At 32.3% G+C, this 57,671-nt stretch carries 50 protein-coding genes and 1 other RNA gene (2 of these 51 cut by a window edge); 31 read left to right on the plus strand and 20 right to left on the minus strand.

Annotated features, from left to right (window positions below; genetic code table 11):
• Positions 1 to 547 carry the 3' portion of an aldo/keto reductase gene (locus tag ACHRVZ_RS17015; RefSeq protein WP_395424080.1) on the plus strand. It extends 431 nt beyond the left edge of the window, so the window shows 547 of its 978 coding nt (coding positions 432-978); its start codon lies off the left edge, out of view; its stop codon occupies positions 545 to 547.
• 200 nt (positions 548 to 747) lie between these two features.
• Here the strand turns inward: ACHRVZ_RS17015 and ACHRVZ_RS17020 are convergent, their stop codons facing one another.
• The gene (locus tag ACHRVZ_RS17020) at positions 748 to 1,500 is read right to left on the minus strand and encodes a hypothetical protein (RefSeq protein WP_395424081.1); all 753 of its coding nucleotides are present in this window, start codon (positions 1,498 to 1,500) and stop codon (positions 748 to 750) included.
• 337 nt (positions 1,501 to 1,837) lie between these two features.
• On the opposite strand from ACHRVZ_RS17020, the gene ACHRVZ_RS17025 reads away from it, so the two are divergent.
• The 5 genes from ACHRVZ_RS17025 (at position 1,838) to ACHRVZ_RS17045 (ending at position 4,327) form a co-directional block, all read left to right on the plus strand.
• A complete protein-coding gene (locus tag ACHRVZ_RS17025) occupies positions 1,838 to 2,128 on the plus strand; it encodes a GNAT family N-acetyltransferase (protein ID WP_395424082.1) in 291 nt (96 codons plus the stop codon).
• A gap of 219 nt (positions 2,129 to 2,347) precedes the next feature.
• Positions 2,348 to 2,623: a hypothetical protein gene (locus ACHRVZ_RS17030; protein WP_395424083.1), complete on the plus strand. Its 276-nt coding sequence runs from the start codon at positions 2,348 to 2,350 to the stop codon at positions 2,621 to 2,623.
• A complete protein-coding gene (locus ACHRVZ_RS17035; RefSeq protein ID WP_395424084.1) occupies positions 2,623 to 3,174 on the plus strand; it encodes a hypothetical protein in 552 nt (183 codons plus the stop codon). The genes ACHRVZ_RS17030 and ACHRVZ_RS17035 overlap by 1 nt, the downstream gene beginning before the upstream one ends.
• Positions 3,171 to 3,542: a hypothetical protein gene (locus ACHRVZ_RS17040; protein ID WP_395424085.1), complete on the plus strand. Its 372-nt coding sequence runs from the start codon at positions 3,171 to 3,173 to the stop codon at positions 3,540 to 3,542. Before ACHRVZ_RS17035 ends, ACHRVZ_RS17040 begins: the two co-directional genes overlap by 4 nt.
• Before the next feature lie 131 nt (positions 3,543 to 3,673).
• Positions 3,674 to 4,327 (plus strand): M15 family metallopeptidase, encoded by a 654-nt coding sequence (locus ACHRVZ_RS17045; protein WP_395424086.1) that lies wholly within the window; start codon positions 3,674 to 3,676, stop codon positions 4,325 to 4,327.
• Here the strand turns inward: ACHRVZ_RS17045 and ACHRVZ_RS17050 are convergent, their stop codons facing one another.
• The 8 genes from ACHRVZ_RS17050 to tsaD form a co-directional block, all read right to left on the minus strand.
• Complete coding sequence (locus tag ACHRVZ_RS17050; RefSeq protein WP_395424087.1) at positions 4,328 to 4,894, minus strand: hypothetical protein; 567 nt, start codon at positions 4,892 to 4,894, stop codon at positions 4,328 to 4,330.
• Positions 4,895 to 4,896: 2 nt separating this feature from the next.
• Positions 4,897 to 6,078 (minus strand): class I SAM-dependent methyltransferase, encoded by a 1,182-nt coding sequence (locus tag ACHRVZ_RS17055; RefSeq protein ID WP_395424088.1) that lies wholly within the window; start codon positions 6,076 to 6,078, stop codon positions 4,897 to 4,899.
• A 2-nt stretch (positions 6,079 to 6,080) separates the two neighbouring features.
• A complete protein-coding gene (locus ACHRVZ_RS17060) occupies positions 6,081 to 7,172 on the minus strand; it encodes an AI-2E family transporter (RefSeq protein ID WP_395424089.1) in 1,092 nt (363 codons plus the stop codon).
• 109 nt (positions 7,173 to 7,281) lie between these two features.
• A complete protein-coding gene (locus tag ACHRVZ_RS17065) occupies positions 7,282 to 8,232 on the minus strand; it encodes a zinc metalloprotease (protein ID WP_395424090.1) in 951 nt (316 codons plus the stop codon).
• A 296-nt stretch (positions 8,233 to 8,528) separates the two neighbouring features.
• Complete coding sequence (locus tag ACHRVZ_RS17070) at positions 8,529 to 9,026, minus strand: TrmH family RNA methyltransferase (protein ID WP_395424091.1); 498 nt, start codon at positions 9,024 to 9,026, stop codon at positions 8,529 to 8,531.
• A 10-nt stretch (positions 9,027 to 9,036) separates the two neighbouring features.
• Complete coding sequence (locus ACHRVZ_RS17075; RefSeq protein WP_395424092.1) at positions 9,037 to 9,675, minus strand: DUF4159 domain-containing protein; 639 nt, start codon at positions 9,673 to 9,675, stop codon at positions 9,037 to 9,039.
• Positions 9,676 to 9,692: 17 nt separating this feature from the next.
• Complete coding sequence (locus ACHRVZ_RS17080; RefSeq protein WP_395424093.1) at positions 9,693 to 10,406, minus strand: 16S rRNA (uracil(1498)-N(3))-methyltransferase; 714 nt, start codon at positions 10,404 to 10,406, stop codon at positions 9,693 to 9,695.
• Positions 10,407 to 10,409: 3 nt separating this feature from the next.
• Positions 10,410 to 11,432 (minus strand): tRNA (adenosine(37)-N6)-threonylcarbamoyltransferase complex transferase subunit TsaD, encoded by a 1,023-nt coding sequence (gene tsaD, locus ACHRVZ_RS17085; RefSeq protein ID WP_395424094.1) that lies wholly within the window; start codon positions 11,430 to 11,432, stop codon positions 10,410 to 10,412.
• Positions 11,433 to 11,638: 206 nt separating this feature from the next.
• Between tsaD and ACHRVZ_RS17090 the strand changes: the two genes are divergently transcribed.
• The 5 genes from ACHRVZ_RS17090 to ACHRVZ_RS17110 all read left to right on the plus strand — a co-directional run bounded on the left by ACHRVZ_RS17090 (position 11,639) and on the right by ACHRVZ_RS17110 (position 19,889).
• Positions 11,639 to 16,126 (plus strand): translocation/assembly module TamB domain-containing protein, encoded by a 4,488-nt coding sequence (locus ACHRVZ_RS17090; protein WP_395424095.1) that lies wholly within the window; start codon positions 11,639 to 11,641, stop codon positions 16,124 to 16,126.
• Positions 16,127 to 16,437: 311 nt separating this feature from the next.
• Positions 16,438 to 17,424 carry a 6-phosphofructokinase gene (gene pfkA / locus ACHRVZ_RS17095; protein WP_395424096.1) on the plus strand — a complete coding sequence of 329 codons (987 nt, stop codon included), beginning with the start codon at positions 16,438 to 16,440 and terminating at the stop codon, positions 17,422 to 17,424.
• An 89-nt stretch (positions 17,425 to 17,513) separates the two neighbouring features.
• Positions 17,514 to 18,518, plus strand: coding sequence for a type I glyceraldehyde-3-phosphate dehydrogenase (gene gap, locus ACHRVZ_RS17100; protein ID WP_395424097.1), 1,005 nt, complete (start codon positions 17,514 to 17,516; stop codon positions 18,516 to 18,518).
• A 131-nt stretch (positions 18,519 to 18,649) separates the two neighbouring features.
• Complete coding sequence (locus tag ACHRVZ_RS17105) at positions 18,650 to 19,501, plus strand: N-acetylglucosamine kinase (RefSeq protein ID WP_395424098.1); 852 nt, start codon at positions 18,650 to 18,652, stop codon at positions 19,499 to 19,501.
• A gap of 13 nt (positions 19,502 to 19,514) precedes the next feature.
• Positions 19,515 to 19,889: a methylglyoxal synthase gene (locus tag ACHRVZ_RS17110; RefSeq protein WP_271336020.1), complete on the plus strand. Its 375-nt coding sequence runs from the start codon at positions 19,515 to 19,517 to the stop codon at positions 19,887 to 19,889.
• A gap of 132 nt (positions 19,890 to 20,021) precedes the next feature.
• Here the strand turns inward: ACHRVZ_RS17110 and ACHRVZ_RS17115 are convergent, their stop codons facing one another.
• Entirely contained in the window at positions 20,022 to 20,402 is a 381-nt protein-coding gene (locus ACHRVZ_RS17115) for a Rid family detoxifying hydrolase (protein ID WP_395424099.1), read from the minus strand.
• 24 nt (positions 20,403 to 20,426) lie between these two features.
• Positions 20,427 to 23,183, minus strand: coding sequence for a putative LPS assembly protein LptD (locus ACHRVZ_RS17120; RefSeq protein ID WP_395424100.1), 2,757 nt, complete (start codon positions 23,181 to 23,183; stop codon positions 20,427 to 20,429).
• Positions 23,184 to 23,232: 49 nt separating this feature from the next.
• Between ACHRVZ_RS17120 and ACHRVZ_RS17125 the strand changes: the two genes are divergently transcribed.
• The 8 genes from ACHRVZ_RS17125 (at position 23,233) to ACHRVZ_RS17160 (ending at position 31,029) form a co-directional block, all read left to right on the plus strand.
• Positions 23,233 to 24,363, plus strand: a complete 1,131-nt coding sequence (locus ACHRVZ_RS17125) for an N-acetylmuramoyl-L-alanine amidase (protein ID WP_395424101.1) — start codon at positions 23,233 to 23,235, stop codon at positions 24,361 to 24,363.
• 50 nt (positions 24,364 to 24,413) lie between these two features.
• Positions 24,414 to 25,379, plus strand: coding sequence for an MlaD family protein (locus tag ACHRVZ_RS17130; RefSeq protein ID WP_395424102.1), 966 nt, complete (start codon positions 24,414 to 24,416; stop codon positions 25,377 to 25,379).
• 4 nt (positions 25,380 to 25,383) lie between these two features.
• Positions 25,384 to 26,721, plus strand: coding sequence for a 4Fe-4S dicluster domain-containing protein (locus tag ACHRVZ_RS17135; RefSeq protein ID WP_395424103.1), 1,338 nt, complete (start codon positions 25,384 to 25,386; stop codon positions 26,719 to 26,721).
• Between the two features lie 134 nt (positions 26,722 to 26,855).
• The gene (locus tag ACHRVZ_RS17140; RefSeq protein ID WP_395424104.1) at positions 26,856 to 27,647 is read left to right on the plus strand and encodes a (Fe-S)-binding protein; all 792 of its coding nucleotides are present in this window, start codon (positions 26,856 to 26,858) and stop codon (positions 27,645 to 27,647) included.
• A 1-nt stretch (position 27,648) separates the two neighbouring features.
• Entirely contained in the window at positions 27,649 to 28,251 is a 603-nt protein-coding gene (locus ACHRVZ_RS17145) for a hypothetical protein (protein WP_395424105.1), read from the plus strand.
• Positions 28,252 to 28,337: 86 nt separating this feature from the next.
• Positions 28,338 to 28,820 carry an ABC transporter ATPase gene (locus ACHRVZ_RS17150; RefSeq protein WP_395424106.1) on the plus strand — a complete coding sequence of 161 codons (483 nt, stop codon included), beginning with the start codon at positions 28,338 to 28,340 and terminating at the stop codon, positions 28,818 to 28,820.
• A gap of 622 nt (positions 28,821 to 29,442) precedes the next feature.
• Positions 29,443 to 30,588, plus strand: coding sequence for an N-acetyl-alpha-D-glucosaminyl L-malate synthase BshA (gene bshA / locus ACHRVZ_RS17155; RefSeq protein WP_395424107.1), 1,146 nt, complete (start codon positions 29,443 to 29,445; stop codon positions 30,586 to 30,588).
• Positions 30,589 to 30,606: 18 nt separating this feature from the next.
• Positions 30,607 to 31,029 (plus strand): protease complex subunit PrcB family protein, encoded by a 423-nt coding sequence (locus ACHRVZ_RS17160; RefSeq protein ID WP_395424108.1) that lies wholly within the window; start codon positions 30,607 to 30,609, stop codon positions 31,027 to 31,029.
• A 100-nt stretch (positions 31,030 to 31,129) separates the two neighbouring features.
• On the opposite strand, the gene ACHRVZ_RS17165 is transcribed toward ACHRVZ_RS17160, so the two are convergent.
• A complete protein-coding gene (locus ACHRVZ_RS17165) occupies positions 31,130 to 31,627 on the minus strand; it encodes a hypothetical protein (protein WP_395424109.1) in 498 nt (165 codons plus the stop codon).
• Between the two features lie 161 nt (positions 31,628 to 31,788).
• Entirely contained in the window at positions 31,789 to 32,610 is an 822-nt protein-coding gene (locus tag ACHRVZ_RS17170) for a UDP-2,3-diacylglucosamine diphosphatase (RefSeq protein ID WP_395424110.1), read from the minus strand.
• A 188-nt stretch (positions 32,611 to 32,798) separates the two neighbouring features.
• Between ACHRVZ_RS17170 and aroC the strand changes: the two genes are divergently transcribed.
• The 3 genes from aroC to ACHRVZ_RS17185 all read left to right on the plus strand — a co-directional run bounded on the left by aroC (position 32,799) and on the right by ACHRVZ_RS17185 (position 37,518).
• Positions 32,799 to 33,857 carry a chorismate synthase gene (aroC, locus tag ACHRVZ_RS17175; protein ID WP_395424111.1) on the plus strand — a complete coding sequence of 353 codons (1,059 nt, stop codon included), beginning with the start codon at positions 32,799 to 32,801 and terminating at the stop codon, positions 33,855 to 33,857.
• A 54-nt stretch (positions 33,858 to 33,911) separates the two neighbouring features.
• Positions 33,912 to 35,192 (plus strand): dicarboxylate/amino acid:cation symporter, encoded by a 1,281-nt coding sequence (locus ACHRVZ_RS17180; protein WP_395424112.1) that lies wholly within the window; start codon positions 33,912 to 33,914, stop codon positions 35,190 to 35,192.
• A 220-nt stretch (positions 35,193 to 35,412) separates the two neighbouring features.
• Entirely contained in the window at positions 35,413 to 37,518 is a 2,106-nt protein-coding gene (locus ACHRVZ_RS17185; protein ID WP_395424113.1) for a response regulator, read from the plus strand.
• Here the strand turns inward: ACHRVZ_RS17185 and ACHRVZ_RS17190 are convergent.
• A complete protein-coding gene (locus tag ACHRVZ_RS17190; RefSeq protein WP_395424114.1) occupies positions 37,515 to 38,765 on the minus strand; it encodes a DEAD/DEAH box helicase in 1,251 nt (416 codons plus the stop codon). The genes ACHRVZ_RS17185 and ACHRVZ_RS17190 overlap by 4 nt on opposite strands.
• A gap of 124 nt (positions 38,766 to 38,889) precedes the next feature.
• Positions 38,890 to 39,936, minus strand: coding sequence for a formimidoylglutamase (locus ACHRVZ_RS17195; protein ID WP_395424115.1), 1,047 nt, complete (start codon positions 39,934 to 39,936; stop codon positions 38,890 to 38,892).
• A 97-nt stretch (positions 39,937 to 40,033) separates the two neighbouring features.
• Here ACHRVZ_RS17195 and ACHRVZ_RS17200 point away from each other — a divergent pair, with 97 nt between their 5' ends.
• Positions 40,034 to 40,912 (plus strand): hypothetical protein, encoded by an 879-nt coding sequence (locus ACHRVZ_RS17200; protein WP_395424116.1) that lies wholly within the window; start codon positions 40,034 to 40,036, stop codon positions 40,910 to 40,912.
• 614 nt (positions 40,913 to 41,526) lie between these two features.
• On the opposite strand, the gene hutI is transcribed toward ACHRVZ_RS17200, so the two are convergent.
• Both hutI and ACHRVZ_RS17210 read right to left on the minus strand, forming a co-directional pair.
• Positions 41,527 to 42,762: an imidazolonepropionase gene (hutI, locus tag ACHRVZ_RS17205; protein WP_395424117.1), complete on the minus strand. Its 1,236-nt coding sequence runs from the start codon at positions 42,760 to 42,762 to the stop codon at positions 41,527 to 41,529.
• A 108-nt stretch (positions 42,763 to 42,870) separates the two neighbouring features.
• The gene (locus ACHRVZ_RS17210) at positions 42,871 to 43,923 is read right to left on the minus strand and encodes a glutaminyl-peptide cyclotransferase (RefSeq protein ID WP_395424118.1); all 1,053 of its coding nucleotides are present in this window, start codon (positions 43,921 to 43,923) and stop codon (positions 42,871 to 42,873) included.
• An 88-nt stretch (positions 43,924 to 44,011) separates the two neighbouring features.
• Between ACHRVZ_RS17210 and ffs the strand changes: the two genes are divergently transcribed.
• The 4 genes from ffs to ACHRVZ_RS17230 all read left to right on the plus strand — a co-directional run bounded on the left by ffs (position 44,012) and on the right by ACHRVZ_RS17230 (position 46,498).
• An RNA gene (gene ffs, locus ACHRVZ_RS17215) (signal recognition particle sRNA small type) lies at positions 44,012 to 44,109 on the plus strand.
• A gap of 183 nt (positions 44,110 to 44,292) precedes the next feature.
• Positions 44,293 to 45,096 carry an SDR family oxidoreductase gene (locus ACHRVZ_RS17220; protein WP_395424119.1) on the plus strand — a complete coding sequence of 268 codons (804 nt, stop codon included), beginning with the start codon at positions 44,293 to 44,295 and terminating at the stop codon, positions 45,094 to 45,096.
• Positions 45,097 to 45,253: 157 nt separating this feature from the next.
• Entirely contained in the window at positions 45,254 to 45,910 is a 657-nt protein-coding gene (gene fsa, locus ACHRVZ_RS17225; RefSeq protein WP_395424120.1) for a fructose-6-phosphate aldolase, read from the plus strand.
• Between the two features lie 90 nt (positions 45,911 to 46,000).
• Positions 46,001 to 46,498, plus strand: a complete 498-nt coding sequence (locus ACHRVZ_RS17230; RefSeq protein WP_395424121.1) for a hypothetical protein — start codon at positions 46,001 to 46,003, stop codon at positions 46,496 to 46,498.
• Positions 46,499 to 46,635: 137 nt separating this feature from the next.
• Here the strand turns inward: ACHRVZ_RS17230 and ACHRVZ_RS17235 are convergent, their stop codons facing one another.
• From ACHRVZ_RS17235 to ACHRVZ_RS17245, 3 genes are all read right to left on the minus strand, one after another.
• Entirely contained in the window at positions 46,636 to 48,105 is a 1,470-nt protein-coding gene (locus ACHRVZ_RS17235; protein WP_395424122.1) for an MFS transporter, read from the minus strand.
• 176 nt (positions 48,106 to 48,281) lie between these two features.
• Positions 48,282 to 48,983 carry a LytR/AlgR family response regulator transcription factor gene (locus tag ACHRVZ_RS17240; RefSeq protein ID WP_395424123.1) on the minus strand — a complete coding sequence of 234 codons (702 nt, stop codon included), beginning with the start codon at positions 48,981 to 48,983 and terminating at the stop codon, positions 48,282 to 48,284.
• A complete protein-coding gene (locus tag ACHRVZ_RS17245; RefSeq protein WP_395424124.1) occupies positions 48,973 to 50,025 on the minus strand; it encodes a sensor histidine kinase in 1,053 nt (350 codons plus the stop codon). The genes ACHRVZ_RS17240 and ACHRVZ_RS17245 overlap by 11 nt, the downstream gene beginning before the upstream one ends.
• A gap of 269 nt (positions 50,026 to 50,294) precedes the next feature.
• On the opposite strand from ACHRVZ_RS17245, the gene ACHRVZ_RS17250 reads away from it, so the two are divergent.
• The 4 genes from ACHRVZ_RS17250 to ACHRVZ_RS17265 all read left to right on the plus strand — a co-directional run.
• The gene (locus ACHRVZ_RS17250; protein WP_395424125.1) at positions 50,295 to 53,342 is read left to right on the plus strand and encodes a SusC/RagA family TonB-linked outer membrane protein; all 3,048 of its coding nucleotides are present in this window, start codon (positions 50,295 to 50,297) and stop codon (positions 53,340 to 53,342) included.
• A gap of 10 nt (positions 53,343 to 53,352) precedes the next feature.
• On the plus strand, positions 53,353 to 54,930 hold the full coding sequence (locus ACHRVZ_RS17255; protein ID WP_395424126.1) for a RagB/SusD family nutrient uptake outer membrane protein: 1,578 nt from the start codon (positions 53,353 to 53,355) through the stop codon (positions 54,928 to 54,930).
• 114 nt (positions 54,931 to 55,044) lie between these two features.
• Positions 55,045 to 56,982, plus strand: a complete 1,938-nt coding sequence (nagB, locus tag ACHRVZ_RS17260) for a glucosamine-6-phosphate deaminase (protein WP_395424127.1) — start codon at positions 55,045 to 55,047, stop codon at positions 56,980 to 56,982.
• A gap of 159 nt (positions 56,983 to 57,141) precedes the next feature.
• Positions 57,142 to 57,671, plus strand: partial view of a beta-N-acetylhexosaminidase gene (locus ACHRVZ_RS17265; protein WP_395424128.1) — the beginning only. The gene runs 1,537 nt beyond the window's last position; the window shows 530 of its 2,067 coding nt (coding positions 1-530); its start codon is at positions 57,142 to 57,144; its stop codon lies beyond the right edge, outside the window.

Here is a 57,671-nt window from a genome sequence, read left to right on the forward strand (position 1 = left end):
AGTAAAGCATTTTGGACTTTCAGAAGCTGGTGTTCAGTCTATTCGAAAAGCACATGCAGTTCAGCCTGTGACTGCTTTGCAAAGTGAATATTCTATTTGGTGGAGAGAACCAGAATTAGAGATTTTACCAACACTTGAAGAATTGGGAATCGGTTTTGTACCGTTTAGCCCACTAGGAAAAGGTTTTTTGACAGGAGCAATTAATGAAAATACAAAATTTGACAGTACCGATTTTAGAAATATTGTACCTCGTTTTACTGAAGAAAACAGGAAAGCAAATCAAAGATTAGTAGAATTATTGGGCGAAATTGCTTATCAAAAGCAAGCTGCACCTGCGCAAATTGCACTGGGTTGGCTGCTGGCACAAAAACCTTGGATTGTACCTATTCCCGGAACTACAAAATCGCACCGATTAACCGAAAATATTGGAGGCGCATCAATTAATTTATCTGCCAATGATATTAAAAAAATTGATTACGCATTTACACAAACAACAATACATGGAGATCGATATCCGGCACATTTACAAAAAAGAGTAGGAAAGTAAAAAAACGATCCCAAAAGGATATCAAATGTTAATTGTAATCGAAATCAATTTAATTTAATAGTAAAATTTACTTATGCTGAAAAATCCCAAACATCAATTAAATGTTTGGGATTTTTTTTAAGTTTAAATGCAAAATAATTACACCCAACGGGTTATTAGTTGCAAATAAGAAACTATTAATTGGTTCGTTTATTCAATTCTTATAAAGTGGGATTTATAATAGAGATTAAGTCTTCTCTAGCTCCTGTTTTCAGATTGATGATTTCAAATCTTTTAGTTGAAGAAAAAGACCCAACATCACTATCACTGTTAATTAAAATTATACCAGTAAGTATTACATATTTACAATTGTATTCTGTAGCAGCTACGAGTTCTAAAATTCGTTTGTCAATGGCTTCATAAACTACTTCGGTAGCTTCATAGAGAGGGATTTTTTGGCTTAGAATTCTATCCTTTTGATTGTATAAAATCTGTTCAATAGTATTCATCTGATAATCCATTTCTGTAATATTACCAGGTTTTATATCGTTATCTGCCAATTTATTTAGCGCTCCCTTGGCAGCACCGCAACAACTTGAATTTTTATTTTGCCCGAATCGATTTATTTCGCCAACAATTCCATCTTTCGAAATTCCGATATGTGGACCATAATATATAAAAACGGCACCTTCATCAGGTACATGACTCGCAAAAGCCTGCATACCTGTTAATCCGGTAAATGGAAATCCGTCTAATCCTCCCATTTTAAAAGGACCTAAAAATTCAAGCGCTCTGGCAGGATACTGTATACTGTTTACATCATCACTGCAAATACTATCCGCTAACATTATTTGTGCGGGTTCTAAATCTAGTTTTTCTTCAACATAATCAATGATTTTATTTATAAAATCGATAGTTGTTAAAGCATTAGGATAGTGTTTCTTAATAATTTCTAGTTTTTCTCTCTTTTTCATTTTCTGAAGGTTTGAAAGTTCTGCCATAATTACAGAACGCAAAATCATAAATAGGTAATCGCTCTTAATAACAACTAGAAAAATGTTGCTGTAGTAAAGTTATAAAATTTCGACCAGTGTCAAACTTCGATTTGATTTGTTTTTGAAAGAAGTGGGCTAATTTAAATGTAAAAATGATCTCTAAAAAAGTTGAAGCTCCAATTTTTAAACTGATTATTTGTATTTTATGTTTTGATAATCATTGATTTATGGTTTTTGTTGTTGAATATTTCTTGTCCTAGATTAAGTGCTTAGTGCTTTATTCTTTATTAATTTTACACTACTAAAAAAAATCATCATGGAATATACCGTTATAAACAATGAAAAAGATAAACGTTTTGAGATTCATCTCGACGGAAATATGGCATTTGAACAATACAAATTGTTTGAAGGAGGTATTGCTTACATTCATACCGAAGTTCCACCGGAATTAGGAGGAAGAGGAATTGCTGCTTATATAGCAAAGTATGTTTTGGATTATGCTGAAGAGCATCATCTTAAAGTAAAACCTTATTGTCCGTATATAAAGGCTTATATCGATAAGCATCCGGAATATCAGGCAAATTCATTATTTCATAATAAAGAATGAAAAATAGCTTGCGTAATTGTGTTTTTGTTATAATCTGATAGTTATTAAATTAAAAAAGTACATGCAATTTTTGGTACTAAAAATGAAGTTTATTCATTAACTAAATGCATTAAAAAAAATATTCAGTAAAGCCAAAAGTTATAATTTTTGGCTTTAATACTTAAATAATAGTACCTTTCTGCAAATTATTTTTTTAGAAAATCTAGTTCCAAATAGTTTATGAAAAAGAGTTTATTTACAGTGATAATAATAGCAATAGTGTACTTTTTTGCAACAGTTTTATATAGTCTATTGTTTGGTCTTCCGCCATTTAATACAGGTTTCGTTGTGGGATATCCGGCAATATATTACCAATTTGACATTTCAGGAAGCGAAAGACAATGTGGTTTTATGGGGAGCATTAATCTTGTCACTAATGTTTTAATTATTTTGATAATCTTCTTCATTTTTAAAATTATAAAGAAAAAACGAGTGAATAAATCAAACCTGAAATAATGACCGAAAAGATACTTTCAAAGCGATGGATTTACTTCGTAATGGCGTTTGTATTAATTATTTTTCAAAGAGGGTACAGATTGATTTTAAATTTTCCGTTTGTTTTAAATATATCGCTTTTTCTGCTTTGTTTTTTAATTATACTTGTTTTTTTATATCAGTACAATCAAAAAGAAAAAGATAAAAACAACCTAACCAAAAAGAATCACAAAATATACGATAAAGTAGATTTGTTTATTGACCTTTTGGGATGTCTTATTTTCGCATTTTTTATTTTCATCACTATAAAAGTAGCTGTTAATTTTTATTTAGAAAGTACAGCAAATGATTTGCCTACTCAGGAAATAAAGCTGCCAATTGATAATTATATTTCAGGCAGATCAGATTTATTGTACTATCATTTTGAAGATAAAGGATATAGTTTGGGTTATAGTAATCCGGATCACTTGACAAGAAAAGAGATAATAGAACATTATGTTCTTAATATAAAGTATAGTAAATCAATTCTTGATATGTATGTCATAAAAGAATATAATATAGAGATCAAATGAAAAGGATTGCCTTAATCGTTTTACTAATTCTCATTAATACGGGGGTTATATTCTATATTAATTTTAAAATAGAAACAGATATTTCCTATCACTACGGAAAAGATGGCGGAATTTTTTCGGCATTAAAAATGATTGTACTTTTAAGTGCAGTTTATTTTTTGGTCTTAACGAAACACAATAAATTTATCTTCTTTATAATTGGTTTTATAGTCGGAATTGTATCATTTATAGTGGGTTATTTTGCATTGTTTTGGATTTCTGGTTCGAATGATATTTATTTTTATTTCTTTGCCATGGTACTTTTTATTTTGTCATTTCATTTAATAGAAAAACAAAGAACGATCTCAAAATTAAAAGCGAAACAGTAGTTTAAAATAGCTTTTTAGAGAAGATTTCTTTTGGTATAAAAGGATAAAAACTATGAATTCAAAGACTTTCAAAATATTAAATAAGAGAATGGATTTTTTTGTTTAATTTCATTTTTCAAATTTTATAGCACATGTCACAATCTACTAAAACATTATTTTTTCTGATTTCTCTTTTTTGGATCGTCTCTTCAGAAGCTCAAAACGAAGTTTACTCGAGTGAAACGACGCAGGAAATTAGTGATACTACTTTTGTAAATTTAAAGGATTATAGCAGCGATTTTGTTTACGACATGAAATACGCTACCGAAGATAATTTTCTAAAAGCCAAAGTATATGATTGCGCCGAGTGTATGTTGCGCTATAAGACTGTTAAAGCATTAATTGCTGCCAATAAAGAATTCATGAAGAACGGCTGTAAAATAAAGCTTTTTGATTGTTACAGACCTTTATCAATACAACAGAAAATGTGGGAGATTGTGCCAAATCCGGAGTATGTTGCTGATCCAAAAAAAGGCTCCATCCATAATAGAGGAGGAGCCGTAGATATTACTTTAGTAAATGCTCAAGGAGTAGAACTCGAAATGGGAACTACTTTCGATTATTTTGGTATTCAGGCCAGTCACAATTATAAAAAGTTGCCTGTGCCAGTAAAAGCAAATAGAAAATACCTTAAGAATGTAATGATAAAAAATGGTTTCAATTCATTCGATTCAGAGTGGTGGCATTATAATTTAAAAACAGGTTTAAAAGATACTGTTTCCAATCAAAAATGGGAATGTAATTAGTTATTCAACACATCTAATGTTCTCCATAAAATAGGTATTCGGATGGTAAACTTTACCATTCAATTCAGAAGTTAAGTCAGTTTTAACAATATAATCTTCTGTGTCTGTCAAGTATTTAATTCGCATGATCGAAATAGGAGATTTCTTTAGTTCTTCAAAATTATCTTTCATAAACATAAAGATTCCCGTGTTTACGCGATTATCAAAACCTTTATCATCGCGAATAAGCGTTCCGCAGTTCTCCTGATTAATATGCATTAATGTAACTATTTTTCCGTTTTCTAACTGTAAATAGATTTTTGAGCTTTTATCAAAGCAATTTGCTTTTATAAAATCTTTGCTTTTTTGAATCAATTGTAAGTTTAAAGTTGGTAAACCATCTGTTTGAGCCAACGAAAAGAAGATGTAATTAAAAGTTCCGCCAAAGTACTTTTCGCTAATCATATATTCGTTAGTTACTTTGTAACTACCAATAGAGTCATTCACGTTTGCACTGTATTCACATGGTTTTTGGGCAAAAGCAGTAAAGGTTAATAGAAAAAAGGTTAGTGTAATTAGTTGTTTCATTTTTAAGTTATTTTTCTGCAAATTAAAACTATTTTGTTATCATTTTTATCAGTTGTAAAAAAACAATACAAATTTCCTCCATTTTTTATTTTCCATTTTTTTCGAATGTTTTCTACTGTGTCCGGAAAGTTTCTTGTAGTGATATTTGCTTGCTGATTAGCAAGTTCTGTTTTCATTTCATTTTTGCTATACGGAATCACTTTTTCGATTTCAAAACGACGTCCCGGAAAATCGATCAAATCTTCAGAAGTATATAAATGGGAATGTTTATGGAGTTTATTAATATCGAAAATAGTACTTACTTCGTCAAAACCACCAGATTTCATAATAGCCGAATTGGGTTCGTAAACATACTTTTGAGGCAAGTGATAGGATGGATAAGCGATTTCATCACCTAGAACAAATTCAAAACTTTCAATTTTTTCTTTTAAAATATTAGCAGTTTTGATCGTGATTTCACCTTTATAATGATTGTGAATTTCAAATAGTAATTCCTTTACTTCATTTTCAAGGGCAATAATATGAATGTTTTTAACGAATTTAAGTTCTGATAAAGCTGCCGAAAGATCTAAAAGCGGAGCAGTCTTTATTAGAATTGAGTTGGCTTTTTCGAAATAAAAGTGCAATAAATCCGGAACGTTTGGCAAACAATCTTTCAGCATGAAAACTTTGCCTTTCGCATCATTTCTGCGTGAAGGATCAATATAAATCCAATCCCATTTTTGACTTAATTCATTTAAGACATTCGTAGAATCATTAGCATAAAAAGTACAATTTTCAATTTGTAATTGCTCAAAATTGTGTTTTACAATTGCCGATAAATCTTCATTGATTTCACAATGCGCTATGCTTTTAAATCTCTTAGAAAAGTAATAATCATCGACTCCAAAACCTCCGGTTAGATCAATTAACGTTTCTCCCAATATTAAAGAAGCCTTGTAAGCTGCTGTTTTTTCAGATGAGGTTTGTTCAACCGATATTTTACTCGGATAAATAATATTCGCAGTCGAAAACCAGGTTGGTAATTTTTCCTTTGCTTTAGATTTGGCTTCAATTTGATTTAGAATTAAAATCCAGTCTATCTCAGGAAACGGGTTTTTCTGAAGTGCTAATTTTGAAATTGAACCACCACTATTTTCAGTTATAAAATCTTGAATATCTTGGCGTAAAATAGGAGTGTTCAATGCTAAATTCTTTCGGTTAATACGGAGACAACTTTGTTGTTAGGAAAAAATTCTTTTAAAATTACTTTCACCATTGTAAAAACAGGAATTGCAATAATCATCCCAACAATCCCAAAAGTAATTCCGCTGATTAAAGTAACCAAGAATATTTCTAACGGGTGCGAATTTACACTTTTTGATGAAATTATTGGTTGACTAATGTTATTATCAATAGCCTGAACCAACAAAAATCCTATGATTACATATATTGTTCTTGGAAGAATTTCTGTTTGAAAATCACTTCCAATCATACTGATCATGGTTAAAATTCCGGCTAATATAGTCCCGATTATTGGCCCGATGTATGGAATGACATTCAAAATGGCACATAAAAACGCAATTACAAATGCATTTTCATTTCCAAAGATCATTAAAACAATTAAATACAAAATAAATACGACCGTTAATTGCAGTAATAAACCAATAAAATAGCGGGTTAAAAAGTGATTTATTTTTGTAATAGAGTTTAAAATTTTATCCTCATTAGTATCAGGAAGAATTTTTCTTGCACTTATTTTAAAAGCATCCTGATCTTTGATAAAGAAAAAAGTGATAAAAAATACAGATACAAGGCCCATTCCCATATTGGCCATAAAGCCAAAAATTGAATTTAGAAAACCTGTAAAATAGGTAAAATCTATAATAGAGGTTATTTTAGAATCTTTTAAAACTTTATTTAAATCTACATGTTGAATGTTAAAGTAAGATTCAATAGTATGTTCCGTTTCAATAAACTGCTGTTGTAAATTTTTAGTATCTAACAAAGATAAATTATTGGCTTGCGAAATGATTAAAGGCACAAATAATAATATAAAACCAACTATTGCCAATATAAATAGAACAAGCGCAGTTGTTGCGGCTAGCGAGTTACCGAATTTTAATTTATGCTTTAAAAATTGAACTAATGGGTTTGCAATTAAACACAATATCAGCGAAATGCATAAATAAACAATTACAGTTTGTATTTCATATAAAAAATATAAAATGGCGCCTACAACTAAGATTGTTGTTAAAGCTCTTAATATTCCGTTTGAAATAATTTTCGATGTTATCATGATTCAATTTTAGATTATAAATATAGGAAAAAGCTTTTGAAATTTAGTAAGAAACAAAAAAAAGCGAGATGATATCATCTCGCTTTTAGCTTTTAGATTTTGTTGTCTTTTAGATTCCAAAACCAGCTCTTGGACCACCGGAAACAAATATGGCAGCCATTCTGCTTTTTTGCCCTTGTGAGAACATGTACATTGCATTATCATCAACGTAATCCATATAATTCATAGTCATTTCTACAGGAGTTCCTGAGCATGTACTATAATGTGGATATGCCGGTAGACCATAATTTTCTTCGTTATGAGTTGGAGTATCAGCAACTAAATCGCTTCCGCAATTCGCATCTCCCCAAATGTGGCGTAAATTCATCCAGTGACCCACTTCGTGAGTTGCAGTTCTTCCTAAGTTAAATGGAGCATTTGCAGCACCAGATAAACCAAAATATCTTGAATCAATTACAACTCCGTCTGTAGCAGATGCTCCACCAGGAAATTGTGCATAACCCAGGATTCCGCCGCCAATGGCACAAGACCATAAATTAAGTTTCGTAGTTGGAGAAGTTGGTGCCAAACCACCTTGAGCTGTTTTTTTCATGGCATCATTTGTTCCCCATGAAGTTTTGGTAGTTGATTTTCTAATAATCTGATCCAGAACAAATGTAATTCCTACATTCGCTTTTACACCAGCAAAAAGAGCCGGAACACTATTGTAATCTGAGTTTAATGCATTGAAATCTTTATTCAAGACATCAATTTGTGATTGAATTTGTGCATCAGAAATATTCTGTGCAGCTGTTTTGTACAAAACATTCACAACAACCGGAATTTCAATTTTTCCGTTTACAAGACGATTAGTAAGCATACTCTTGTTTGTAAAAGCTTCAATTTCATTCATTCTGATCGCTAACATTGGATCAGCTTTCAATTGAGCTTCTAACACTTGTTGTGATGCACATGCACGACGCGTTGCAGCATTAGTTTCTGGACCAGTAGATTCAGTTTGGTCATTTTGGCAAGCAAACAGCATTAACGCTGCAATTGCGGTAAAAAGAACTTTTTTCATAATAATTTGGGTTTTTGTTATAAAAAATTAAATTTGGTTATTTATGACGCAATTTTATAACAAAAACATATTGTAGAAAAATTTTTACAATAGAATATTTGTGAGAATTTTACAAACCCTTACAAATGCTGATTCCTACAAAAAATAATTAAAAAATATTAATCAGTCTTTTCTTTCTTTTTACTTTTTTAAATGTATTTGGTCGTGATTATATGTGTTTAAACGATAATTTTATCGAATCAATTTGATGCAAAAACAGAAATGATACTTCAAAATGAAATTTTAGAGTTCAGTTTTTATAAAGAAGTTATTTCATAAAGTGCTATACTGGCAGCTTGCACAACATTCATACTGGAGTTTTTTCCAAACATATTTATGTGTACAATTTGGTTCGAAATTTTTAAAAGTTCGTCTGAGATTCCGTCAATTTCACTTCCTATTAAAAGTGCAATTTTTTGATTTTTAGGAATTACAACCTCTTTTAGGGGTTTGCTATTGCTTGCAATTTCTAAAGCAATAATTTCAAAGTTGTTTTGAAGTAAATAATCTACAAGTTCTGTTGTTTCTTCAATTATAGAATGAGGCACATGAAGATGCGTGCTTCTTGAAGTTTTATTGATTTTTCGTGGTGTAAGCGGAATATCTTTTCCTAGAAAGATGATATTCTCAACGCCAAAGGCTTCACTAATTCTAAATAACGAACCAATATTTTGCTGGAAGTAAATATGATCACAAACCAGTGTTATCGGAAACGTTTTTCTCTCAAATTGATTTTCTTCGTGAGTAAGTTGCACTTTGTAGCGTTTAATTAGTAAAAATATAATTGATTATGTTGGCACCCATTTTTAAAGCTTTTTCTCTAACAGCTGCCGGGTCATTATGCACTTCGGGATCTTCCCATCCATCTCCTAAATCGCATTCATAAGTATATAGAAGTACTAATTTATTGTCGATAAAAATTCCAAAAGCTTGTGCGCGGGTACCATCATGTTCATGAATTTTTGGTAATCCGTTAGGAAAAGGATATGGTTTTAGAAATATGGGATGATTTGCAGGGATTTCTATTAAATTATTATTCGGGAAAATTTTTTTTATTTCTTTTCTAATATATTGGTCCATTCCATAATTGTCATCAATATGAAGAAAACCTCCGCCATTTAGATAATTTCTTAGATTAGTAACGTCATCATCGCTAAAAACAACATTTCCGTGTCCCGTCATGTGTACAAAAGGATACGAAAGCAAATCAGGATTACTTGGTTCAACAGTAGAGGGTTTTGCTTTTATTTTGGTATTAATGTTAGCATTACAAAATTTGATCAAATTAGGCAGCGATGTTGGATTTGCGTACCAATCGCCACCACCACTATATTTTAGCAATGCAATTTCTTGTGAAAAAGAAGAAATTGAAACCAATAAAAATAAAAGAAATATTTTTTTCATACCAACTTTAGCATCAATTAATTCGAAGTTTCATTAAAAAATACCACACTATGACAAGCTACAATCGCTGCAGTTTCTGTACGTAAACGAGTATTTCCTAAAGTGACAGGCTGAAAATTATTTTCTATCGCCAGTGCGATTTCTTTATCGGAGAAATCTCCTTCGGGACCAATTAAAAGTGTTACGTTTTCATTTGGTTTTAAAACGTCTTTCAATGATTTTTTATCCGTTTCCTCGCAGTGTGCGATTAATTGTAAACCTTCATTTTTTTGTTTGATGAACTCCTTAAATGAAATAGCAGGGTTTAATTTAGGTAAATAAGTTTCGTTCGATTGCTTCATTGCTGATAAAATAATCTTTTCAAAACGTTCCAAATTAATCACTTTTCGTTCAGATCGATCACAAAAAATTGGAGTAATTTCCTGAATTCCAATTTCGGTAGCTTTCTCTAAAAACCATTCAAAACGATCATTCATTTTTGTTGGAGCAACTGCCAAATGCAAACGGAATTTTGGTTCAGGAGATTTTGTTATCGAAATAACATTAACAATACATTTATTGTCAGACGCCAAAGTAATTTCGGTTTCAAACAATAAGCCAAAGCCATTCGTAACGTGTAATATATCGGAGTCTTTCTTTCGTAAAACCTTTATGATATGTCGGCTTTCTTCTTTATCAAATGAAAAGCTTTCAGTTGTTTCATCTATATCAGGATTGTAAAATAATTGCATAATTTAAAATTGAATTCGCGCTTTCGAAACGACTGCTGAAGTTTCAAAACGACTTGATAAATATTTTTGATATCCTACAATTCCTATCATTGCAGCGTTATCGGTTGTGTATTCAAATTTAGGAACAAAAGTTTTCCAACCGTATTTTCCTTCACTTTCTTTTAATCGGGTTCTAATTCCGGAGTTTGCAGAAACACCTCCGCCAATAGCAATTTGTTTGATTCCGGTTTCTTTTACAGCTAATTTCAATTTGTCCATCAAAATTTCAATAATAGTGTATTGAATAGAAGCGCAAATATCATTTAGATTTTCTTCGACAAAATTTGGGTTTTCTAATTTTTTCTTCTGTATAAAATATAAAATTGCTGTTTTTAATCCAGAGAAACTAAAGTCTAATCCCGGTACTTTTGGTTTTGTAAAAGCAAAAGCCTTCGGATTTCCTTCCTTAGCATATTTATCAATTAAAGGTCCGCCGGGATAAGGCAGGCCTAAAATTTTGGCGCTTTTGTCAAAAGCTTCTCCAACGGCGTCATCTGTGGTTTCTCCGATAATTTCCATATCAAAAAAGCCATTCACTTTTACAATTTGTGTATGACCGCCACTAATAGTCAAGGCCAAAAACGGAAACTCAGGTTTATCAAAACCTTCTTCATCTATAAAATGGGCTAAAATGTGTGCATGCATATGATTTACAGCAATCAACGGAATGTTCAAAGCCAATGATAATGATTTGCTAAATGAACTTCCGACTAATAATGAACCCATCAAACCCGGACCTTGTGTAAAGGCAATGGCGGTTAATTGATCTTTTTGTACATTTGCTTTACGAAGTGCTGCATCTATTACAGGTACAATATTTTGTTGATGTGCTCTCGATGCCAGTTCCGGAACTACACCACCATATTGGTTGTGAATTAACTGGTTGGCAACAACATTTGAGAGTACTTTATCGTTATGTAAAACCGCGGCAGCAGTATCGTCGCATGAACTTTCGATGGCAAGAATAAAAACCTCTGAATTTTGCATATAAAGGCACGAATTTTGAATTATATTTGACAAATCAAATATTTGATTTTCTTTTATTATAAGGAGAAGCCAAAATTAAAGAATTTTTATCAAAAACAGCCGTTCTTTGTCTGTTCAAAGTAAATTTAAAAGAAAACTAAAATAAAAGAGCTATCAGAAAAGTAAAAAAAATAATATCACGAACCCTAATTGGGTTAATTTTACTTTTGTTAGCACTTGCTATCATATTGGCTTTGCCTGTCGTTCAGACAAAAATCGCAAAATACATTACCGAGACTTTAAACGAAGATTTTAAAACAGATATTTCTGTAGAGAAAGTTGCGATTAATATTTTTGGAGGAGTAAAACTCAAGACAGTTAGGATTTTAGATCATCACAAAAAGACTTTAATTTACTCGGATATTATCACTACTGATATTGTAAGTGTTAAAAGATTAATCGATGGAGATTTAATCTTTGGCGATCTGCGTTTAACAGGTTTAATTTTTAATTTGAAAACTTATAAGAACGAAGACGAAAACAATATTAATAAGTTTATTAAACGATTTGAAACAAGTCCAAAGAGAACGAAATCCAGTAAGCACTTTTTGTTAACAGCTAAAAACGCCTATATTTCTAATGGTAATTTTTCTGTTGTTGATGAAAACAAAATGACACCGGTTTTTTTAGATTTTAAAAAGCTAAACGCCTATATCAGTGATTTTAAGTTGTACGGACCAGATGTAAATACTACGATCCACAGGTTTTCTTTTTTGGATCATCGCGGTTTGTATGTTTCCAATTTTGCCGGTAAATTTAGTTATACAAAAAAGCAGATAAAAGTTGAAAATCTGGCTATAAAAACTAAAAGATCTTCAATTTACGGATTGGCTGTTTTGAATTATAAAATAGAAGATTTTCTGCATTTTACAGATAAAGTAAAGTTCAATGTTGTACTGGATTCAGCTTCAATTGCATCAAATGATATTCGTTACTTTTATGATGGTTTGGGTAAAAACCAACATTTTAAAATAAAAACTAAAATCAGAGGTACGCTAAATGATCTTAATTTAAGGCATCTTAAATTAAGTGATACAAACGGTTCTAAGATTAACGGTACAATTAATTTTAAAAATCTTTTAGGCAGCAAAACTCAAAAGTTTGCGATGGATGGAAAGTTTGAAAAATTAGTTTCTAGCTATGACAATTTAGTTGTTTTATTGCCGGGAATTTTAGGAAAAAAACTTCCAAAAGAACTTCAGCGAATTGGTAAATTCAATATAGTTGGAAAAGCAAAAGTTTCGACAACTGACTTAGAAACTAGTTTTAAAATGATTACCGATTTAGGAAATGGTGAGGCCGATTTGCATTTGAATAATATGGATTTTATAGATAAAGCTTCATATTCCGGAAATGTAATTTTGGATAATTTTAATATCGGTGCTTTATTGGGACGAAAGGATATTGGAAAAACGACCTTAAATTTAGATGTTGACGGAGTTGGTTTTACCGAAAAATATCTGAATACCATTATAAAAGGGGATATTACAAAGTTAGATTATAATAAATACACCTATAATAATATTGTGGTAAATGGTAATTTTAAATTGCCTTATTATAAAGGACAGGTTTCTATAAATGATCCAAATTTAAATTTGAGTTTTGACGGTTTGGTTGATTTGAGTAAACGTGAAAGTAAATACGATTTCCATATTAATGTTGAAAATGCTGATTTACGAAAACTAAAATTTATAACTGATTCTATTTCATATTTTAGAGGTGACGCGATTGTTGCAGTCAGCGGAAATTCTATTGAGAATCTTCAGGGAACTGTTTCTATCAAAGATGCTGTTTATCAAAATCCAAAGTCAACGTATGCCTTTGATGAAATTACCGTAAATTCTAATTTCGATGCCGATAAATTACGTACGATAACCATAAGTTCTAATGATGTTGTAAACGGAGAAATAGTAGGTAAATTTCAGTTTGCACAATTGGATAAATTAGTAATGAATTCAGTAGGAAGTCTTTACACGAATTACAAACCTTACAAAGTTAAAAAAGGACAGTTTTTGCGATTCAATTTCCATGTTTATGATAAAGTGGTTGAAATGCTGTATCCTGAAATTAATATTGACTCGAGTACTGTAATGCGCGGAAAAATTGACTCCGATTTACAAGAGTTTAAGTTTAGATTTAAATCTCAGAAAATTACGGCTGCAAAAAATACATTCGATAATATTCGAATCAATATTGATAATAAAAATGCGCTTTATAATGCTTTCGTCGAATTAGATAGTATCAAAACGCCCTATTATAAAGTCCGTGATTTTAACTTAATTAATGTTACCTCAAAAGATACTTTGTTTGTCCGATCTGAGTTTAAAGGCGGCGAAAAAGGAGAAGATTACTTTAACTTGGATTTGTATCATACTATAGATAAAAATAAAAATAATATTGTTGGTATCAAGAAATCTGAAATGAAATTTAAAGATTATCTCTGGTATTTAAATGAAGATGAGGATAAAGATAATCAGATTGTTTTTGATCAATTCTTTAAAAATTTCACGATTGATAATATTATTTTGTCGCACGAAAATCAGAAAATTGATTTAAATGGTGTTATTAAAGGAAGTGATTACAAAGATATTGTTCTGAATTTTGAAGATGTTGATATTAATAAAATTACGCCGTTAAACTCTAAGTTTGTTTTTAACGGGAACTTGAATGGAAATGTCAATTATAAGCAGAACAAGAATGTTTTTCAGCCAACGGCATCCATTGTAATTGATCATCTTAATTTGAATAAGACCGACTTAGGAACTTTAAATTTTGATATTGCCGGTGATGAAACCTTTAAGAAATTCACCATAAATTCGTCTATTCAAAATGGTTTTACAGAATCGTTTAGAGCCAATGGAACTTTTGCGATAGAAAATAAAGAAACTTTCCTGGACTTAAATTTAAAACTCGAAGGATTTAATCTGGCTACTTTAGGGACAGTTGGAGGAGATGTTTTGTCTAATATTCGAGGATCAGTTTCTGGTAATGCCGCAGTTGTAGGGAATCTTAAAAAACCGGAGATAAACGGGCGACTATATGTCGAAAAAGCAGGAATGACGATCCCGTATCTTAATGTCGATTATGAATTGAGTGATCGTACGGTAATTGATTTGACGGATGAAAAGTTTTTGTTTAGAAATAATCAGCTTACAGATACAAAATATGAAACTAAAGGTTTGCTGAACGGAAGTATTGAGCATCATAATTTTGGAGATTGGAAATTAGATTTGACAATTACATCAAAGAGATTGTTGGCGCTGGATACAAAAGATAGTGAAGATGCAGCATATTTTGGTACGGCATTTATAAATGGTACGGCAAGTATTAAAGGGCCTACAGAAAGTTTATTTATAAAAGTAGATGCTAAGTCTGAGAAAGGAACAGAAGTCAAGATACCTATTAATAATGCTCAAAGCGTTGGAGAAAGTAGTTGGATTCATTTTGTGACGCCAAAAGAAAAATACAACTTAGCAAATGGTATTGTAGAAAAAACAAGAAATTATAATGGTCTTGAACTGGAATTTGATTTTGATATTACTCCAGATGCCGAGGTTGAAGTAATTTTGGATAGAAATTCCGGACATGGTATGAAAGGTAAAGGTTACGGATCCTTATTATTTAAAATCAATACGCTTGGGAAGTTTAATATGTGGGGAGATTTCCAGGCATATGAAGGAACTTATAATTTTAAATACGGAGGTTTAATCGATAAAAAATTCTCAGTTAAAAAAGGAGGATCTATTATTTGGGAAGGAAACCCAATGAAGGCACAATTGAATTTGGAAGCAGTTTATAAAACTTCTGCAAATCCTGCAGTGTTATTAGATAATACCTCTTCGTTTAATAAAAAAGTACCTGTAGAAGTTGTGATTGGTTTGAGAGGAGATTTAACAAGTCCGGAACCAAATTTTGATATTCAGTTTCCATCCGTAAGTAATGTTTTAAAGTCAGAGATACAATATAAGTTGGATGATAAAGATATTCGTCAGACACAAGCACTTTATCTATTGTCAACGGGCTCGTTTATGAGTACAGACGGATTTAGTCAGGGCGATTTATCTGGAACACTTACAGAAACGGCTTCTAGTTTGTTAGGCGGAATTATAAAATCAGATAATGATAAAGTCAATATTGATTTAAATTATATTTCTGCAGATAAAAGGTTAGGGCAGGAGGCCGATGGTCAGTTTGTTGCTAATATAACGTCTCAGGTAAATGAAAGAATTACAATAAACGGAAAATTAGGAGTTCCGATTGGCGGTGTCAACGAATCTGCAATTGTTGGAGATATTGAAATATTATACAGAGTAAATGAAGATGGTTCAATGAATCTTCGTTTATTTAATAAAGAAAATGATATCAACTATATTGGACAAGGAATTGGTTACACGCAAGGAGTTGGTATTTCGTATGAAGTAGATTTTGATACCTTTAGTGAGTTGGTCAATAAACTGTTCAAGAATCATAAATTAGAAAGAGCTATAAAAAGCTCTTCAGATGATTTGCAGGATTCTTATTTAAATCCTGAATTAGTCAAATTCTCAAATAAAAAGGATGCCGAAAAGAATAAAAAGAAAACGGATAAAAAAGAAGAGAAGAAAACTACACAACCACAAAATAACGAAGGATTGATTCCGGATAATGACTTTTAATTGATTTGTTAAAAATATATTATATAAAACCATTCACTGCGGTGAATGGTTTTTTTTGTGCTAATTTTAAAGGCTGATTAATTTTTTGGAGATTGATATAAAACAATAAAATTTTATAACACTTCATTTATGTATTGTTAATTTTAAATATTTACTTAAAATAAGTAGCTTTTATTATTTTAAATGAATTTTTTACTATCGAAAAACTTATTAACGAAAACGTTTGAATTTAACATATTTTATTAATTTATTATAAACATAACCCGAAAAGTGGTGAATGTTTGCTAATTTTACACTTTAATACTTAAATAATGCCAAAAACAATAAAAAAAGTTGGTGTTCTGACATCTGGAGGAGACTCACCAGGAATGAATGCCGCAATACGATCAGTTGTTAGAACGTGTGCGTATCATAATATAGAATGCATCGGAATTTATAGAGGGTATCAAGGAATGATCGAAGGTGACTTCAAAGAAATGGGACCTCGAAGCGTAAATAATATTGTAAACAAAGGTGGAACGATCTTAAAATCGGCTCGTTCAGTTGAGTTTAGAACTCCTGAAGGTAGAAAAAAAGCGCACGAAAATCTAGTAAAAGCCGGAGTTGATGCTCTTGTTGTTATTGGAGGAGACGGAAGTTTTACCGGAGGATTGATTTTTAATTCAGAATATGGTTTTCCAGTAATGGGAATTCCAGGTACAATTGATAATGATATTTTTGGAACAAGTCATACGTTAGGTTATGATACAGCACTTAATACTGTTGTAGATTGTATTGATAAAATTAGAGATACTGCAAGTTCACATAATCGTCTGTTTTTTGTAGAGGTTATGGGTAGAGACGCAGGACATATTGCTCTTAATGCCGGAATTGGAGCAGGTGCCGAAGAAATTCTTATTCCTGAAGAAGATTTAGGTTTAGACAGATTGCTAGACTCTCTTCAAAAAAGTAAAGCTTCAGGAAAATCATCAAGTATAGTGGTTATTGCCGAAGGAGATAAAATTGGTAAAAACGTTTTCGAATTAAAAGATTACGTTGAAGCTAATTTGCCGGAATATGACGTTAGAGTTTCGGTTTTAGGACACATGCAGCGTGGTGGTTCTCCATCTTGCTTTGATCGTGTTTTAGCAAGCCGTTTAGGTGTAAAAGCTGTAGAGTCATTAATAGATGGTAAGTCAAATTATATGGTTGGATTACAGGCTGATAAAGTAGTTTTAACTCCTCTTGAACAAGCAATTAAAGGTAAATCTGAAATTGATAGAGAATTGTTAAGAGTATCTGACATCATGTCAACATAAAATAAAAGTTTAAAAAAGGAAAGAAGTTTATTGTGAGGAAATTAGACTTTAAATTAGTGTAATAAAAACAAAAGCAAAAATTAAGTAAAATGTCAAAAGTAAAATTAGGAATAAACGGATTTGGACGTATCGGAAGAATCGTTTTTAGAGAAACTTTCAATAGAGATAATGTAGAAGTAGTAGCAATCAACGATTTATTAGATGTTGATCACTTAGCTTACTTATTAAAATATGATTCAGTTCACGGACGTTTCAATGGAACTGTAGAAGTGAAAGAAGGAAAACTTTATGTAAACGGAAGAAATATCCGTATCACTGCAGAAAGAAACCCAGCTGACTTAAAATGGAATGAAGTTGATGTTGATGTAGTTGCTGAATGTACTGGTATCTTCACAACTATTGAAACTGCAAACGAGCATATCAAAGGTGGTGCTAAGAAAGTAATTATTTCTGCTCCGTCTGCAGATGCTCCAATGTTTGTAATGGGTGTAAACCACAAAACTGCAAAAGCTTCTGATTTAGTTGTTTCTAATGCTTCTTGTACTACAAACTGTTTAGCTCCTTTAGCTAAAGTAATTCATGATAATTTCGAAATTGTTGAAGGTTTAATGACAACTGTTCACGCTACAACTTCAACTCAAATGACTGCTGATGGTCCTTCTAGAAAAGACTGGAGAGGTGGACGTGCTGCAAGCATCAACATTATCCCATCTTCAACTGGAGCTGCTAAAGCTGTTGGAAAAGTAATTCCTGCTTTGAATGGAAAATTAACTGGAATGTCTTTCCGTGTTCCTACTGCTGACGTTTCTGTAGTGGATTTAACTGTAAAAGTAGCTAAAGAAACTTCTTACGAAGAAATTATGGCTGTTTTAAAGAAAGCTTCTGAAAATGAATTAAAAGGTATTTTAGGATATACTGAAGATGCTGTTGTATCTCAAGATTTTATTTCTGACAAAAGAACTTCTATTGTTGATGCTACTGCAGGAATTGGATTAAACTCAACTTTCTTCAAACTTGTTTCTTGGTACGACAATGAGTACGGATACTCAAGTAAATTGATCGATTTATCTGTACATATTGCAGGTTTAAAATAATATTATATATTTTTGTAAAGTCCCGTTATTTAATTGTAGCGGGATTTTTCTTATTTTGTTACTTCTTTAATTAACGTAAAAAATACACTTTTTATTTAGTTAAAGAAAAACTAATCCAAAAACTAAATAAAATGAAATTAATAGTTGATAGTGGGTCTACTAAAGCCGATTGGATTGCAATTGATGATAATGGAAAGGTATTATTCACGACACAAACTTTAGGATTAAATCCTGAAATTCTTGACAAGCCTGAAATAATTGAAAGATTGAATGATCGTTTTGATATTTTGCAAAATAAAAAGAATGCTACACACTTGTTTTTTTACGGAGCAGGTTGTGGAACTGATAGAATGAAAACTGCGCTTTCGCAAATATTTCAAGAATATTTTACAAATGCTATTGTTGAAGTTCAGGAAGATACATACGCAGCTGTTTATGCAACTACTCCAAAAGGAGAAGAAGCTATTGTGAGTATCCTGGGAACCGGATCAAACTGTAGTTTTTTTGATGGAAAAGTATTGCATCAAAAAGTTCAGTCATTAGGTTATATTGTAATGGATGATTGCAGCGGAAATGTTTTTGGAAAAGAATTAATCAGAAAATACTATTTCAATAAAATGCCTAAAGACCTGGCTGTGGAATTTGAAAAAGAGTACGATGTTGATCCAGATTTTATCAAAAACAAATTGTACAAAGAGCCAAATCCTAATGCTTATTTGGCAACTTTTGCTAAGTTCCTGATCAAACATAAAGATTCTGAATTTTGTAGAAAAATCATCTTCAAGGGAATGAAATCTTTTGTAAAGAACTACATTAAGCAATTTGATAATTGTAAAGAAGTTCCTGTACATTTTGTTGGTTCTATCGCTTTTTATTTAAAAGACGAATTACAAGAAACATTTGATAAGTATGAACTTCAATTAGGAAATGTTTTAAGAAGACCTATTGATGGTTTAATTGCTTACCATGTTGCTAATCAATAAATAAAAGTAAAATATGGAGATTGCTATTATAGCTCACGACGGAAAGAAAGCAGATATGGTTCAGTTTTTGAATAAAAACAAAACTCTTCTACTTCAGGAAAACATTAAACTAATCGCAACAGGAACTACAGGCAGTAAGGCAGTTAATGCTGGTTTTAAGGTAAAAAGAATGCTTTCTGGACCAATGGGAGGTGATGCTCAAATTGCGGCAAGAGTAGCTGAGGGAAAAACAGAAATGGTATTTTTCTTTAAAGATCCACTTGCAAGCCATGCTCATGAAGTTGATATTAATATGTTAATTCGTGTTTGCGATGTACATAATGTACCATTGGCAACAAATGAGGCTTCAGCGCAATTATTGTTAAATGCTGTCGCGTTGCAATTATAGAAATCCCAATTTATGATATAAAAAAACCGTTACAGATTGTAACGGTTTTTTTGTTTCAAGTTTCAGGTTGTATTTTATTGAATAATTATGCAGTTGCCTAAGTTCAAAGTGATGACCTGAGGGCTATTTTTTTTATTGTACTGCGATTATAGAAATTTCTACATTTACATTTTTTGGCAAACATGCAACTTGCACTGTCTCACGTGCCGGAGCGGTTTTTTCATTAAAAAATGAACCGTAAACAGTGTTTATAGCGCCAAAGTTATTCATGTCCATAATAAAAATAGTAGCCTTAACTACATTTTCAAAAGTCATATCTGCAGCTTCTAGTATAGCAGCAATATTTTGCATTACTTGTTTTGTTTCATCATTGATGTTGTCTGTAACAAGTTCTCCAGAGGCAGGATTAATAGCAATCTGGCCAGATGCATAAAGTGTGTTTCCTGATAAAACGGCTTGATTGTAAGGACCAATTGGAGCCGGAGCCTTTTCTGTAAAGATGATTTTTTTCATAACAAATTATTTTTATTCGACGATTTATCGATTTGAAGTGCTTCGTTTATTCCATTTAATGTCACTAAGCATTCCTGATTTAATTCCGATAAAGAAATTCCAGTTAGAATTTGTACCAAGCGGACTCCAGTTAAATGCCATTCTCCAGCTTAATAAATCTCTTTCAAAACGAAACTGGGTAAAAGTAACACCTTTCTGTACAAAATCGTAACCGGTAGAAATTCCGCCTTTCCATTTAGGAGTGATGTCCATATTGGCAGAAATCATAACCGAGTTTCCTGTGATCTTATTTTCTCTGGCGGCATTAGAATAGGTTAATGAGTAAGCCATTGTCATATCCCAAGGTATGTGCGAGTTGAAAAATTCTGTTATAACATCTTTGTCGTCATCTTTTTTATTGGCAAACTGACTATTTCTACTGTCATTTAAATCGGTATTAGTTCCGAATAAATCATCATTACGTCCACCGTTCCGTTGGCTTTGCGTGTTTTTTTCGTCATTACTGCTTCCTTTATTAGAAAATGAGTAATTCAAAGTAACATTCGCACTTGTCATTCTAAACAAGCTTCCGCCATTATCAATGTTATAGATGTTCATTACTTTACCTGAATTATCAATCGCATAAGGGTTTAAAACTGCTCCAAAATTGACATTCATTTTGTTGTCAAAAAGCTGTGTTCCACCGCTTAAAATTACGGGTTGCCAAGCTAAAACTTCTTTTCCGTCAGCATCAAAATTATAACTTGTGCTAAGGTTTAAATTGTTTAGCAGCATGATTTTTTTAGGTTCTGTTTTTGTGCTGTCTCTGTCTCTAACTTTAGCCTCAAAAGTATTGCTCAAAGCAAATGATACGATGTTGGAGTTGCTCTTTCCCGGAGCGCCAAAAATACCATTATCAAACGGAGAATATTGTCCAATTTTTCCAGAAGCATCAACTGTGTAGTTGTTGTAATATTGGTTGAAACTTGGTGTGTACGAATAAGTAACGGTTGGTCTCATGACGTGACGAATCGATTGAATTTTTTTGTCACTACCAAAATTAAACGTTCCATAAATAGTGGTTCCAAAATTCGTGCTGAAATTATAAGTTCTATAAGCGTCAAATCCGTTTACAGTTTTATCAACTACTTTGGCTTGCTCTGGATCGTAATTTCTGTCAATCGTTTTTGTTACCCAGGTTTCTTGGTAGTTCGTAGAGGCTCCCGCACTAAAATATTTGAATAACTTAAAGTTTGTACTAATCGGAATAGTGTGTTGCATTCCTATTTGAGCATCTCTAAACATTTGAGGTTTGAAAAACAATGAATCCGTAGTTTTAAAATTGTTTTTACCGCTTAAGTTGTATTGTAAGTTGATGTTTTTTATAAATCCTTTCTTTACACCATCTTTTCCAACAAATGGATATACACGATCAACACTAGCTTGTAAAGCGGGTAAAGTCATCTGAATTTCTTCTGTTTGTGTATTTTGTTGATGTGTTGCTGTTAACGATATACGCGCTTGCGGAATCGTGTTAAATGTTTTATTATAAGAGATCGATGAACTTAAGGTGTTGTTTAGGTTTGATCCTACGTTTGCCTGGTTAATAGATCGCTTAAAGTACTTACTACTACCCATGTTGACAGAGGCAGAAAAAGTTGAATTAGGATTTGATTTGCTATCTTTTGCGTGTGACCATTGAATGTTGTAAATGTTTTGCTTAGAATAATCAGGATATCCACGCTCACTATTAATTAGGTTTTCAAATCGAACATTTACGTTTCCTCTGTATTTGTAACGCTTCGCATATGATGATTCAAATCGCATCGCATAACTACCATTGGTGTAATAATCTCCTAAAACGGTTAAATCATAATTATCGCTTAATGCAAAATAATAACCACCATTTTGTAAAGAGAAACCTCTGGTATTAGAGTCATTGTAACTTGGAATAATGATACCTGAAATACTTTTTTCCTGACTCATCGGGAAGAAAGCGAAAGGTAAAGCTACAGGTGTCGGAACGTCGGCAATTACCATTTGAGTAACACCAACTACAACTTTTTTGTTGGGTACAAATTTTACTTTGTTTGTTCTGAAATAATATTCTGGATCATCTATATCGCTTGCAGTTGTAAAACGAGCGCCTTTTAAAAAGTAAACTGAATCATTTTCTTTTTTAGTTATGGCTGCTTTAATTTTAAATTCTCCCTGCTCAGTTCTTGAATTATAAATTAACGCTCTTTTTGTTTTAAAATTAAAGCGTATAGAATCGGGTTGAACTTCGTTTGCGCCTTGTTTAAAGTTTGGATATTGGGTCAAAACTCCTGTAGAATCTTTTATTCGACCCGCATAAACTTCGTCTTTTTCAAGATTTAAAACGATAATTCCTGATTTTAGTTCGACATCTTTATAATAAAGTTCGGCTTCATTATACAAAGTAAGTGTTTTAGCTTTCTTGTCGTATTTTGCGTAATCTTTAGCTTTATATTTGGTAATAGCATCTAAAGCGCTCTTTTTTTTCTTAAGCGTGTCCTGTTTTATAGTGTCGGTAACGGGTGTTACGACTTTGTCTGTTGCTGCAGTTTTGGGTTTATCTGTTTGTTTTACAGTTGGTAACGGCTTTGTTTTGTTTTTTATCTCTTGTGAATATAATTTACCACATCCTAAAGATAGGAAAAATGATAATAAAACGATATTAAATAAGTTTGTATGCAAAGGTTTAAATGCTATTTTTGTAAAATTATGGCTTGTTTTTTGACACGTCAAACTTACATATAATTTTTTGTCAAAAATAATCAATTGTAAAAATTATAGCAGTTGCGTTTTATTAAAATTAACTTTTAGATTTATGAATAGATTTAACAAAATTAAAGTAGTATCTACTTTTTTTCTAACGATATTGTCTTTTTGTGCTTATAGCCAGGCAAATGTTTTTAAGGTAACACTTGATGCTGGACATGGTGATCATGACTTTGGAGCTGTTTACAGTGGTCGGATTGAAAAAAATATTGCTTTAGCAATTGTTTTAAAAGTTGGTAAAATTTTAGAAGCAAGTCCAAATGTCAATGTAATCTATACTCGTAAATCAGATGTTTTTGTTGATTTGATAGAAAGAGCAAATATTGCGAACAGGGCAAATTCTAATATTTTTGTTTCTATTCACTGTAATGCTAATAAAAACACAGCAGCATTTGGTACAGAAACTTATGTAATGGGTTTGAGTAAAACAGCTTCAAATTTAGAAGTTGCAAAAAATGAGAACTCCGTTATTACTTTAGAAAAAGATTACAAACAGAAATATGATGGTTATGATCCAAAGTCTCCTGAGTCAATGATTGGAATGAATATGATGCAAGAAGAATATTTGGACAATAGTATTTCTCTGGCTAGTAAAGTTGAAGATAATTTTGGAAAACTTGGAAAAGTTCGAAGAGGTGATGGAGGTGTAAAACAAGCTGGTTTTATGGTTTTACATAAAGCTTATATGCCAAGAGTATTAATTGAGACAGGATTTATCTCCAATCCAACCGAAGGAAATGTTTTAAACTCTGAAGAAGGGCAAAATGATATTGCAAGAGCAGTTGCAGATGCAATTTTAAGTTATAAAAATGAATATTTTGGATCTGGAAACTCTGAAATTTCAGATGCAAGACCAGTAAGAGATACTTCGACTCCAAAAAAAGCTAAAGTCATTGAAGCTCCTGCGGTAATTAAAAATGTTCCAAAAGGAACGTTCTTTAAAGTGCAGCTTATAGCGAGTATCAAGAAAACACCATTAGAACCTAAAAACTTTAAAGGCCTTAAAAATGTAACAATGTTGTATGAAAATAATATTTATAAATATTTTTATCAGGAAACTTCGAGTTATGATGCTGCCAAAAAATATTTGGAAGAAGCTAAAGGTAAAGGATATGGAGCTGCATTTTTAATTGCAACCAAAGATGGAGAAAAAATCAGTATTCAAGACGCAATTAAATAATAGCTTCTAGTTCGAATATTTATATTAATTTTGTACAAACACTAAGAATTTTGAAACTAACAAGAGAAATTAAAACGGCTATTTTAGTCATCGCGTCAATTTTATTATTTATTTGGGGCTATAGTTTTTTAAAAGGTAAAGACCTTTTTACAAATTACAAGACATTATATGTAGAATATGATAATGTTGAGGATTTGTCAGCATCAGCACCCGTTACCATAAATGGACTTACTATTGGTAAAGTAAGTAAAATTACAATTAACGAAACAACTGGTAAATTATTGGTTGAACTTCAGTTAAAAACAGATTTTCCAATTTCCAAAACAAGTAAAGCATCTTTGTATTCTCCAAGTTTAATTGGTGGAAAGCAAATTAAGATTTTACCGGATCTTACGGATAAAGATCCAGCTGTTGACGGACAAACATTAGAGTCGGCTGTAGAATTAGGATTGACTGAATCTTTAGGTGGTAAAATTGAACCAATTCAGAAAAAGTTAGATCTAATGTTGGCTAATATTAATACATTAGTTTCTGGATTAAATAATGTATTGGATAAGCAAGGACAGGAAAATTTAAAAAAATCATTGGCGGAATTGAGCCAGACTATGGAACAATTTCATAGAGCCTCAGGAAGTCTTAATTCTATTTTAGATACAAATAAAGGTCAGATTAATGGAGTTGTAACCAACTTTAATAAAATGTCGAATAACTTTAATAAAATATCTGATTCATTAAGTAAAGCTGATTTAGGAAAAACGGTTAGAAACTTAAATCAGACTTTGGCTAAAGTTGATGGTATTATGAGTAACTTAAACTCAGGAAAAGGTACTGCCGGAAAACTATTAAATGATGACGCTTTATATAATAATTTATCTAAAACTTCAAAAGAGTTAGAGTTGTTATTGCAAGATGTTCGTCTTTATCCAACACGTTATGTGAATGTTTCTCTTTTTGGAAAGAAAAACAAACCATATGTGGCCCCAACAGAAGATGCTAACACAACTACTAAAAATTAATTAGATGAGTTATTTAGATAATATTTTATTCGCTATACTTCTTATAGTTGGTTTCGGTTTTTTTGCATCGAGCGTAAAAAAAATCATCCGTAACATTAATTTAGGAGTAGATGTAAATCGAAAAGATAATTCTAAAGCACGCTGGAAAAACATGGCATTGATTGCTCTTGGGCAATCAAAAATGGTGAGACGCCCTGTAGCCGGAATACTTCATATTTTTGTGTATGTAGGTTTTGTAATTATTAATATTGAATTACTCGAAATTATAATCGATGGATTATTTGGTACACATAGAGTTTTTGCACCTTATTTAGGAGTAGTTTATGATGTATTGATCGCTTCATTTGAAATATTAGCACTACTTGTAATTTTTGCAGTGACTGTTTTTTGGATTAGAAGAAATGTGATTCGTTTAAAACGTTTCATTAATCCGGATTTGAACGGATTTCCTAAAAGCGATGCAAATTACATTTTGTATTTTGAAACAGTTTTAATGCTTTTGTTTTTATTGATGAATGCCTCTGATTTGCATTTACAAAATGTACCGGGTGGGTTTTCGCATTTTCATAAAGCAGGAAGTTTTCCAATAAGTCAGTTTATTGCGCCGATGTTTAACGGTATGTCAAATGAATTGGTCTCGTTATTGTTTGAAGTGTTTTGGTGGGTGCATATTGTGGGGATTTTAGTTTTCATGAACTATTTGTATTTCTCAAAACATCTGCATATTCTTTTGGCTTTCCCGAATACCTATTTTGCGAACTTAAATCCCGAAGGCCAGTTTGATAATTTAGAATCAGTAACAAAAGAAGTTAAACTAATGATGGATCCAAATGCTGATCCGTTTGCAGCAGCTCCGGTTGATGAAAACGCAGTTCCGAGTAAATTTGGAGCAAGTGATGTTCAGGATTTAAACTGGGTACAGTTGTTGAATGCTTATACTTGTACAGAATGTGGTCGTTGTACATCATCATGTCCTGCAAATCAAACGGGCAAAAAATTGTCTCCTCGTAAAATTATGATGGACACAAGAGATCGTTTGACTGAAGTTGGAAAAAATATTGACGCAAACAAAGGTGTTTTTGTTCCGGATAACAAAACATTGTTAAACGATTATATTACTCCTGAAGAGTTATGGGCATGTACTTCATGTAATGCATGTGTTGAAGAATGTCCTGTAAATATCAGTCCATTGTCTATTATTATGGATATGCGTCGCTATTTGGTTATGGAACAAAGTGCAGCTCCAATGTCATTGAATGCTATGATGACAAATATTGAGAATAATGGAGCGCCTTGGCAATACAATCAGCAAGATAGATTGAACTGGAAAAACGAAAACTAAAACCGTTTAATTGGTTATTTGTTTAACCGTTTAATGGATTAATAAAATAAATTTCTGTGTTAATGTTAGCGAAAGGGTTATTTCAAGAGAGTGATTAACCAAATTAACAATTAACCGATTTAACAAAAAAAAAGATGTCAGAAAGTTTAGTAGTGCCAACAATGGCTGAAATGCTAGCCGAAGGTAAACAGCCAGAAGTTTTGTTCTGGGTTGGATGCGCGGGAAGTTTTGATGATAGAGCAAAGAAAATTACAAAAGCATTTGTGCGAATTTTAAATCGTACTAATGTATCTTTTGCTGTTCTTGGTACTGAAGAGAGTTGTACCGGAGATCCAGCAAAACGTGCCGGAAATGAATTTTTGTTTCAAATGCAAGCCATGATGAATATCGAGGTTTTGAATGCATATGAAGCTAAAAAGATCGTGACGGCTTGTCCGCATTGTTTTAATACTTTAAAAAACGAATATCCTGAATTAGGAGGTCAATATGAGGTAATTCATCATACGGAGTTTTTAAAGTCACTAATAGATGATGGAAGATTAACTGTTGAGGGTGGACAATTTAAAGGAAAACGTATTACTTTTCATGATCCTTGTTATTTAGGAAGAGCAAATAAAGTTTACGAAGCACCAAGAGACTTAATTCAGAAATTAGATGTTGAATTAGTTGAAATGAAGCGATCTAAAGCTAATGGTTTATGTTGTGGAGCGGGTGGAGCACAAATGTTTAAAGATGCTGAACCAGGAAACAAAGAAGTAAACGTGTTGCGTACAGAAGATGCTCTTGAAACTAAACCGGATATTATTGCAGCTGGTTGTCCGTTTTGTAATACAATGTTAACAGATGGAATCAAGCACCAGGAAAAAGAAGGTCAAGTGAAAGTAATGGATATTGCGGAGTTAATCGCTAATGCACAGGATTTATAGTATGAAAAGAATATTTTTAGTACTTGTTATATTGTGTAATGCTGCTGGATATTCTCAAGAAGTTTTTGATGTTATAGCAAAAGAAACGTGTGAATGTTTAAATGCTAAGAGAGAAAAACAACCCAATTTATCCGCTGACGATTTTAAAACTGAAGTTGGCGTTTGTATGATCAAAAGCTACTCAGATCATATTTCTGAATTTAAAGGTGCCGACAAGGTAAACTTTAGCGATAAGGAAGGAATGACTAAGTTGGGAGAAAAAGTTGCAATAAAAATGATGCAGTTTTGCCCTAATGTAATCTTGGACTTAGGAAGAACCGTTAACAATGACGAAGAAGAAGTTGAGAAGGAAGACGCATTTGTTGAAGGTGTAGTTGTTGATATTATATCAGAACAATTTATTACTTTGCAATTGAAAGATCAAAAGGGAAGAAGTTATAATCTTCTTTTGTTGGATTACTTTGATACTGCATCTTTGTTGACTAATAATGAGATAAAGAAGAAAGATAAGCTTAAAGTTAGCTACGCAGAAATTGAATTATTTGATTCAAAAGCGAAAGAATTTAGATATTATAAAATTCTGACGAAAATAGAGAAACAGTAATTTTAAGGTTCTGAGGCTCTAAGATTCTTAGGTTCTAAGTTTTTTAACCTGAAACCTGAAACAAAAAACTAAAAGAAAAAACAAAAATGTATATACCTTTTGAAGATTTACCTGGTGAATCCAGAATATGGATTTATCAATCGAACAGAAAATTTTCTGAGGAAGAATTTTCTGAAATAGAAACTGACCTAAAAGCTTTTGTTGAAGGCTGGGCAGCACACGGAACAAGTTTAGAAGCTTCGTATTTATTGAAATACAATCGATTTATTATTTTGGCTGTAAATCAAGATGTGCAGGCGGCGACGGGTTGTTCTATTGATAGTTCGGTAGAGTTTATTCAGAGTTTAGAGAAAAAATATGACGTTGATTTGTTAGATAAAATGAATGTTACTTTTAAACTTGGTGAACATATCGCACACAAACCATTAATTGATTTCAAGAAAATGGTTAAAGACAAATCGGTTTCTGAGAATACAATCGTTTTTAATAACCTTGTAAATAATATCGAGGAATTCAATGAATCTTGGGAAGTTCCTGCTGCTGATAGTTGGCATAGTAGATTTTTCTAAGAGATATTTAGAATATAACGAAAGGCATGAAATTTAGATTTCATGCTTTTTTTTGTTTCAGTTTGTCATTTCGAGGAAAGAGGAGTCTCCGTTGGTGATTTGCCAAAGATTAATATTTGGTTTGTAGAATTACTTGTGAAGATTTGCTTCGCCAATTCGCTATCGCTCGGGTCTCTTTCCTTGGAATGACAATAAACTTTGACCGTAGTAAATTGTGTCAAACCTGACAGGTTTTATCCCGAGGCTTCGGGACTGTCGGGTTTAGAAAAAGCTTCTTATGAAAATTAAAAGTTCAATTCTAGCCCCGATGGGAGCGTTATCCTTTTTCTGGTTTCTTTAGACAGAAAAAGATATAGCGGACAGCGGGACAGATAGTTCTTTTTGAAAATTATTATGTCTGCTACTATTAAAAATTTCGATTTAGATGAAAGTTCTTAGATGATAATTAGAATGGTTGATTTTTTAAACTGGAAATCCTTTTATATAAGGGTTAAGATGGTCTAATAATCTTGTGATCTAACAATCAAATCATCTGATAAAACTAATATTCACATAAATCTAACAATCTAAATGTTCAAATAAACGTGAATTTTGAGTACTTTCGTAGTACTAAATTTAATACATGAAAATAGCTATAGTTTGTTATCCGACATTTGGTGGTAGTGGTGTAGTTGCTACAGAACTAGGCCTTGAATTAGCCAGACGCGGACACGAAATCCATTTTATTACTTATAGTCAACCGGTTAGGTTGGCACTTTTGAATCCTAATGTTCATTATCACGAAGTAAACGTTCCAGAATATCCTCTTTTTCACTATCAGCCTTACGAATTGGCGTTGTCAAGCAAGCTTGTTGATATGGTGAAATTATATAAAATTGAAGTACTTCATGTGCATTACGCCATTCCTCATGCATATGCGGGCTATATGGCGAAGCAAATGTTGAAAAATGAAGGAATTAATCTTCCGATGATTACAACGCTTCACGGAACGGATATTACGTTGGTAGGAAATCACCCTTTTTATAAACCTGCAGTGACTTTTAGTATCAATAAATCGGATTATGTGACTTCGGTTTCGCAGAGTTTGAAAGATGATACTTTGAAGTTGTTTAAAATCAAGAATAAAATTAGGGTAATTCCAAATTTTATAGAGTTGGATAAAGTTGTTAAAGACCCGCAGGCACCTTGCCACCGTTATGTTATGGCAAAAGAAAACGAGCGTATTATAACACATATTAGTAATTTTAGAAAGGTAAAACGTATTCCGGATATTATTAAGATTTTTTATAATATTCAGAAAGTGATGCCTGCCAAATTAATGATGGTTGGTGACGGTCCTGAAAAAGAAAAAGCCGAAGCCTTATGTATGGAATTGGGGATTTATGATAAAGTAATTTTCTTTGGAAACAGTAATGAAATCGATAAGATTTTATGCATGACCGATTTGTTTTTACTTCCGTCAGAAACGGAAAGTTTTGGTTTGGCAGCCTTAGAGGCTATGGCTTGTGGAGTTCCTGTAATTTCAAGTAATTCAGGAGGTTTGCCAGAAGTTAATTTTGATGGTATTTCTGGATATTTGAGTAATGTGGGAGACGTGGAAGAAATGGCTGCAAATGCGATTAAAATTTTACAAGATGAAAAAGTTTTAAATCAGTTTAAAGCGAATGCTTTAGAGGTGGCTAAAAAATTCGATATAAAAAATATCTTGCCAAAATATGAAGCTTTATATGAAAGAGCTATAAATGATTACAAACATGAGAAGCAATAATATTAAAATAAACGGTAAATGAAAAAAGTAATTTTGGTTTTAGTAGTGTTTGCCTTGGTCTCTTGTGGAGCAAAAAAAACATCAGATTCAAAGGCTTTGTATGAAGTTTTAACAGTACAATCTGACGGCGGAGGAAATATCAAATTTTTTGAAATTTTGACAGAGCCTAATGAAATCAAAATGTTAGAAAATGATCCGCTTTTAGCAGATAAAATGAAGCAGACTGATATTAGCAATTCGAATTATGTAATTCTGAATATGGGTGAGAAAAATACTGGAGGATATTCTATTGGAGTCGACAAAATTGAAGAGACAGACAAAAATATTATTATTACAGTAAAAGAAAATAGTCCTGCAGCAGATGCAATGGTAATGCAAGTAATTACATATCCGTATACGGTTGTGAAAATACATTCTAAAAAAGAAATTATTATAAAATAAGGTTTTCCCGAAGCCTCGGGATCGCTCAGCCTGACAAAAAAAAATCCTGTCGCTTCAAAAGCGACAGGATTTTTTTTACAATTATTTTTTGTTTGCTATTCTAGAATCTAAATTTAACTCCTAAACCTACATCGAATCCAAAATTGTCATCGTCATAATATCCAGAACCAATCTCTGGTCTAGCATCTAATGAAAGAGTGATAGGTGCTTCTTTAAAAGTATATTCTATACCAATATCTCCTGCAGCAAAAACATAAGTTCCGCTATCATTATATTTATTGTTGTTTGTGTAATAATCGTGATCCCAAGCAGCGATACCAGCTCCAACACCAGCGTACCAGTTAAAACCACCGTCAATATTCCAAACCCATTGGTAAAGTCCAACAGCTTTTATAGCATCAACGTCACTACTGTTTCTCCATCCTAAATCAAACTCAAGTCTGTTTTTTTGGCTTAATCCTCTTTGGTAAGAGATTTCTCCCCCAAAACCGTTGTTGTCACCTAAACGAATTCCTAGTGAATTTTTAGCAATATCTTGTGCTTGAGCCGTAAATGCCAATCCAACTAGCATAATGGCAGATAAAATGATTTTTTTCATAAAAATGGTTATTAATTTTTGTCAAATTTAATATGAGGTACCATTCTTAAACGTATAATATTTTCTGAAATTGTTACATAATTCACATTTTTGCACTTAACTAAAATGTAATTAAAGTATTGCTGTCTCCTATGATTTAAGTGTTTTAAGGTTGTAGAGTGTTATTTTTTAATAATAGAAGCAATTAATTGAGAGCTTAGAATGTCTTCCATTTCAAAAAGATTTTCCTCTTCTGAAAAATTGCTTTCGGCATAAGAATATAATTTCCAGCGTTTTTTATGGTATTCCAGAGCGGTCAAGTTTTCAACCCAATCTCCGGAATTTAAGTATAAAGTAGAGCCGTATTTGTTTTCTTTAGTGATGATTTTTGGTTCGTGAATATGTCCGCAAATTACATAGTCGTATTTTTTTTCGATAGCCAGATCAGTAGCTGTAGTTTCAAAATCGGATATAAATTTAACTGCTTTTTTTACGCTTGCTTTTATTTTCTTTGAAAATGAATAAGGTTCGCGTCCAAGTTTTGCTAAGCACCAATTGGCAAATCGATTGCTTAAAATTAAATAATCATAACCAAGTCCGCCAAGTTTTGCAATCCATTTTGAGTGCTGAACAGAGGCATCAAAGACATCTCCATGAAAAATCCAGGCTTTTTTATCGTCTAATTCTAAAACTAATTTATCGACTAAAGCAAAATTCCCCATGTTCATATCGCTGAATTTTCGAAGAATTTCATCGTGATTTCCAGTGATGTAATATACTTTTGTACCCTTTGAAGCCATTCCGATAATTCGTTGAATAACTCTTAAATGAGCTTTTGGGAAATATGATTTTCTAAATTGCCAAGCATCAATAATATCGCCGTTTAAGACTAAAGTTTTGGGTTTAATACTTGATAAATAGTTATTTAATTCTTTAGCGTGACTTCCGTAAGTTCCCAAATGGACATCTGAGAGAATGACCAATTCGACATTTCTTTTTTTCAATTTTTCTTTTTTTGAAGTTTAACAAATAAAAGAATCTCTAGCGGGATTTATTTTATCAAAAGGTTATCAATTTGGCGACAATTTTATTAAATTGTAATTTTTAGACTACTTAACCTTTACTTAATAATACTAATTTTAAATTTTTTAATTTAATTCATAAAACTTACATTTGCTCAAAACAAATTACAATGGCAGGAAATAGCTTCGGCACACTATACAAGGTTACAACATTTGGAGAGTCTCACGGCGAAGCTTTGGGCGGAATTATTGATGGTTGCCCATCAGGAATTGAACTTGATTTGGAAGCAATTGAAGTTGAAATGTCTCGCAGAAAGCCAGGGCAGTCAGCAATTGTGACGCAAAGAAAAGAACCGGATGCAGTTCAATTTTTATCTGGAATTTTTGAAGGTAAGACTACCGGAACTCCAATTGGTTTTATTATACCAAATACCAATCAAAAATCGGATGATTATTCACATATAAAAGATAATTACAGACCAAGTCACGCTGATTATGTATACGATCAAAAATATGGTTTCCGTGATTATCGCGGTGGCGGAAGAAGTTCAGCAAGAGAAACAGCAAGTAGAGTAGTAGCGGGTGCAATTGCAAAGCAAATGTTGCCTGACATTAAAATTAATGCATATGTGTCTTCAGTTGGTCCAATTCATTTAGATACACCTTATCAGGATTTAGATTTTTCGAAAATAGAAAGTAATCCTGTTCGTTGTCCTGATGAAAAATCGGCAGCAATTATGGAAGAATATATTCGTGATATTCGTAAACAAGGTGATACTGTTGGTGGTGTCGTTTCATGTGTAATTAAAAACGTTCCGGTTGGTTTAGGCGAGCCTGTTTTTGATAAACTACATGCAGAATTAGGAAAAGCAATGCTTTCTATAAATGCAGTAAAAGGTTTTGAATACGGAAGCGGATTTTCAGGTTCTGAAATGAAAGGAAGCGAACATAATGATTTATATAATCCTGACGGAACAACGAAAACGAATCTTTCAGGAGGAATTCAGGGTGGAATCAGCAACGGAATGGATATTTATTTTAGAGTAGCCTTTAAACCTGTTGCGACTATCATGCAGACTCAGGATTCATTAGATAATAAAGGAAACATCACACCAATGACCGGAAAAGGACGTCATGATCCGTGTGTTGTACCGCGTGCAGTACCAATTGTTGAGGCAATGGCTGCAATTGTTTTGGCTGATTTTTACTTAATCAACAAAACATATTAATAAAAGTTAAGACAGTGAGGGTTTTAATATTTTAATTCTAAATAAAACAAATTAATGCAAGTTACAGAAACCAAAAAAAAATCATTTCTTTCAGGATTAACAGGGCAAATTATTGTTGCAATGATTCTTGGAGCAACTTTAGGAATTATTTTGCACAATTCGATTTCGCAAGAAGCTGCGGTATCATTTAGTAATAAAATAAAAATGCTGGCCACCATTTTTATCCGATTGGTGCAAATGATTATTTCTCCTTTAGTATTTACAACTTTAGTAGTTGGAATTGCCAAATTAGGAGATTTAAAAACAGTAGGAAGAATTGGAGGAAAGGCACTTGGATGGTTTTTTACGGCTTCATTTATTTCTTTATTAATTGGGTTGTTTTATGTAAATATTTTAGAGCCTGGAGTAGGTTTGAAATTAGATCATGTTGATATGTCGGCTGCTTCAGAAGTCACTGCTAAAACAACAACTTTGTCTTTTGAAAATTTTGTTGAGCATATCGTTCCTAAAAGTATTTTTGAAGCAATGGCTACCAATGAGATTTTGCAGATCGTTGTATTTGCTATTTTCTTCGGATTGGCTGCTGCGTCATTAGGAAGTACTGTAAAGCCAGTTATAAATGCTTTTGATAAAATATCTCATATCGTTTTAAAAATGGTAAATTATGTAATGAACTTTGCTCCAATTGGAGTTTTTGGAGCCATTGCAGGTGTATTTGCGATCAGAGATGCTGAAGAATTAATGATTACATATTTTAAGTTTTTTGGATCATTTTTAATCGGAATAAGTACATTATGGATCGTTTTGATAGTAGTTGGTTATATTTTCTTAAAAAGTAGAATGACTGAGTTGTTAAGACGCATTATAGGTCCTGTAGCAATTGCTTTTGGAACAACAAGTAGTGAAGCTGTTTTTCCTAAATTAACGGAGGAATTGGAAGAATTTGGTGTTAAAGACAAAATTGTATCATTCATGTTGCCTTTGGGTTATTCATTTAATTTAGATGGAAGTATGATGTACATGACTTTTGCCAGTATTTTTATCGCTCAGTTTTATGGTGTACATTTAGATTTAGGTTCGCAAATGGTAATGCTTTTAGTTTTAATGCTTACAAGTAAAGGTATTGCAGGTGTGCCAAGAGCTAGTTTAGTTGTTGTTGCCGCAACTTGCGGAATGTTTAAGATTCCGATTGAGGGAATTGCCTTAATCTTGCCAATTGATCACTTTTGCGATATGTTTAGAAGTGCTACCAATGTTTTAGGAAATGCTTTAGCGACATCAGTTGTTGGTAAATGGGAAGAAGGTAAAGAAATTGAGATTGCTACTGAAAACTAACTTTTACGCTGTTTTTTCGTAAGAAAAAGACCTGAGTATTTAAAAGTGTTTAAATAAAAAAAGAAAAGCTGTATTTTTATATGAAATACGGCTTTTTTTTATTTTTAAGCGTATATTTGATCGAATTAGCCAAATTTTTATGCCCCGAATGCGGATTTTTTTGTTGCTTCTTTTGTTTCTGAATTGTTTTGCCAATTCGGCAATTGCACAATCTGAAACTATGTCAGAAGAGAAGATTAGCAAACTTGTGGAACAGGCTTGGGAGGATTATAAAGAATCGAATTTTGAAAAATCATTAATCAATTCCCGAATAGCTTTAAATTATGCTACTCTTGCTAAGAACGATCATTTAATTGCAAAATCGTATAAAATTATAGCCGGAAATTATAATGAATTATCAGAATTTGATAAAGCTATTTTCTTTTATAATAAAGGATTACTCTACGCTAATAAAACGGAAGACGATACGCTAAAATATAAACTTCATAACAACCTGGGTAATATTTATTGTTTTGAAAAAAAGCAATTTGATAAAGGAATAAGCTACTATAAAAAATCGATTGCTTATAGTTTGAAAATTAACGATATGAGTCAGGTTTATTTTACTAATATAAATATAGCCTGGGCGTATTTTGATATTGGTAAATTCAAAGAAGGATATCCGTATTTAAAATTTGTAGGTAATAATTTCGAAAAGTATGGCGATAAATCGAATGAAATTGTGGTCAATATGCTTAACGGAATGTATTTTAGTGATCGCAATGATTATAATGCAGCAAATGCATATTTTGTAAAAGCCATTGCAGCTGGGAAAAATAATGATGAAAAATCTGATTTATCATATGCACATTTAGAATATTCTAAGTTTTTATCTAAAGTAAAAAAATACGAGGAAGCATATAAGAATCTGGCTGCTTCTAATAGGATTACGGAAGAATTATATAATGAAGAAAAACTTAAGAAAGCTTCTATTGCCGGATTTAACCTTGAATTAGATGAATACAAAAGGCAAATTGATAAAATTGAGGGCGAAAAAGACTCGCAATATCAAAGCCTTAAGAAATCTCGAATTATTGTAATCTTATTCATTTTGATTTCTCTGATTCTTCTCTTTTTAATTATAACATTGATTAAAAATATTAGATTTAAGAAAAAGCATAATTTAGAGCTTTTAAAGGCAAAAGAAATAGCCGAGGAGGCATCACTACTTAAAACTCAATTTATTTCGACCATAAGCCACGAATTGCGTACTCCGCTGTATGGTGTTGTGGGTATAACAAATATGCTGCTTGAAGAACATAAAGAATTGTCGCAAAGCCGCCATTTGAGTGCCTTAAAATTTTCAGCAAGATATTTATTGTCTTTAGTAAATGATATTCTTCAAATTAATAAAATAGAAGAAAATAAGGTTGTGTTGGAGAATTTGACATTTAACATTTCAGATGAAATTACGATGATTAAAAATTCGCTTTCCTTTTTAGCGCAAAAAAATAATAACAAAATATCGGTTTCAATTGATCCGTGTATTCCGGAATATTTGATTGGAGATAAGTTGAGACTGGCTCAGATTCTGATGAATTTAGTGAGTAATGCATTAAAATTCACTAAGAATGGCGAAGTCGAAATTATTGTAAAATTAGACAGAACAGAAGAGAAAATGTATTTTCTGGATTTTCTAATTAAGGATAATGGAGTTGGAATCGCAGTTGTTGATCAAGGGAAAATTTTCGAAAAATTTGTTCAGGTTGGAAGAAAAGATGAGGATTATCAAGGAACCGGATTAGGGTTGAGTATTGTAAAACGATTGCTAGGGCTTTTTGGTACTACGATTAAGCTGGAAAGCAATATTGGCGAAGGAACTTCATTTACATTCGTAATTCCTTTTGAGTACGATCCGATGAAAACGAAGAGTATCATTGAAGAAATCGAAGTTGATTTGACCTCAAACGAAGTGTATAAAATTTTAATTGTTGAAGATAATCTTATAAATCAATTGGTTACAAAAAAGATTATTGAAAAAAATAATTATACTTGCAAAGTTGTTGATGATGGTTTTGCTGCTTTGGAAATATTAGAGAAGGAAGAATTTGATCTTATTTTAATGGATATAAATATGCCTTTGATGAATGGGTTTGAAACTTCAAAAAGAATTCGTTTAAAAGACACTAAAATACCAATAGTAGCTTTGACAGCTTTTGATAAAGATGAAATAACAGATGAAGCAATTTCTTCAGGAATAAATGATATTATTATTAAGCCATTTGAACCTGTAAGACTATTTAAAATTATGAACTATTTAATAAATGAAGCAAAAAACGCTGGTTAATACCAGCGTTTTTTATTTTGTTTTGAAGCATTTGACTTTCTCGATTTATGAGCGCCGCCACTTCGGTTTGAGTTTTTAGGTTTCTCGGTAGTCGCTTCAGGACTTCCGGAATGCCATGGGTAAGGATGATCAGTAACAGTTGTTACGTCAACTTTTATTAATTTTTGAATATCTTTCCAATATCCGTGTTCGTCTTTACTGCAAAATGAAATTGCAATTCCGCCATTTCCTGCACGTCCGGTTCGTCCAATTCTATGAACATAAGTTTCGGGAATGTTAGGCAAATCAAAATTGATTACAAAAGGTAATTGGTCAATATCAATTCCTCTCGCAGCAATATCTGTAGCGACAAGAACGCCAACTTCTTTGTTTTTAAAAGCGTCTAAAACACGTTGTCTTGCATTTTGCGATTTGTCTCCGTGAATAGCTTCTGCCGGAATATCTTTTTTACGAAGCGCTTTTACAACATTATCAGCGCCATGTTTAGTTCTTGAGAAGACCAAAACATTCGATAAATTTTCATTTTTTATCAAATGGTATAATAAGTTTCTTTTTTCTGTTTTTTCAACAAAATAAACACGTTGCTCTACATTTTCAGCTGTTGACGATACAGGAGAAACTTCTACTTTTGCAGGATCTTGCAAAAACATTTCAGCCAATTCACGAATAGCAATTGGCATCGTTGCTGAGAATAATAAGGTTTGACGGTTTTTAGGAGTCAGTTTTACGATCTTTTTTACATCGTTTATGAAACCCATGTCCAGCATTTGATCGGCTTCGTCTAAAACCAAAGTATGCAGGTGATCTAAATCAAGAAAACCTTGCTTTTGTAAATCCAATAATCTTCCTGGTGTTGCAACCAAAATATCAACGCCATTTTTAAGAGCGTCAACTTGTGGATTTTGAGAAACTCCTCCAAAAATAGTCAATTGAGTTAAATTGGTATATTTAGCATAAGTGTCAAAACTTTGTCCAATTTGAACGGCTAATTCACGAGTAGGAGTAACTATAAGTGCACGAATTACTTTGGCTTTTTTTGTAGAGCCTACAATTCGGTGTAATTGATGTATGATTGGAATAGCAAATGCTGCTGTTTTTCCCGTACCTGTTTGTGCACAACCAATTAAATCTCTTCCTGCCAGGACAATCGGAATAGATTGTTCCTGTATAGGAGTAGGGTTAAGGTAGCCTTCTTCAAATACGGCTTTTTGTATACTTTTTGAAAGTGATAAATCTTCGAATAACATATCTTATGTATTAAGAATTTAGTTTTAAGTACTAAAATTCTGTGCAAAGATAGGTTTATTCGGTTAATCCTTTATTTGAATCTTGTATTATTTGGGAAATGTGCGGTTTTAAACCCGTTGACCTTCATTGCGATTTCTCTTTTTCATTATTGGCTTTGATAAAATCAGTTACTAAATAACCAATTAGTTTACCAATTAAATTATTGTTTGGAGAGTCGGCTAAATCTGGTGCTCCTTCGCAAATATGCAAATAAGTAGCATTTCGATGTTGTCCAAAAAATGAAATAAACTGACGTAGTTCTTCAACAGAAAAACCACTTATGGTCATTGCGCTACTGGCAATATTTGGAATTGCGTCTAAATCAATTTCGATTCCAAATGAATCAGTTTTTATGAATTCTAACGCTAAAGCCATTTCGCGATTAAAATCTTTTTCTTTACGAATATTGACACTGTCGTAAGTATTGTAACGAACCCGATCTTCAATTTTTTTGATAATGTCTAAAACGCTTTTAGAAGTGTAGTTTTCGTGTAATCCAAAAATAAAATACTTTTTCAGGAATCCTTCTTCGTATGCATATGAGAAACCATTTCCGCTATGACGACCTTCCAGAATTCTAAAATCAGAATGGGCATCAAAATTAATCGCATTTATTGGTTTTCCTTTAGCTAAAGCCGAACCTTTTATATTTCCGTAAGCATTATTATGTCCGCCGCCAATAATAATTGGAATCTTTCCGGCTTTTACAATCGTGAAAATAATATGTGAAACTTCTTTGTCAATTTTTTCAACCAACTGACTAAGTTTAGATCGATCGTCGATATCGTGAAAATCTAGATTTTCGACATCACGCATTTCTTCAGTAACATTTAATTGTCCTAGAACAATAATCTGGCTGCCTTTCGAAAAACGATTGTGCTGAATGTTTGCAATACTTTTTATTGCATTTTGCCATGCCGATGCTGCTCCGGGTCTTCCAAAATTAGCACGTATGCCAATATCTTCTGGAATTCCTAAAAGTACATATTTAGCTTCGCTTTCTTTTAAAAATGTGACTTTATCAACTCCTTTTGGAATGACAATCATTTTTTCTCCGAACTTTATTTCACCACTTCGATGATTTGTAACTTTTGCCAAATCATTAACAGTAAACGGGATTAGTTTCTCCATGAAAAAAATTTATTTTCCAAAAATAATATAATTGTGGTAACTTACGTTATTACCTTATATTAATTCTTAAATTTGTTTTAAAGAAAATTATTTAAATATGGAAAACCCAAAGAACAACAATTCAAGTCTAAAAGCGGTAATCGCAGTTTTAGCAGTCCTACTAATTGGTAGCTTAGTGTATATTTTTAAATTATCTTCTGATACAGAGGTGGTTAAGACCGAACTTACAACAACAATGACGGAGAAAGAGTCTGTTATGAAAGATTTGCAAGAGTTGAAATCAACTTATGATGCTGCAATTGCAGAAAATACTTCTATGTCTGATGAATTAATTCAGGAAAGAGATAAAGTAGTAGCTTTAATGGATGATTTGAACAAGTCTAAAGGAGATGTGTCTAAATTCAGATCACAAGTTCAGGCAATGCAGGGTAAAATGAAAACTTTAGTTGCTGAAAACGATGAATTGAAAAAACAAAATGGTGTTTTAACAGTTCAGAGAGATAGTACAATTACAGTTTTAGGTGAGTCTAAAAAATATAATGAAGTACTAGTTGGTCAAAACGAAGAGTTGGCAAAAACTGTTGAAAAAGGTGCTAAGTTATCAGTTTTGAATACAAAAACTGCTGCTTACAAATTGAGAAGCTCAGGAAAACAAATCGAAACTGATAAAGCAAGTCGTGCTGATGTTTTGAAAATTAGTTTTACAATCGCTGAAAACCAAATCGCTAAATCTGGTGATAAAACATATTATGTGCAGGTTATCGATTCTAAAAATAATGTTTTAGGCGAAAAGAAAACGGAGAGTTTTGGTGACAATACTTTAACTTATAGTTTTAAAACTACTGTTAAATATGAAAACAAAACAGTAAATGTTAGCGAAGACTTACCAGGTAAAGATTTTGCAAAAGGAGCTTATTTTATCAATGTTTATGATAATGATGAATTGGTTTCTAAAACAAGTTTTAACTTGAGATAATAGCCCAATAGGAATAATACCACTTAGATATTAAAGGTCTGTGATTTGCTTCACAGACCTTTTTTTATTTAGGATTATTTTCTTTTTCGGGTTTGTTTCTCTTCTAGCTTTTTTAGGATTTTCTCCTGTTTTTTTGCTTTTAAATCTGTTTTTGCAGTTTTTAAAGTGTTCATCTTAGCCATAATTATGTTGTTTTAATATTAAAAAAAAATGCAGAATAATCAGAATCCTATTATTCATTTTGAATTAAATAAAACTTTATAAAGCGAGTTGTATTCTCCAATGAATATTGGAAAAACAGGGTAAATAATAAAGTTAATAGGATTTATTTAAGCACACTCGCGAGTGCTTAATAATTCGGGAAGATTTTTAATTTTAAAACACAAAAAAATGTATTGAAAATATTTTGATTAAAACACAGATCCGTAAATGCAATCGAAACATTTTGTTTCAATTTAAAGTGATGCAAATCCAGATTGTGATTTAATAAAATCATAAAAAGAGGCTAAATTACAAAGTAGTAAATATAGCCTCTTTTTCTATATTGTCAAATTTAAACGCAGCTTTTAAGATAAGATTAGCGTTTGAATTCGAAATTTTTTTAATCTAAATTATTAGATGATTTTGCCCTCAATAAAAACATTTTCAATTAAGTTGCTTCCAAATGCGTATGGAATTTGATAATAAGATGAAATAGGTTTAGTGAGTATTAAATTGGCTTTTTTTCCTTTTGTAATACTTCCGTGAGTTTCTGAAATTCCCATTGCATAAGCTCCATTTATTGTTGCGGCATTTATGGCTTCTTCAGGAGTCATTTTCATTTTGATACAAGCTGTTGCAACTACAAAATTCATATTTCCGGATGGTGTTGAACCAGGATTAAAATCTGTAGCTAAAGCAATTGGTAAACCTGCTTTTATCATTTCGCGTGCTGGAGTATATGGGATACTTAAAAAATAGGAGCACGACGGCAGTGCGACAGGCATCGTTTCAGTGTTTTTTAGTGCTTCAATGTCTTCCCGGTTCATAATTTCAAGATGATCGACTGAAAGGGCTTTAAATTTAATTCCGGCCTGTATTCCTCCAATCGAGTTAAATTGATTTACGTGAATTTTTGGTTTTAATCCAAATTCAATTCCTGCTTGCATGATTTTTTCTGTTTCCTCAACAGAAAAATAACCGGTTTCGCAAAATACATCAACAAAATCAGCTAGTTTGTTTTTGGCAATTTCGGGTAGCATTTTAGTTATGATTTCATCAATATAACCTGATTTATTTTCTTTGTAATGTAACGGGAAAGCATGTGCGCCAAGAAATGTAGCTTTTATTGAAATTGGATAATTTTCAGTCAGCTTTTTTATTACGCGAAGCATTTTTAGTTCACCTTCGATTGTTAATCCGTAACCTGATTTTATTTCGACGGCGCCGGTTCCTAAATGCATAACTTCTTCTAAGCGAAGTTTGGATTGCTCGTATATTTCTTCTTCAGAAGTTTCGTTAAGTTTTTTGGCTGAATTTAAGATTCCACCGCCGCGATTTGCGATTTCCTCGTAAGAGAATCCGTTAATGCGATCTACAAATTCCTGTTCGCGATTTCCTGCGTACACGATATGAGTGTGGCTGTCGCACCAAGATGGTAAAATGATTTTTCCTGTTGCATCAATTACTTTATCTGCATTAATTTTAGGAAGGTTTTTCATTGAACCAAAATCATCGATAAGATTATCTTTTAGAATTAAAAAAGCATTTTTAATAGTTGGAAGTTCCGCCATCTCGGCTCCTGAAACTTTAGAAATAGAAGTTTCGCGAACCTGAAGTAGTTCTTTTATGTTTGTTATAAGAGTTATCATGGATTAAATTTAGTTGTATAAAGGTATTTTAAAACACAAATTTCACAAATTATCATGAAACAATTCATGAAATTTGTGAAATTCGTATTTGTGTTTAACTATTTCGAGTTATTCTGAAACTGTTATTTCGAATATTTTGCTCCAGTTTTTACCAGTTACAAAAATAGTTTTGGTTTTAGGATTATATGCAATACCATTTAAAACATCTTCAGTGGTAACACCTTTCATCGATTTACGTAAATCTGTCATGTTTAAGATTCCTTCAACTGCGCCCGAAGTTGGATTTACAACAGCAATAGCATCTTTGAGAAAAACATTGGTATAGATTTTTCCGTTGATCCATTCTAATTCATTAATGGCTTTAATTTTTGAAGTTCCTGAATAAACGTTAATGTAATCAAGCATTTTTTGAGTAGCGGGATCCATTTTCCAGATTTTTTCTGTTTTATCAGTTTGGTAAATGTATTTTCCGTCATTAGTCATTCCCCAACCTTCAATATCTTTTTCGTAAGTAAAAGTTTTTTCTAGTTTTAAGGTATTGGCATCGTAGATAAATCCTGTTTTGTTTTGCCACGTCAATTGAAATAATTTCCCGTTGATAAAAGTGATTCCCTCTCCAAAATACTTTTTATCTAAATCAATTTGTTTGAAAATTTTTCCAGTTTTGTAATCGTACTTTCTAATATATGAGTTTCCTTCTTGTCCTGTACTTTCATATAAAGTGTCCTTGTAAAACTCTAAGCCTTCTGTAAAAGAGGTTGTGTCGTGAGGATATGTATTAATAACTTTATACTTTAATAATTTTGGTTCAATATTAGAAACCAATTCAACGCGTTTTGTTGCATCAGATGAATCTGATCCAAAATAAACGGTCGCTTTTAAGTATTGATATCCTAATTTTTGGTCTTTTAATTCAAATTTGAATTTTTCTGCACCTTTTGTACTTCCCACTTTTTTATCGTTAATAAAGTAAGCAACGCTGTCAATTTCTTTCGAATTTGGGTTCAAAATAGCGATCGAAATTGACTCTTGAGGTAAAAAATGGGCCGGAAAAGCCGAATCATCGATATTAAATAAAGAATTTTCACCTTTTTTTGTATCTCCACATCCAATTAATGTGATTCCTAATAAAATGACAGTTAGGAAGTTATATTTTTTCATAGTTTAAAATTTGAATAAGCCAATATACGACGATATTTTTATAGCAACAAAGCTCTTGCAAAAATATAAAAAGATTGTATATTTGCACCGGCAAGTCCTACACGACCAGCTCCTGCAGACTCCCCCAGGATGGGAACATAGCAAGGGTACGTGGTTGAGCGGTGCGATGTAGGTCGCTTGCCATTTTTTTTTAATCTGAACTTTATGTTCGGATTTTTTTTTAGAATTAATTTAAAAGTAGTCTTCCTTCGGGGGGATTTTTTTATTTTTGGACCTTTCATAGAGTTAGAAGTTGAATGTTAAAGGTTAAAAGTTTTATCCCAGGACATCAACTCATAACTCATAACCCATAACTCATAACTTTTCAAAATGAATAAAGTCGTTTTAATTACCGGAGGATCCTCAGGCATTGGAAAATCAATTGGAGAATTTTTGCATAAAAAAGGTTTTGTTGTTTACGGAACGAGCAGGAATCCAGAAAAAGTACTGAATTCAATTTTTCCACTTGTGGCTTTAGATGTTCGAAATGCTGAATCTATTAAGACGGCTGTTTCAAAAATTATTGCAACTTCGGGACGATTAGATGTTGTGATTAATAATGCTGGCGTTGGAATTACGGGACCTTTGGAGGAAATTCCAATGGAGGAAATCAAGAATAATTTCGAAACCAATTTTTTTGGTCCAATTGAGGTTATGAAAGCTGTCTTGCCACAAATGCGTGAGCAAAAATCAGGTTTGATTATTAATATTACCTCAATTGCGGGTTATATGGGATTACCGTATCGAAGTGTTTATTCGGCATCAAAAGGAGCTTTAGAATTGATTACTGAAGCGTTAAGGATGGAGGTAAAGCAATTTGGTGTTGAAATTACAAATGTAGCGCCGGGTGATTTCGCTACAAATATTGCTTCTGGTCGTTATCATGCTCCGGTTTTAAAGGGATCTGCTTATGAAAAAGTGTACGAAGAAACGCTTTTGGCAATGAATGAACATGTAGATGCAGGAAGCAATCCAAATGAAATGGCAGAAGCTATTTATAAAATCATGCAGCAAAAAAGTCCAAATGTGCATTATAAAGTTGGGGCTTTTATGCAAAAGTTTTCAATTGTTCTAAAACGTGTGCTTCCTGATAAAGTGTACGAAAAAATGTTGATGAATCATTATAAGTTGTAATTTTGCACGGAATTTGCGTGAGATTTGAGATTAAGAGGAGGACAGCCGGCGGCTGTTAGGTATTTTATTTTTAAATCTTCTTAAAGATGAAGTCTAAAGCCCGATTTACTGCAACGAACACGCCCAAAGTATGAACACAATTAAATATAAATAGATTATGAAATTTTTTATTGACACGGCTAATTTAGCTCAAATTAAAGAAGCGCAAGCTTTAGGTGTTTTGGATGGGGTTACAACTAACCCATCATTGATGGCAAAAGAAGGAATTACTGGAAAAAACAATATATTGAAGCATTATGTTGACATTTGCAATCTTGTAGATGGTGATGTAAGTGCTGAAGTGAATGCACTTGACTTTGATGGAATGATCAAAGAAGGTGAGGAATTGGCTGAATTACATGAGCAAATCGTGGTTAAATTGCCAATGACTAAAGAAGGTGTTATGGCAGCAAAATACTTTTCTGATAAAGGAATTAAAACTAACGTAACTCTTGTGTTTTCTGCAGGTCAGGCTTTATTAGCTGCAAAAGCCGGAGCAACATATGTTTCGCCTTTTATTGGTCGTTTGGATGATGTATCGACTGATGGTTTGAACTTGATTGAAGAAATTAGATTGATTTTTGATAACTACGGTTACGAGACTCAAATTTTAGCAGCTTCTGTGCGTCATACAATGCATATTGTAAATTGTGCTAAAATTGGTGCTGATGTTATGACTGGACCTCTTTCTGCAATTTACGGATTATTGAAACACCCGTTAACTGATATTGGTTTAGCTCAGTTCGTAGCTGATTTCGAAAAAGGAAACAAGTAATACTTAGGTATTTATAAATTAAAATCGTCATTTTTCATTAGAAAGATGGCGATTTTTTTTTACTTTTATATATCTCAAATCTAAGTATATATGAAAAAAGTAATCTTTATTTTGGCATTTTGGTTGATTAATTTCTCTATAAATGCACAGGCGGCTAAAGTTTTAAAATCGGTTAATGAAGCAGGCGATGTTGCTACTTTTGAATTAGATTGCTCGAAGCAATTTCAGACTTTGGCAAAAGGTTTACGTTACAATATTACACGTCATGAATTTAAAGGTCCGGAATTGAAAAATTCTTATCGATTACTATTAGTTATGGATGGATTTTATTCTAGTACCTTAAATAAGACAATGACTATTTCTGCAGTTTTAAGTGACGGAACTATTTTGGAAGCCAAAAAGATTATTGAAGACGATGGTTTTTTTGATGGAGCTTGTACATTAAAAATAAAGGATCCTAAAGCGCTTTTAGAAGCAAATATTGATAAAGTTATTGTTCATGCGGATAAAGATGTTATTTATACGTTATCTGAGCAAAATAAAGCTATTTTCAAGAAGAACTTAAATGAAATTCTAACTGCTAAGTAAAGGCTCAAAGACTCAAAGGTTCGAAGTTGTGTGTGTGAAAGAATTATACTTGAATTATAGGTTTGTCTTCAGTGAATAAAAAAAGCTCCCATTTTACATTGTAAAATGGGAGCTTTTTTTATGAATTTATATTTTAATTAGTGACCTCCGCCACCGCCTTCAACATGATTGATACCTTGTTTTTTTAATATTTTTGGACAGTAGTAACCGTAGAATCCTAAATATGCAAAACCAATTAATGGTACAACGTAAGAGAAATGTGTCCATGTAATACCAAATATTCCTCCTGGACTTGTTAAATCGATATCACAGATGCTTCCTTGAACTAAAGGAATAACTCCTCCTCCAAGAATCATCATAATCAAGAATGAAGATGCTTTTCCTGTGTTTTTTCCTAAACCTGCAATTGCTAAATCGAAGATAGAAGGCCACATAATAGATAAGAATAATCCGCCAGAGATAAAGAAGAATTTAGCAATTTGTGGATCTGGACAAACCAATCCTGCAAACATCATTAATACACCTGATATTCCGAAAAGCATTAAAGTTTTTCCTGCATTTTTACCCCCTGCGAAACTTACGGCAATAAATAGTAAAATCCAGATTGGGTAGATATAGAATGAAGATACATCGTGTGCAGCAAAAATGTTAGCTCCAATAATTACTCCAAATGCTACAGCAGGAACAATAAATTTAAGAGCTGTGTTTACTAAGTTTGAAGTGTTGAAAACGTTTACACCGCCATTCCAACGACCAATCATTAAACTTCCCCAGTAAAGTGCGATAAATGGTGCAATAGCGTCTTCTAGTACATTACCAAATTCTGCAGTATGCAATAAAGCGGGTAAATTACTAATGATTGTTACCTCTGTACCAACATAAATAAAGATTCCTAACATTCCTAAGTATAACTGTGGATAGTCTAAAATGGTGAATTTTTCGTGTGCTACTTTAACTACCTCTTCCTCTTCTTTTGCAGGATCTTCAATTTTAGAGAAGTTCATGAAAATAGCAACGGCAATAAATGCAAGTCCAAGAATGATGAACGGTAATTTTATGTCTTCTAATGAAAGTGAAGTCTTTTTATTGTCTCCCATTCCAAATAAAGCGATACCTAATAAAATAGCTCCAATTGTTGTTCCAAAAGAGTTGATACCTCCTGCTAAAGTTAAACGGTGAGCTCCGGTTGCTGGGCTTCCCATTTTAATTGCTAAAGGATTTGCTACAATTTGCTGGATCGAAAATCCTAAACCTACAGTAAATAAAGCGGTTAAGAAAAAAGGAAAACTTTCCATTGTTGCAGCTGGAATGAACAAAAATGATCCGAATGCTGAAAGGAGTAAACCAGCAGAAAGGGTTTTTTTATATCCAAATTTTTGTAAAACATCTAGTTTTAAGGAAACTAAGAAGAAAATCATAGATCCTACGAAGTAAGCGGCGTAAAATGCCCAAGCTACTAATTGTGATTGTACTTGCGATAAGGTAAATACTTTTTTGAAAACAGGAATCAGGATGTCGTTAGCCGAACCAACAAAACCCCAAAAGAAGAAAACAATTATCAACGAGATAAACTGTCCCCATTTGGTTTGAACATTTTCTGAACTCATAATTAAAGAGGTTAATTTTTTATTTTATTGTTTTTTGAAGACCGTAAATATATTTGTTAAGTATATCAAAAAAAAATAAAAAGGCACAAATAATGTTAAATTTAAACCAACAGCATCATTTTTTCAACAATGTGTTAATTTTTACTGAGTTAGAAAATGAATATGTGAAGGCGAATTTATTCCAGAATTTTGTTTTTCACCTCTTTACTGTAATTTCTGCCAATAGGAATAGTGTAAGATTGTATCTGAATACGGTTTCCTTCTATAGATTTCACCTTGTTTAGTGCAATTACGTATGATTTATGAATGCGTAAAAAACGATCTGCAGGTAATTCTTCAGATAATGAGGTTAAGGATTTGTGTGTAATATAGGTTTTATCCGGAGTTACAACTTTAATGTATTCCTTCATTCCTTCAACGAATAAAATCTCTTCGATATTGATTTTCATCATTTTTTTATCGACCTTGATGAAGATATGAGAATCACCTTTTGAAGTTTCAACCTTAATATTATTTTTTAAATTATATTCGGTGGTGATTTTATTAATACATTTTATAAATCGTGGTAACGGAATTGGTTTTACTAAATAATCTAAAACATCAAGATCATAGCTCTCTGCTGCAAATTCTCTAAAAGCGGTTGTTATAATGACTTTTGTTTTGTTTTCGATTAGGCTAATGAGTTCAAAACCTGTCATCATTGGCATGTTAATGTCAAGAAACACGGCATCGATAGGAGTATTGTTTATAAAGTCAAGTGCTTCTAAAGAATTATTGAACGTGCCAACTATTTCAAAGTCTGTAAAATTGGTAAAATAATTTTGCAGGACTTTGATCGCTAGAGGCTCATCATCAATCAACACGCATTTAATCTTCATTATCAATAGGTATTTGCAAACGGATTATATAGTAATTTAATTTAGTAGTGTCTTTTAGGCTGAAATTATTTTTGTAAATTAATTTCAATCTTTTTTTGGTATTGACTAAACCAATCCCACCTTTTGAGTTAAGATTTTGTGAAATTACAAAATTATTTAAGATTTCAAAGTCTAACATTCTATTGTCAATAACTTTGCAATTGATTTTGATTTTTAAATTATTGTTGTTTAGTCCACCATGCTTAAAGGCATTTTCTACCAATGAAATAAATATTAAAGGAGGTACAATTATATCTTCAATATTAGACTCTAAATTTATAGTAACTTCTACGTTCTCAAAGCGTAATTTTTCAATTTCAATATAATTTTGAATGTAATCAATTTCCTTTATTAAAGGGACAAACTTGGTTCCTTTGACATCATACAAAACATATTCCATCAACTTAGACAGTTTTAGAATTACGTCAGGAACCTTGTCTGAAGATTCTAATGACAAAGCATAGAGATTATTTAAAGTGTTGAAAAAGAAATGTGGCTGAATTTGATTTTCTAGATATTTTAATTTGATTTTAAACTGATTCTCTCTTAGTGATCTGTTTCTTTCTCTTTCTCTTAACCATGTTAAAGTTAGGTAGACAGATGAAGCCATGGCAAGAACATACAATTCGCCAATGCAAACTGCCAGTATGTGATTAATATCGAAAGGGTGATATTCTCTATTTGCCTCTGGCCAGATGTTTTCGGATATAATATAATATGTAAGAGCAGTTTTTAATAAATAGATCGCAAAAAGACTTGCTATCAATGAAAAAGTATAAGTAATGTATTTCTGTTTTAGTACGTAACGAGGAACCAAAACAAAGAGATTGAAATAGACTAACGGAATATGCAGCGAAAATTCGATTAGGTTTGATTTGAACGAATAAGGGTAATCATTAAAGTAAGCTCCCCATCTTAAAAAGTTAAGAGTAAAATAGCTACCCCAAAACCAAATATGATTTTTAAGCTTAATGTCAAAGTTTAATTTTTGAATTTCGTTCAACTTTTATTTAATAGTTTAAATATTATTTATTCCCTGCCTGGAAATATTGTGCAACTTTAAACAATTAGTTGTTAAAACACAATTCTTTTGAATTAAAATTTAAAAAAAATGACAAAAAAAAGATATTTTTCATGAGATATCGTTTTCGTAAAACATATTATTGATTGTTTTATGTCGTTGGTTTAAATTTTGAAGTCGTTTGTATAAATTATTTTTTTTAACAATACGTTAAGAATAAATTTACACCATAACTAACAAAATAAATAAACATGAAAAAAATTTTCTTAATCTTTATGATTGTTTTTACGGCGCAAGTTTCGCTTGCACAAGTAAAAAATGTCAAAGGTGTGATTACAGATTCTGAAGGGGTGCCGTTACCAGGGGCATCTGTTGCTGTACAAGGAGGTCAAAGAGGTGCTACTACTGATTTTGATGGATTGTATACAATTGAAGTACAAAAAGGACAAACTTTAGTTTTTACTTATGTTGGTCTTGAAACACAAAGTATAGTTGTAGGAGATGCTACTACAATTAATGTTAAAATGATTACTGCAGCATCTAACGCACTTACTGAAGTTGTTGTGACATCATTAGGTGTTAAGAAAACTAGAAAATCTTTGACTTATTCTGCTCAAGAACTTAAAGGAGAAGAATTAACTCGTGTAAAAGATGCCAACGTTATCAATACAATTGCTGGTAAAATTGCCGGTGTTGCCGTAACAAAAAGTTCTGGTGGTACAGGAGGATCTACTAAGGTACTTATTCGTGGTAACTCTTCTATTATGAATAGCCAGCCGCTTTATGTTATTGATGGTATTCCTTTGTATAACGGAAGCTCAAATCAGCCAAACGATTCTTTTGGTAGTACTGCCGGAGGTAACCGTGATGGAGGAGATACTGTTTCTTTAATTAATCCTGATGATTATGAAGGAATGACAGTACTTAAAGGTGCAGCAGCATCTGTATTGTACGGGTCTCAGGGAGCAAATGGTGTTATTTTACTTTCTTCTAAAAAGAGTAAAGAAAATACTTCAAATTTAGCTGTTTCTTCTGTTACTACTTTTGAATCAGTACATTCTTTGCCAAAATTCCAAAATGAATATGGTGCAGCTACTTTATCAGCAAATAAGTCTTGGGGAGCAAAAGTATCTTCGCCAGATTTTGTTGAAGACTTTTTTAAGACAGGAGTTACTCAAATTACGTCTTTAGCATTTACTACAGGATCAGAAGTTTCTACTACAAGTTTATCTTATGCTAATACTGCTTCTTCAGGAATTATTGAAGGAAACGGATTAAAGAAAAACAATTTTGGAATTCGTCAAACAGCTAAGTTTTTTGATAATAGATTAACAGTATCAGCTGATGCAAAATATACAAGCCAAACTATTGATAACAGACCTGTAAACGGACTTTATTCAAATCCTTTAACTGGAGTATATTTGTTTCAAAGAGCAAATGATTTCAATAATTACAAAGATAATTTCGAAACATTTATTCCTTCTAGAAACCTTAATGGTCAAAATTTTTATACATTATCTGATATTTATGTTCAAAACCCTTATTGGTTAATCAACAGAAATAAATCTATTGATAAAGATAACTTCTTTAACGGAAACATAGCTTTAGACTTTAAAGCAAATAAATGGTTAAGTATTGGAGCTAGATATAGCTACAATAGAATTGAAAACGATTTTGATAAAAGAATCTATGCTACTACAAACACTTCTTTATCTAATATAAACGGTAGATACATTAACATTGCTACATTAAGTACACAACGTTACGGAGATTTAATTGCTAAAATCAATACTAATTTCAACGAAAACTTTAGTTTTAATGCTATAGTTGGAGCAAGTATCAATAATACTTTAGCAAATCACGCTACTACTTTAGATTCTGGTATTACTGGTGGGCTTGTTAATGCTAATTTGTTTACATTAGGAAATTTTGGACCTGCAACTGGGTTAGATAATTTAAGTCTTCAGGCTACAGGTTCTTCTAGAGAAGTTCAGTCTTTATTTGCTTCTGCTACTTTTGGTTATAAAAACATGTTATATTTAGATGTTACAGGACGTAATGACTGGTCATCTACTTTAGTAAATACAGATACAGGATCATATTTTTATCCATCTGTAGGGGTTACGGCTCTTATCAGCGAAATGACAGCTTTGCCACAGTGGATTAACTTTGGTAAAGTAAGAGCAACTTACGCAGAAGTTGGTAATGATGTTTCGGCTTTCGTAACTTCTCCAAAATCAACTGTTCAAGGGGGTAACCTTATTCCTCCTACTGTGGGACCAAGACCTGGTGAATCATTAAAACCAGAATTAAAATCAGAATATGAATTTGGTACTGAGTGGAGAATGTTCAATAACAGATTAGGTTTTGAGATTTCATACTATAACTCAGAAACTAAAAATCAATACATTCAAGTTCCTGCACCTGCAACAAATCCTTATGGTTATACAAATTACGGAATTAATGCCGGTAGTATAGAAAATAAAGGTTTTGAGATTGTTCTTACCGGAAAAATCATTGCCGGAGATAAATTTTCATGGGATACTACAATCAACTATTCTCAAAACAGAAATAAAGTAAAAGAAATTCCTGAAGAGTTAGGAGGAACAATTCCTTTGACTCCGGTAAATAATGTTAACTACAGATATTCTTTAACTGAGGGTAGACCGTTTGGTGTAATTCAAGGAAGAGATATTCTTAAAAACGATAAAGGAGAAATTGTTTTAGATGATAAAGGAAATTTATCTATAGACAGTAAGTTTAAAGAAGTAGGTAATGCAAATCCTGATTTTATGTTAGGTTGGTCAAATACATTTAAGTTTGGTGCTTTTACAGCAAATTTCTTGATCGACGGACGTTTTGGAGGAGATGTAATGAGTATTACAGAATCTATGAATGATTTTTACGGAGTGTCAAAAAGAACTGGAGATGCTAGAAATGCTGGTGGTGTGCCAATCAATGCAGTTATGCCTAATGGTACGAAAGTAACTTCTATGGATGCTGAAAAATATTACAGCGCAGTTGGAGGAGTTAATGGAGCTACAGCACAATATGTGTATGATGCTACAAACGTAAGTTTAAGAGAAGTTTCACTTGGTTATACTTTCAATAAAAAAGCACTTCCATTTGTTAATACAGCAACATTATCATTAATAGCAAGAAACTTATTTTTCTTTTATAAAGATGCACCTTTTGATCCAAACATTGCTTTAAGTACTGGTCAAGGTTTACAAGGAGTTGATATTTATGGTTTACCATCAACAAGAAGTATTGGTCTTAATTTAAATGTAACTTTCTAATTAAATTATCATGAAAACAAATAATATAAAAAAATCATTAATCTGTTTCGGTCTTTTAGCCTTAGTTGGTTGTACAGATAATTTTGATGAGGTTAATAGTAATCCTGATGGTTTTACTTATGAGGAAACAACACAAGACTTTAACCATATCAATGGTCCTTTTAAAACGATGTTTGATAATGTCATGGTGAATGTTCCGGGTTGGAAATACCAGATAGCTAATGATTTATCTGCAAATAACTGGGGAGGATACACAGCTGCACCAGGTTTCGACGGTGCTAATAATCTTTCGTATGCACTTTCTGACAACTGGAATCTTTGGTGTTGGGAAGCTGCTTATGCACAAGTGATGTCAAATTTCTATAAAGTTGAAAGAGAATCTAAAGGTAAGTACGAAGAGTTTTATGCTCTTGCGAAGATTATTAAAGTACAAACTTTACACAAAATGGCAGATGCTTGGGGACCAATAGTGTACTCAAAATTTGGTACTACTGATGCGACAATTGCATATGATTCTCAAGAAGAAGCTTATGGGTTTATGTTTGCAGACTTAGATTATGCTGTAGCAGAATTAACGAAAAGAATTGATGCTGGAGAGAAAAGCTCTTTTACAAATATAGATCGTTCATCATATGAAGGCGATTATAAAAAATGGGTTATATATGCTAACTCATTACGTTTAAGATTGGCAATGCATATTGTGAAAATTAAACCAGCATTAGCGAAGTCAGAGGCTGAAAAAGCGATGACTCAAAAATTTGGTGTGATGACAAAAGCTGATGATACTTTTATTTTAATTAAAAATGTATCACAACACCCTCTAAAAGTAGCTTCTTATGAGTATAACGACAGTCGTATGTCTGCAGATATGGAGTCTATTATGGGAGGTTACAATGATCCTAGAATGAGTTCTTACTTTAAGACATCTGTTAAGTATCCTGGACAATATAAAGGAATTCGTACTGGTGGAATTATGGGAGATAAAACGATACACCAGGACTTTTCAAACTTTGGTAAGATAATAGAAAAAGACAAACAAGTAGTTTGGTTAAATACTGCCGAAATTTATTTCTTAAGAGCAGAAGGTGCTTTAAGAGGCTGGAATATGGGTGGTGACGCAGCAACATTATATAAAGCTGGTATTACTGCATCTTTTGAACAGCTTTCTGCTGGTGGAGTTGCTGATTATATTGCTGATAATGTGAAAATAGCTAAAGATTATGTAGATCCGGCGGCTCCATTCAATAGCGGTGTAGCTGTAAATAAGGTTACTGTTGCTTGGGATGAAACAGCGAGTAACGAAGTGAAACTACAAAAAATCATTACTCAAAAATGGATTGCTAATTTCCCTGATGGTTATGAGGCTTGGACTGATCACCGTAGAACAGGTTATCCTAAATTATTGCCAGTTCTTAACAATCAAAGTGCTGGAGTAATTACTACTGAATTTGGTGTAAGAAGAATACCTTTTGTTTCAACTGAAAAAGATGGAAATCCTGGTGGGGTAGCAACTGGTATTGCAAAACTTGGCGGACCTGATAATGGTGGAACCAGAACTTGGTGGGATGTTAATGTTCCGAATTTCTAAAAAATAAAGTAAAGATTAAAAGATTTTAAGTTTGGTTAGTAAATGGTATAAGCAGTGAAAATTGCTTATACCATTTCAAAAACCAACTTGGTAATTACTATAAAAAGAAAAGAAATGAAAAGTGCTTTAGAAATAAAACCTGATATCAGTTACAAAAGCGCAGGGAAATTTGAAGAGACCAGGTTCGAAAAAATTCATAACGAAATCTTTAAAAATTCAGCTGAAGCTTCGTTAATTGTGGCGCAAGAAATCGCACAATTAATTAGATCTAAACAAGAAAAGAATAAATCTTGTGTATTAGGTTTAGCCACAGGTTCTTCTCCTATAAAAGTATACGAAGAATTAGTGAGAATGCACAAAGAAGAAGGATTGAGTTTTAGCAATGTCATTACTTTTAATTTGGATGAATATTATCCGATGACCAAAGAGAACAATCAGAGCTATCATTATTTCATGCACCAGCATCTTTTTAATCACATTGATATTAACCCCGAAAATATTAATATTCCTGACGGAACCGTTGCAATTGATGAATTAAATCAATATTGTATCGATTATGAAATGAATATAAAAAGTGTTGGAGGTCTTGATTTTCAATTACTAGGAATCGGTCGTACAGGTCACGTAGGTTTTAATGAACCAGGATCACACATCAATTCCGGAACCAGAATTATTACACTGGATCACATAACAAGAGTAGACGCTTCATCTGATTTTAATGGCATAGACAACGTTCCTAAAAGAGCCATTACAATGGGAGTTTCTACCATTATGAGATCAAAAAGAATCGTATTAATGGCTTGGGGACAAAATAAAGCCGATATCATCAAGAGAACCATTCAAGGTGATATTAGTTCAGAAGTTCCTGCTACATTTTTACAAAATCATCCTAATGCGACTTTCGTATTAGACCAATCTGCAGCTTCAGAATTAACGCGTTTCAAAACGCCTTGGTTAGTTGGAGAATGCATTTGGAATCAAGAATTAAAAAGTAAAGCGATTGTTTGGTTGTGCCAAAAAACAAAACAAGCTATTTTAAAATTAACAGACAGAGATTACAATAACAATGGAATGTCTGATCTTTTGGCACAAGAAGGTTCTGCTTATGATTTGAACATCAATATGTTCAACGTACTGCAGCATACAATTACAGGATGGCCGGGTGGTAAACCAAATACTGACGATTCACATCGTCCGGAAAGAGCCAATCCGGCAAAAAAACGAGTAATTCTTTTTAGTCCACATCCAGACGATGATGTGATTTCTATGGGAGGAACTTTTTCAAAATTGATAAAACAAGGACATGATGTACACGTTGTATATCAAACCTCTGGAAATATAGCGGTTACTGATGATGAAGCATTAAAATTTGCCGAAGTATCAAGTGATTTTATTACTGATGAGAAAACGAAAATCAACTTTAAATCAGTAATTGAATTTTTGAATAATAAATCAGGAAACCAAATTGATTCCCTGGAAGTTCGAAAATTAAAAGGACTTATTAGAAGAAGAGAATCTTATGCGGCAACAAGATACATTGGTTTAAAAGATGAAAACACACACTTTTTAGATCTGCCATTTTATGAAACCGGACAAGTAAAGAAAAATCCATTAGGACCTGAAGATATTGCTATAGTTAAAGATATTATTGCTAAAATTAAACCGCATCAGGTATTTGCGGCAGGAGATTTGGCAGATCCGCACGGAACACATGAAGTGTGTCTGAACGCCATTTTTGCAGCTATGAAACAATTAAAACCAGAAAAATACATGGATGATTGTTGGTTATGGCTTTACAGAGGTGCATGGCAAGAATGGGATATCAATGAAATCGATATGGCTGTTCCGCTTTCTCCATCAGAAGTGCTCTTAAAACGTCATGCGATTTTGTACCATCAATCTCAAAAAGACAGAGTAATGTTTCAAGGAAACGACTCAAGAGAGTTTTGGGTTAGAGCTGAAGACCGTAATAAAAACACAGCCATTTTATATGATGATTTAGGATTGGCTGAATACGAAGCAATTGAAGCTTTTAAACGCTTCGATTACTAAAATTATTTTTTAAGATTCGCGTAAAAGTGAATCACATTACAAAATTCAGATTGATTTTATAGCGATTTGTGAGGGTTCAATTGAAGTCTTTCTGGATTTTGTTTCTTATTCTATTTATTAATGTTATCAAATGATAACATCTTTTCAAAAACAGTAAAAATGAAATATTTATTAGTCCTACTACTGGCAGGTGTAACCTCAAGTGCTCAAATTAAAAAAGAGCAGCTAAATCTAATGCCATGGCCTCAAAGTGTTGTTTTAAACGATGGTAATTTTGCCTTAAATAAAAATTTTAAAGTTAATATTACCGGAAATCCTAATGCCCGAATTTTTGGCGGAGTAACTCGTTTTTTACGTCGTTTAGATGGTAGAACTGGTATTTTTTTCGAACAAGGTTTCATTACAAAACTAAATGAAGTTCCAACAGCTGAATTGCAAATTAATTGTACTAAAAGCGGAAAAATTGGTTTGTACGAAGACGAAAGTTATCATTTAGACATCAAGCAGAATAAAATAACAATAAATGCTACCAGTGATTTAGGTGCGCTACATGGTCTTGAAACATTATTACAAATGTTGCAAAACAATAGTACATCATTTTATTTTCCTGTGTCGCAAATTTCAGATTTTCCCAGATTTACTTGGAGAGGTTTGATGATTGATGTTTCAAGACACTTTCAGCCGGTCGA

This window comes from Flavobacterium sp. FlaQc-57 (genome assembly GCF_044007395.1).
GTDB lineage: Bacteria > Bacteroidota > Bacteroidia > Flavobacteriales > Flavobacteriaceae > Flavobacterium.

Excerpts from the sequence above, each read along its gene's own strand:
- ACHRVZ_RS17020 (WP_395424081.1), bottom strand. The coding sequence starts at position 1,500 with ATGAAAAAGAGAGAAAAACTAGAAATTATTAAGAAACACTATCCTAAT.
- ACHRVZ_RS17025 (WP_395424082.1), top strand. The coding sequence starts at position 1,838 with ATGGAATATACCGTTATAAACAATGAAAAAGATAAACGTTTTGAGATT.
- ACHRVZ_RS17030 (WP_395424083.1), top strand. The coding sequence starts at position 2,348 with ATGAAAAAGAGTTTATTTACAGTGATAATAATAGCAATAGTGTACTTT.
- ACHRVZ_RS17035 (WP_395424084.1), top strand. The coding sequence starts at position 2,623 with ATGACCGAAAAGATACTTTCAAAGCGATGGATTTACTTCGTAATGGCG.
- ACHRVZ_RS17040 (WP_395424085.1), top strand. The coding sequence starts at position 3,171 with ATGAAAAGGATTGCCTTAATCGTTTTACTAATTCTCATTAATACGGGG.
- ACHRVZ_RS17045 (WP_395424086.1), top strand. The coding sequence starts at position 3,674 with ATGTCACAATCTACTAAAACATTATTTTTTCTGATTTCTCTTTTTTGG.
- ACHRVZ_RS17050 (WP_395424087.1), bottom strand. The coding sequence starts at position 4,894 with ATGAAACAACTAATTACACTAACCTTTTTTCTATTAACCTTTACTGCT.
- ACHRVZ_RS17060 (WP_395424089.1), bottom strand. The coding sequence starts at position 7,172 with ATGATAACATCGAAAATTATTTCAAACGGAATATTAAGAGCTTTAACA.
- ACHRVZ_RS17065 (WP_395424090.1), bottom strand. The coding sequence starts at position 8,232 with ATGAAAAAAGTTCTTTTTACCGCAATTGCAGCGTTAATGCTGTTTGCT.
- ACHRVZ_RS17075 (WP_395424092.1), bottom strand. The coding sequence starts at position 9,675 with ATGAAAAAAATATTTCTTTTATTTTTATTGGTTTCAATTTCTTCTTTT.
- ACHRVZ_RS17080 (WP_395424093.1), bottom strand. The coding sequence starts at position 10,406 with ATGCAATTATTTTACAATCCTGATATAGATGAAACAACTGAAAGCTTT.
- tsaD (WP_395424094.1), bottom strand. The coding sequence starts at position 11,432 with ATGCAAAATTCAGAGGTTTTTATTCTTGCCATCGAAAGTTCATGCGAC.
- pfkA (WP_395424096.1), top strand. The coding sequence starts at position 16,438 with ATGCCAAAAACAATAAAAAAAGTTGGTGTTCTGACATCTGGAGGAGAC.
- gap (WP_395424097.1), top strand. The coding sequence starts at position 17,514 with ATGTCAAAAGTAAAATTAGGAATAAACGGATTTGGACGTATCGGAAGA.
- ACHRVZ_RS17105 (WP_395424098.1), top strand. The coding sequence starts at position 18,650 with ATGAAATTAATAGTTGATAGTGGGTCTACTAAAGCCGATTGGATTGCA.
- ACHRVZ_RS17110 (WP_271336020.1), top strand. The coding sequence starts at position 19,515 with ATGGAGATTGCTATTATAGCTCACGACGGAAAGAAAGCAGATATGGTT.
- ACHRVZ_RS17115 (WP_395424099.1), bottom strand. The coding sequence starts at position 20,402 with ATGAAAAAAATCATCTTTACAGAAAAGGCTCCGGCTCCAATTGGTCCT.
- ACHRVZ_RS17125 (WP_395424101.1), top strand. The coding sequence starts at position 23,233 with ATGAATAGATTTAACAAAATTAAAGTAGTATCTACTTTTTTTCTAACG.
- ACHRVZ_RS17135 (WP_395424103.1), top strand. The coding sequence starts at position 25,384 with ATGAGTTATTTAGATAATATTTTATTCGCTATACTTCTTATAGTTGGT.
- ACHRVZ_RS17140 (WP_395424104.1), top strand. The coding sequence starts at position 26,856 with ATGTCAGAAAGTTTAGTAGTGCCAACAATGGCTGAAATGCTAGCCGAA.
- ACHRVZ_RS17145 (WP_395424105.1), top strand. The coding sequence starts at position 27,649 with ATGAAAAGAATATTTTTAGTACTTGTTATATTGTGTAATGCTGCTGGA.
- ACHRVZ_RS17150 (WP_395424106.1), top strand. The coding sequence starts at position 28,338 with ATGTATATACCTTTTGAAGATTTACCTGGTGAATCCAGAATATGGATT.
- bshA (WP_395424107.1), top strand. The coding sequence starts at position 29,443 with ATGAAAATAGCTATAGTTTGTTATCCGACATTTGGTGGTAGTGGTGTA.
- ACHRVZ_RS17160 (WP_395424108.1), top strand. The coding sequence starts at position 30,607 with ATGAAAAAAGTAATTTTGGTTTTAGTAGTGTTTGCCTTGGTCTCTTGT.
- ACHRVZ_RS17165 (WP_395424109.1), bottom strand. The coding sequence starts at position 31,627 with ATGAAAAAAATCATTTTATCTGCCATTATGCTAGTTGGATTGGCATTT.
- aroC (WP_395424111.1), top strand. The coding sequence starts at position 32,799 with ATGGCAGGAAATAGCTTCGGCACACTATACAAGGTTACAACATTTGGA.
- ACHRVZ_RS17180 (WP_395424112.1), top strand. The coding sequence starts at position 33,912 with ATGCAAGTTACAGAAACCAAAAAAAAATCATTTCTTTCAGGATTAACA.
- ACHRVZ_RS17185 (WP_395424113.1), top strand. The coding sequence starts at position 35,413 with ATGTCAGAAGAGAAGATTAGCAAACTTGTGGAACAGGCTTGGGAGGAT.
- ACHRVZ_RS17190 (WP_395424114.1), bottom strand. The coding sequence starts at position 38,765 with ATGTTATTCGAAGATTTATCACTTTCAAAAAGTATACAAAAAGCCGTA.
- ACHRVZ_RS17195 (WP_395424115.1), bottom strand. The coding sequence starts at position 39,936 with ATGGAGAAACTAATCCCGTTTACTGTTAATGATTTGGCAAAAGTTACA.
- ACHRVZ_RS17200 (WP_395424116.1), top strand. The coding sequence starts at position 40,034 with ATGGAAAACCCAAAGAACAACAATTCAAGTCTAAAAGCGGTAATCGCA.
- hutI (WP_395424117.1), bottom strand. The coding sequence starts at position 42,762 with ATGATAACTCTTATAACAAACATAAAAGAACTACTTCAGGTTCGCGAA.
- ACHRVZ_RS17210 (WP_395424118.1), bottom strand. The coding sequence starts at position 43,923 with ATGAAAAAATATAACTTCCTAACTGTCATTTTATTAGGAATCACATTA.
- ACHRVZ_RS17220 (WP_395424119.1), top strand. The coding sequence starts at position 44,293 with ATGAATAAAGTCGTTTTAATTACCGGAGGATCCTCAGGCATTGGAAAA.
- fsa (WP_395424120.1), top strand. The coding sequence starts at position 45,254 with ATGAAATTTTTTATTGACACGGCTAATTTAGCTCAAATTAAAGAAGCG.
- ACHRVZ_RS17230 (WP_395424121.1), top strand. The coding sequence starts at position 46,001 with ATGAAAAAAGTAATCTTTATTTTGGCATTTTGGTTGATTAATTTCTCT.
- ACHRVZ_RS17235 (WP_395424122.1), bottom strand. The coding sequence starts at position 48,105 with ATGAGTTCAGAAAATGTTCAAACCAAATGGGGACAGTTTATCTCGTTG.
- ACHRVZ_RS17240 (WP_395424123.1), bottom strand. The coding sequence starts at position 48,983 with ATGAAGATTAAATGCGTGTTGATTGATGATGAGCCTCTAGCGATCAAA.
- ACHRVZ_RS17250 (WP_395424125.1), top strand. The coding sequence starts at position 50,295 with ATGAAAAAAATTTTCTTAATCTTTATGATTGTTTTTACGGCGCAAGTT.
- ACHRVZ_RS17255 (WP_395424126.1), top strand. The coding sequence starts at position 53,353 with ATGAAAACAAATAATATAAAAAAATCATTAATCTGTTTCGGTCTTTTA.
- nagB (WP_395424127.1), top strand. The coding sequence starts at position 55,045 with ATGAAAAGTGCTTTAGAAATAAAACCTGATATCAGTTACAAAAGCGCA.